47 protein-coding genes and 5 pseudogenes (1 of these 52 running past the window's edge) are annotated in these 57,347 nt (G+C 72.4%); 23 read left to right on the forward strand and 29 right to left on the reverse strand.

From position 1 onward, the window contains the following. Positions 1-266: 266 nt before the first annotated feature. The 3 genes from FEF34_RS05970 to FEF34_RS05980 all read right to left on the reverse strand — a co-directional run bounded on the left by FEF34_RS05970 (position 267) and on the right by FEF34_RS05980 (position 2,717). On the reverse strand, positions 267-1,193 hold the full coding sequence (locus FEF34_RS05970) for a class I SAM-dependent methyltransferase (RefSeq protein WP_138052182.1): 927 nt from the start codon (positions 1,191-1,193) through the stop codon (positions 267-269). 421 nt (positions 1,194-1,614) lie between these two features. Beyond that, positions 1,615-2,349: a class I SAM-dependent methyltransferase gene (locus FEF34_RS05975; protein WP_138057309.1), complete on the reverse strand. Its 735-nt coding sequence runs from the start codon at positions 2,347-2,349 to the stop codon at positions 1,615-1,617. A 62-nt stretch (positions 2,350-2,411) separates the two neighbouring features. After that, complete coding sequence (locus FEF34_RS05980) at positions 2,412-2,717, reverse strand: 4a-hydroxytetrahydrobiopterin dehydratase (RefSeq protein ID WP_138052183.1); 306 nt, start codon at positions 2,715-2,717, stop codon at positions 2,412-2,414. Between the two features lie 48 nt (positions 2,718-2,765). On the opposite strand from FEF34_RS05980, the pseudogene FEF34_RS05985 reads away from it, so the two are divergent. Beyond that, positions 2,766-3,020: pseudogene (locus FEF34_RS05985) on the forward strand (helix-turn-helix domain-containing protein); the annotation flags it as partial. A gap of 40 nt (positions 3,021-3,060) precedes the next feature. On the opposite strand, the gene FEF34_RS05990 reads toward FEF34_RS05985, so the two are convergent. From FEF34_RS05990 to FEF34_RS06010, 5 genes are all read right to left on the reverse strand, one after another. Beyond that, positions 3,061-3,519, reverse strand: a complete 459-nt coding sequence (locus FEF34_RS05990; RefSeq protein WP_138052184.1) for a DUF3093 family protein — start codon at positions 3,517-3,519, stop codon at positions 3,061-3,063. A 138-nt stretch (positions 3,520-3,657) separates the two neighbouring features. Beyond that, positions 3,658-3,822, reverse strand: coding sequence for a hypothetical protein (locus tag FEF34_RS41070; protein WP_171052840.1), 165 nt, complete (start codon positions 3,820-3,822; stop codon positions 3,658-3,660). A gap of 98 nt (positions 3,823-3,920) precedes the next feature. Continuing rightward, a complete protein-coding gene (locus tag FEF34_RS05995) occupies positions 3,921-4,265 on the reverse strand; it encodes a hypothetical protein (protein WP_138052185.1) in 345 nt (114 codons plus the stop codon). 467 nt (positions 4,266-4,732) lie between these two features. Continuing rightward, positions 4,733-6,958 carry an alkaline phosphatase family protein gene (locus tag FEF34_RS06005; protein WP_138057310.1) on the reverse strand — a complete coding sequence of 742 codons (2,226 nt, stop codon included), beginning with the start codon at positions 6,956-6,958 and terminating at the stop codon, positions 4,733-4,735. Between the two features lie 472 nt (positions 6,959-7,430). Next, positions 7,431-7,847 carry a recombinase family protein gene (locus tag FEF34_RS06010; protein WP_138052186.1) on the reverse strand — a complete coding sequence of 139 codons (417 nt, stop codon included), beginning with the start codon at positions 7,845-7,847 and terminating at the stop codon, positions 7,431-7,433. A gap of 181 nt (positions 7,848-8,028) precedes the next feature. On the opposite strand from FEF34_RS06010, the gene FEF34_RS06015 reads away from it, so the two are divergent. Then, entirely contained in the window at positions 8,029-8,802 is a 774-nt protein-coding gene (locus tag FEF34_RS06015) for an MBL fold metallo-hydrolase (protein ID WP_138052187.1), read from the forward strand. Next, positions 8,799-9,452 carry a DedA family protein gene (locus FEF34_RS06020; RefSeq protein ID WP_138052188.1) on the forward strand — a complete coding sequence of 218 codons (654 nt, stop codon included), beginning with the start codon at positions 8,799-8,801 and terminating at the stop codon, positions 9,450-9,452. Before FEF34_RS06015 ends, FEF34_RS06020 begins: the two co-directional genes overlap by 4 nt. Here the strand turns inward: FEF34_RS06020 and FEF34_RS06025 are convergent. The 3 genes from FEF34_RS06025 to FEF34_RS06035 form a co-directional block, all read right to left on the reverse strand. Next, entirely contained in the window at positions 9,432-10,490 is a 1,059-nt protein-coding gene (locus tag FEF34_RS06025) for an MBL fold metallo-hydrolase (protein ID WP_138057311.1), read from the reverse strand. The two genes, FEF34_RS06020 and FEF34_RS06025, sit on opposite strands and share 21 nt — an antisense overlap. Positions 10,491-10,897: 407 nt before the next feature. Next, positions 10,898-12,115: an aminotransferase class I/II-fold pyridoxal phosphate-dependent enzyme gene (locus FEF34_RS06030; RefSeq protein ID WP_138052189.1), complete on the reverse strand. Its 1,218-nt coding sequence runs from the start codon at positions 12,113-12,115 to the stop codon at positions 10,898-10,900. A 582-nt stretch (positions 12,116-12,697) separates the two neighbouring features. Then, a complete protein-coding gene (locus FEF34_RS06035) occupies positions 12,698-13,270 on the reverse strand; it encodes a TIGR03086 family metal-binding protein (RefSeq protein WP_138052190.1) in 573 nt (190 codons plus the stop codon). Between the two features lie 201 nt (positions 13,271-13,471). Between FEF34_RS06035 and FEF34_RS06040 the strand changes: the two genes are divergently transcribed. The 4 genes from FEF34_RS06040 to FEF34_RS06055 all read left to right on the forward strand — a co-directional run bounded on the left by FEF34_RS06040 (position 13,472) and on the right by FEF34_RS06055 (position 17,924). Next, positions 13,472-15,103 (forward strand): bifunctional phosphatase PAP2/diacylglycerol kinase family protein, encoded by a 1,632-nt coding sequence (locus tag FEF34_RS06040; RefSeq protein ID WP_138052191.1) that lies wholly within the window; start codon positions 13,472-13,474, stop codon positions 15,101-15,103. 201 nt (positions 15,104-15,304) lie between these two features. After that, positions 15,305-16,117, forward strand: coding sequence for a class I SAM-dependent methyltransferase (locus FEF34_RS06045; RefSeq protein ID WP_138052192.1), 813 nt, complete (start codon positions 15,305-15,307; stop codon positions 16,115-16,117). Between the two features lie 184 nt (positions 16,118-16,301). Continuing rightward, entirely contained in the window at positions 16,302-16,679 is a 378-nt protein-coding gene (locus tag FEF34_RS06050) for a VOC family protein (protein WP_138052193.1), read from the forward strand. A gap of 600 nt (positions 16,680-17,279) precedes the next feature. Then, positions 17,280-17,924 (forward strand): DUF4232 domain-containing protein, encoded by a 645-nt coding sequence (locus tag FEF34_RS06055; RefSeq protein ID WP_138052194.1) that lies wholly within the window; start codon positions 17,280-17,282, stop codon positions 17,922-17,924. Between the two features lie 119 nt (positions 17,925-18,043). Here the strand turns inward: FEF34_RS06055 and FEF34_RS42625 are convergent. The 4 genes and pseudogenes from FEF34_RS42625 to FEF34_RS06075 all read right to left on the reverse strand — a co-directional run. Then, positions 18,044-18,409: pseudogene (locus tag FEF34_RS42625) on the reverse strand (ABC transporter ATP-binding protein); the annotation flags it as partial. A gap of 325 nt (positions 18,410-18,734) precedes the next feature. Continuing rightward, positions 18,735-19,436 (reverse strand): GNAT family N-acetyltransferase, encoded by a 702-nt coding sequence (locus FEF34_RS06065; protein WP_138052195.1) that lies wholly within the window; start codon positions 19,434-19,436, stop codon positions 18,735-18,737. Positions 19,437-19,609: 173 nt separating this feature from the next. Beyond that, positions 19,610-19,891 (reverse strand): LapA family protein, encoded by a 282-nt coding sequence (locus FEF34_RS06070; protein WP_138052196.1) that lies wholly within the window; start codon positions 19,889-19,891, stop codon positions 19,610-19,612. Between the two features lie 84 nt (positions 19,892-19,975). After that, positions 19,976-21,451 (reverse strand): MFS transporter, encoded by a 1,476-nt coding sequence (locus FEF34_RS06075; protein ID WP_138052197.1) that lies wholly within the window; start codon positions 21,449-21,451, stop codon positions 19,976-19,978. Between the two features lie 320 nt (positions 21,452-21,771). Between FEF34_RS06075 and FEF34_RS06080 the strand changes: the two genes are divergently transcribed. Further along, positions 21,772-22,524 carry a GntR family transcriptional regulator gene (locus FEF34_RS06080; RefSeq protein WP_138052198.1) on the forward strand — a complete coding sequence of 251 codons (753 nt, stop codon included), beginning with the start codon at positions 21,772-21,774 and terminating at the stop codon, positions 22,522-22,524. 208 nt (positions 22,525-22,732) lie between these two features. Next, a complete protein-coding gene (locus tag FEF34_RS06085; protein ID WP_138052199.1) occupies positions 22,733-23,845 on the forward strand; it encodes an adenosine deaminase in 1,113 nt (370 codons plus the stop codon). Positions 23,846-23,978: 133 nt separating this feature from the next. On the opposite strand, the gene FEF34_RS06090 is transcribed toward FEF34_RS06085, so the two are convergent. The 5 genes from FEF34_RS06090 to FEF34_RS06110 form a co-directional block, all read right to left on the reverse strand. Beyond that, entirely contained in the window at positions 23,979-24,929 is a 951-nt protein-coding gene (locus FEF34_RS06090; RefSeq protein ID WP_171052841.1) for a S66 peptidase family protein, read from the reverse strand. A gap of 5 nt (positions 24,930-24,934) precedes the next feature. Next, on the reverse strand, positions 24,935-26,935 hold the full coding sequence (locus tag FEF34_RS06095; protein ID WP_138052201.1) for an LpqB family beta-propeller domain-containing protein: 2,001 nt from the start codon (positions 26,933-26,935) through the stop codon (positions 24,935-24,937). Between the two features lie 11 nt (positions 26,936-26,946). After that, positions 26,947-28,278 (reverse strand): M20/M25/M40 family metallo-hydrolase, encoded by a 1,332-nt coding sequence (locus tag FEF34_RS06100; protein WP_138057312.1) that lies wholly within the window; start codon positions 28,276-28,278, stop codon positions 26,947-26,949. Positions 28,279-28,354: 76 nt separating this feature from the next. Next, positions 28,355-29,188, reverse strand: coding sequence for a M55 family metallopeptidase (locus FEF34_RS06105; RefSeq protein ID WP_138052202.1), 834 nt, complete (start codon positions 29,186-29,188; stop codon positions 28,355-28,357). A 158-nt stretch (positions 29,189-29,346) separates the two neighbouring features. Further along, positions 29,347-30,069 carry a PAS domain-containing protein gene (locus FEF34_RS06110; protein ID WP_138052203.1) on the reverse strand — a complete coding sequence of 241 codons (723 nt, stop codon included), beginning with the start codon at positions 30,067-30,069 and terminating at the stop codon, positions 29,347-29,349. Positions 30,070-30,677: 608 nt separating this feature from the next. On the opposite strand from FEF34_RS06110, the gene map reads away from it, so the two are divergent. Continuing rightward, positions 30,678-31,445 (forward strand): type I methionyl aminopeptidase, encoded by a 768-nt coding sequence (map, locus tag FEF34_RS06115; protein WP_138052204.1) that lies wholly within the window; start codon positions 30,678-30,680, stop codon positions 31,443-31,445. Between the two features lie 118 nt (positions 31,446-31,563). Here map and FEF34_RS06120 read toward each other — a convergent pair whose 3' ends face one another. From FEF34_RS06120 to FEF34_RS06145, 5 genes are all read right to left on the reverse strand, one after another. Beyond that, positions 31,564-33,984: an MFS transporter gene (locus FEF34_RS06120; protein ID WP_138052205.1), complete on the reverse strand. Its 2,421-nt coding sequence runs from the start codon at positions 33,982-33,984 to the stop codon at positions 31,564-31,566. Positions 33,985-34,363: 379 nt separating this feature from the next. Next, complete coding sequence (locus FEF34_RS06125; RefSeq protein WP_138052206.1) at positions 34,364-34,807, reverse strand: SRPBCC family protein; 444 nt, start codon at positions 34,805-34,807, stop codon at positions 34,364-34,366. Positions 34,808-35,103: 296 nt separating this feature from the next. Then, positions 35,104-36,933, reverse strand: coding sequence for a reverse transcriptase/maturase family protein (locus tag FEF34_RS06130; RefSeq protein ID WP_138052207.1), 1,830 nt, complete (start codon positions 36,931-36,933; stop codon positions 35,104-35,106). Between the two features lie 654 nt (positions 36,934-37,587). After that, positions 37,588-38,712, reverse strand: coding sequence for an ISAs1 family transposase (locus tag FEF34_RS06135; RefSeq protein WP_267905181.1), 1,125 nt, complete (start codon positions 38,710-38,712; stop codon positions 37,588-37,590). A gap of 828 nt (positions 38,713-39,540) precedes the next feature. Further along, a complete protein-coding gene (locus tag FEF34_RS06145) occupies positions 39,541-39,915 on the reverse strand; it encodes a cupin domain-containing protein (protein ID WP_138052208.1) in 375 nt (124 codons plus the stop codon). Between the two features lie 70 nt (positions 39,916-39,985). Between FEF34_RS06145 and FEF34_RS06150 the strand changes: the two genes are divergently transcribed. Beyond that, the gene (locus FEF34_RS06150; protein ID WP_138052209.1) at positions 39,986-40,426 is read left to right on the forward strand and encodes a MarR family winged helix-turn-helix transcriptional regulator; all 441 of its coding nucleotides are present in this window, start codon (positions 39,986-39,988) and stop codon (positions 40,424-40,426) included. Positions 40,427-40,813: 387 nt separating this feature from the next. Here FEF34_RS06150 and FEF34_RS06155 read toward each other — a convergent pair whose 3' ends face one another. Further along, complete coding sequence (locus tag FEF34_RS06155) at positions 40,814-41,317, reverse strand: GNAT family N-acetyltransferase (protein ID WP_171052842.1); 504 nt, start codon at positions 41,315-41,317, stop codon at positions 40,814-40,816. Between the two features lie 125 nt (positions 41,318-41,442). After that, positions 41,443-42,222 (reverse strand): annotated as a pseudogene (locus FEF34_RS06160) (nucleotide-binding protein); the annotation flags it as partial. Positions 42,223-42,304: 82 nt separating this feature from the next. Between FEF34_RS06160 and FEF34_RS06165 the strand changes: the two are divergent. Together FEF34_RS06165 and FEF34_RS06170 are read left to right on the forward strand one after the other, a co-directional pair. Beyond that, positions 42,305-42,580: a type II toxin-antitoxin system prevent-host-death family antitoxin gene (locus tag FEF34_RS06165; RefSeq protein WP_171052843.1), complete on the forward strand. Its 276-nt coding sequence runs from the start codon at positions 42,305-42,307 to the stop codon at positions 42,578-42,580. After that, positions 42,577-42,828 (forward strand): type II toxin-antitoxin system RelE family toxin, encoded by a 252-nt coding sequence (locus FEF34_RS06170; protein ID WP_199800644.1) that lies wholly within the window; start codon positions 42,577-42,579, stop codon positions 42,826-42,828. The genes FEF34_RS06165 and FEF34_RS06170 overlap by 4 nt, the downstream gene beginning before the upstream one ends. Positions 42,829-42,994: 166 nt before the next feature. On the opposite strand, the pseudogene FEF34_RS06175 reads toward FEF34_RS06170, so the two are convergent. After that, positions 42,995-43,135 (reverse strand): annotated as a pseudogene (locus tag FEF34_RS06175) (LexA family protein); the annotation flags it as partial. Between the two features lie 85 nt (positions 43,136-43,220). On the opposite strand from FEF34_RS06175, the pseudogene FEF34_RS06180 reads away from it, so the two are divergent. From FEF34_RS06180 to FEF34_RS06190, 3 genes and pseudogenes are all read left to right on the forward strand, one after another. Then, positions 43,221-43,993 (forward strand): annotated as a pseudogene (locus FEF34_RS06180) (Rv2578c family radical SAM protein); the annotation flags it as partial. Positions 43,994-44,200: 207 nt separating this feature from the next. Continuing rightward, positions 44,201-45,790 (forward strand): alpha/beta hydrolase, encoded by a 1,590-nt coding sequence (locus tag FEF34_RS06185; RefSeq protein WP_138052211.1) that lies wholly within the window; start codon positions 44,201-44,203, stop codon positions 45,788-45,790. 365 nt (positions 45,791-46,155) lie between these two features. Beyond that, positions 46,156-46,527 (forward strand): GNAT family N-acetyltransferase, encoded by a 372-nt coding sequence (locus FEF34_RS06190; RefSeq protein WP_325063621.1) that lies wholly within the window; start codon positions 46,156-46,158, stop codon positions 46,525-46,527. Here FEF34_RS06190 and FEF34_RS06195 read toward each other — a convergent pair. Next, entirely contained in the window at positions 46,476-47,051 is a 576-nt protein-coding gene (locus FEF34_RS06195) for a HEAT repeat domain-containing protein (protein WP_138052212.1), read from the reverse strand. The two genes, FEF34_RS06190 and FEF34_RS06195, sit on opposite strands and share 52 nt — an antisense overlap. A gap of 682 nt (positions 47,052-47,733) precedes the next feature. Here FEF34_RS06195 and FEF34_RS06200 point away from each other — a divergent pair. From FEF34_RS06200 to FEF34_RS06230, 7 genes are all read left to right on the forward strand, one after another. After that, complete coding sequence (locus tag FEF34_RS06200) at positions 47,734-49,515, forward strand: 3-hydroxyacyl-CoA dehydrogenase family protein (RefSeq protein WP_138052213.1); 1,782 nt, start codon at positions 47,734-47,736, stop codon at positions 49,513-49,515. A 307-nt stretch (positions 49,516-49,822) separates the two neighbouring features. After that, the gene (locus FEF34_RS06205) at positions 49,823-50,659 is read left to right on the forward strand and encodes a TetR family transcriptional regulator (RefSeq protein ID WP_199800645.1); all 837 of its coding nucleotides are present in this window, start codon (positions 49,823-49,825) and stop codon (positions 50,657-50,659) included. A gap of 977 nt (positions 50,660-51,636) precedes the next feature. Further along, the gene (ccrA, locus tag FEF34_RS06210; protein WP_138052215.1) at positions 51,637-52,974 is read left to right on the forward strand and encodes a crotonyl-CoA carboxylase/reductase; all 1,338 of its coding nucleotides are present in this window, start codon (positions 51,637-51,639) and stop codon (positions 52,972-52,974) included. Positions 52,975-52,990: 16 nt separating this feature from the next. Beyond that, on the forward strand, positions 52,991-55,003 hold the full coding sequence (locus FEF34_RS06215; RefSeq protein ID WP_138052216.1) for a protein meaA: 2,013 nt from the start codon (positions 52,991-52,993) through the stop codon (positions 55,001-55,003). Next, positions 55,000-55,965: an HpcH/HpaI aldolase/citrate lyase family protein gene (locus tag FEF34_RS06220; protein ID WP_138052217.1), complete on the forward strand. Its 966-nt coding sequence runs from the start codon at positions 55,000-55,002 to the stop codon at positions 55,963-55,965. Before FEF34_RS06215 ends, FEF34_RS06220 begins: the two co-directional genes overlap by 4 nt. 5 nt (positions 55,966-55,970) lie before the next feature. After that, positions 55,971-56,495, forward strand: a complete 525-nt coding sequence (locus tag FEF34_RS06225) for a MaoC family dehydratase (RefSeq protein ID WP_138057316.1) — start codon at positions 55,971-55,973, stop codon at positions 56,493-56,495. 3 nt (positions 56,496-56,498) lie between these two features. Next, positions 56,499-57,347, forward strand: the 5' portion of a protein-coding gene (locus FEF34_RS06230; protein ID WP_138052218.1) for an acyl-CoA dehydrogenase family protein. The gene runs 357 nt beyond the window's last position; 849 of the gene's 1,206 nt are visible here — the first part of the coding sequence; the start codon lies at positions 56,499-56,501; the stop codon falls past the right edge of the window.

Consider the following 57,347-nt stretch of genomic DNA (forward strand, 5'->3'; position numbering starts at 1 on the left):
CCCCGGCACCGGAAGCGCCCCGGTGGGCTGTCCGCCCGGTACCGGAGCGAGCCCCGGCGGGTTGTCCGCCCCGTACCGGAAGCGCCCGGGTCCCTGCCCGCGCCGGTACCGAAAGGGCCACCCGATTCCTCGCCCGCGCCGGTACCGAAAGGGCCACCCGATTCCTCGCCCGCGCCGGTACCGAAAGGGCCACCCGATTCCTCGCCCGCGCCGGTACCGAAAGGGCCACCCGGTGCCTGGCCGCCCCCGTGCCCGTCCCCCGGCAGCTATCCGCGCCGGGCCGTGTGCACGGTGCGGGCCGCCAGCATGAAGCAGTCCGGGCGGCGCATCAGGCCCTCCTCGTCGTCCTCGTCCAGCAGCCGGTCCAGCACCGCGGCGTCGTCGGCGTCCAGCCGTCCCTCCAGGGCCTTGCGCTGCCACGAGAGACCGGAGACCAGCCCCTCGCGCACGGTGTCGGTCACCGGAGCCGGCAGATCGAGGAGGAAGGAACGGGTCACGGCGGGCGTGAGCCCGGCGGCGGCGAGCAGGGCACGCCAGTTCTCGACCTCCGGCTTCGCGCCGGGCAGTGCGGCGCGCATGTCGGCGAACCAGGTGGCCGCGGCGGCCTCGAGTCGGCTCTCCAGGCCGGGCCGCCCGATGCCGATGTCACGCGGCAGATGGCGTGCCGGCAGTCCGCCCTCGAGGAGCGCGAGCAGTCCGCCGGGCCGGAGCAGACCGGCGAGTCCGGTGAGGGCGGCACGCTGGTCGCCGACGTGGTGCAGGGAACCGCTCGCCCAGACGAGGTCCGCCGGCCCCAGCTCGGCGATGCCGTCGAGGAGTTCGGCGACATGGGTGCCGAATCGGTCGCCGAGGCCGGCGCGGTCGGCGCGGGCCCGGGCCAGCTCGAGAAGGCCGGGGGTGGCGTCGACGGCGACCACCTCCGCCTGCGGGAAGACCTCGGCCAGCAGAACGCTGACCGCTCCGGGGCCGCTTCCGACGTCGAGGACGCGGCGCACCGAACCCGCGGGGAGCATGTCCCGTACCCAGAGAGCGACCTGCTCGTACAGCGGGAGGCTGAGTGCGGCCTCGCGTTCGAGTAGCGTGGCGAGCTCCTCCCAGTCGATGTGCGTCGTGTCGTGGCCGTGGCCGTGGCCGTGGTGCGCGTGGCCGGCGGGTCCGTGGCCGGCGGGGGTTTCGTGGTCGTCAGGGCTCATGGCGTCAGAGTGCGCACGGAGGATCCGTCCTGGCGAGTCTTCTTGCCGCTCCGGCAAAACGGTGCGGGGCTCGCGGCGCCGGGCGCGGGGGCGAACGCACCCGGCCCGGACCGGTGGGGACGGAGCCACGCGGCACGGACCGCGGGTGGACCGACGAGGCTCCGGGCGGTGCGCCCCGGGCGTGTGCCGACCGAACGGATTACCGCCCGGCATCCGGCGCGGACCCACGCGGTGCGCCCGCTGCCGCGACGCCCACCGGGCCCGCGGCGAGGCGGTCGGGCGGCGGGCCCACCCCCGGCGAAGCACCCGTTCGGCAAGGGCGGCGCCCCGGCCGAAGCACCCGTTCGGCAGGGACGGCGACCCTGCCTGGGGCGGTCGGGGAGCTGCGCCCCGGGCTGGGCGGGCCGGGTGCGCGGCGCGCTCAGGGGACGGCGGCGCGGCGCAGGGCGATGACGCGATAGCGCGGCTCGGGGCGGTGTTCGTCCGGTGCGGGCAGCACGCGGAGTTCGGCGGCGAGCTTCTCGGCGACCGGACCGCGGGCCGTCAGCCGGGAGGCGTACTCGCCCCGGAGCAACGCCTGGGCGGTGCGACGGGGCGTTCTGCCCTGGCCGTGCCCGGTGAAGCGGGTCTCCCCGGCCGGGGCGAGGCCGTGCGCCGCGCCGAACGCCTCGATCCGCTCGGCCCGGTCGTACGGTGCGACCGCCCGGTGCGGAGCGAGCACGGCCTCGATGTCGTCGCCAGGGCCGTGTGCCGCGTCCATGTCCACGGTGGTGACGAACACCCCGCCGGGGCGCAGTACCCGTGCGGCCTCCGCCACCACCGCCCGGGCGTCACGCACGAGATGCAGCAGCCACACCGAGCTGACCGCGTCCACGGACGCGTCGGGCAGCGGCAGCCTGCGCGCGTCCGCGAGGACGACACCCGGGACCCGGCCGGCGGCGGCCCTGACCATGCCGGGCGCGGAGTCCGCGCCCAGCAGCCGCAGTCCGGGCCGGGCGAGCCGTTCGGTCACGAGGCCGGTGCCGCAGCCGACGTCGAGGAGCGACCGGGCCGGATGGGGGACGAGGGAGAGCACGGCCGCAGCGGCCGCGGCCGCCCGGTGCACCCCGCCACGCACGGCGTCGTACAGCGCCGCCTCCACGTCGTGGTCGAGCAGCGCGTCACGGTCGGCGCCGGGGGATCCGGCCGTGTCGCGCGGCTCGTACTCGTGCGGCACGGTCAGCTCGCGCCGTGGCCGGGGGCGGCGCCCTCGACCCGATGGGCGAGCTCGAAGTCGTGCTCGGTGATCGCGCCACCGGCGTCGTGGGTGTTCACCGTGAGGTTGACCGTGTTGTACCCGAGGAGCAGATCGGAGTGGTGGTTCAGCTCCTCCTGGATCTGGGCGATGTGGACGACCAGCGCGGTGGCGGCGAAGTGACTGCCGAGCCGGTAGGTGCGGGCGATCCGGTCGCCTTCCTGGGACCAGCCTGGCAGTTCGCGCAGCCGGTCCTCGATCTCCTTCTGGGACAGCGGCTCTGTGGGCATGGGCGAGCTCCCTCCGGAATTGTCTGTCGGCGACGTTACGGTTCCCTCATGACAACTGTCGCGCCCGACACGGGAGTAGGGCCACTGCTGCGCGGCTGGCGTGAGCGGCGCAGGCTGAGCCAGCTGGAGCTGGCGCTGCGTGCGGGCTCCTCCGCCCGTCACCTCAGCTTCGTCGAAACGGGCAGGTCGCGGCCCAGTGAGGAGATGGTCCTGCGGCTGGCGGAGCAGCTGGACGTGCCGGTGCGGGAGCAGAACGCACTGCTGCCGGCGGCCGGTTACGCGTCGCGGTTCGCGCAGACGCCGTCGGGAGCCGGTCTGAGCCACCGCCCTTGACATCGGGGGCTCAGACCGGCGTCTGTTCCGCTTTCGCGGCGTTGATGGCCCGCACCACCCGCAGGGGGTGCCGGGTGGACACGTACAGATAGCGGTACGGGAGGCCGGGGTCGGCGATCTCGACCCGGACCGCCGTGGGGATGTACGCGCGCAGGGCGAAGCGGGCGTGCGGACCGGCGCGGAACGTGCGCCATTCCAGCGCCTCGTCCTCGTCCAGGATCTCGGCCCAGCCGAGGCGTTCGACCCGTACGGCCAGGCCGTCGGTGATGAGCACGCCGTCCTGGACGCGCAGGCGGGCGGAGCCGTAAGCGAGGAGGCACGCGGCCAGGAGCACGGCACTGACCGAGGCGACGGCCAGCGCGGGGCCGGTGCCGAGGGGGGCCACGGCCAGTGCGACAGCGCCGCAGGCCGCGCCCGCCAGCAGCCACCAGCGCACCGGTACGGCGAGGCGCTCCTGATAGGCGGTCATGCGGCCGATGGTGCCATGCCCGCGTCGGCTCGGCGCGCCGGGGGACGGCCGCACCCGGGTGCCGGGACGGCCGGGGCACCGACGGCCCCGGAAGCCGGGCACGGGGCGGGTGCGCCCGCGTGCCCGGCCGCGGCGGGGTCAGTGGGCGTCGTGCGGCCCGGCGTCACGGCCCCGGGATTCGGACGGCTCTGGAGGTTCGGGTTCTCGTTCGGCCGCTCCGTGGGTGTGGTGGTCGTCCGGGCCGGCGCGGACGACCTCGGCGCGGATGAGGGCGTTCACGGCAGCGAGGGGGTCGATGGGCACGGCTGTCTCCTTGCGCTTCACGAGGTGCTCGGATGTCGGATGGCGGTGGACGTCCCTACGGGAGACGGCACGACGAGACGCCGTTCCCGTACCGGTCCTCAGCAGCGCAGGACCACGGACCTCGTGGCCGGGGGCGGGGGCGGAGCCGCGGAAACGGCGACTCCGCGGGGATACGGGCCGGGGGCCCCGCCGCCTGCTGTCCCGTCCCCGGTCGACGCGCAGCCCCGTACGGTCCGCCCCTGCGCCCGCGCGGGCGATGGCTGTTCCGTGACGGAGGTGTCCTGCGGTGCTTCTCCCGCCGGGTCGGCGGGTACGGAGGCCGGCGGGCGGTCGGCGCCGGGCGGGGTGACGGCCGTGGCGCCCGCCCTGGTCCCCAATACGGCGACGAGCGCCATCAGGACGGCGAGCACGACACGGTCGGCACAGCGCACGGGTCGGTTCACGGGCACAACCTCCTGGACATGCCAGCTGTGCCCCCGAACCGGCCCGGGCGCGCCGTCCGTGCCCGGAATCCGCCCTATCGGACCTGCCGGACTACGCCCGACCAGCCGAATCCTCGGCGTCCGGTGCCGTCCGGCGGTTCCCTGCCGACGTCCGCGCGAACACGACCACTCCGGCGAGCAAGAACAGCACGCCTGGTGGGCGGCGGCGTCACCGGAACCCGCGACGAGCCGTCGGGAGTGGCGGCGGCGACCGCGGCGAGGACCCCTTCGCGGACGGCTCCGCGAAGGGGCCGGGACGCCGAGCAGGTCCAGCCGTCGAGCGCGCCTCCTCTCCGTGCAGACCCGAACGTGTCCCGGGACGGTTCGGCACCCCGCCAGATCACGGGATGGTTCGGCACCCCGCCAGATCACGGGACGGTTCGGCACCCCGCCAGATCAATCGGATGCGTCCTGGGGCACCGGAGCGGTCACGGGAAACGCTTCGTCCGGCCGCCCCGCGACCGGCGATCCTCCCGGGGCCCCGGCGGCGACTGCCCGCGAGGGGCCTCCGCAGGGGCCGGCGACTCCTGCGGACGCGGATCCCCGGCGGGCCCCGGCGGTACCCGAGGGTCCGGATCCTCCGCGTGCCCCAGCGGCACCTGCGGTCCGAACGGCTCGCCCCGGCACTCGTCCAGCCACCGCCGCAGCACTGCGTGCACCTGTTCCGCCCCGGCCGGCTCGCCCCCGTCCGGAACGGGTTCCGACAGTGCGAGCGGGGAGAGGAGGAAGGGGTGGGACTGCTCTCCGCCGAGGCCGCCGTGCGAACCGATCTGCGCCTCGAAGGCGTGCACCCGGCCCGTCGCCGGGTCGTACATCGAGTTCACCATGATGTCGGCGGCGTGCGGGAACGAGTCGGTGCGGCGGACGGCGTCGGCGGCCCCCGGCCCGAACCCGGCGAGCGGGCCGGAACCGTCGAGTCCGGCGACGGGCAGTTCCACCGTGCCCGCGCCGTCCCGGGCGAGCACGACGGAGCCGTGCCGCTCACTGCGCACCAGGAGGAATCCGATGCCGGGGTGCCCGGCGAGGGTGTGCAGGAGCGCCGGGTGGCGGCGGTCGATCTCCTCCCGGCCGGCCCGGCCCGGAAGGTCCGGGAAGGAGATCAGCCCCAGGTTTCCCGAGGCGAGGACGATCGGATCCGGACCGGCCGCGGGCCGCTCCCCCGCCGCGTCCTCGGCCGTCGACCGGTGCAGCGCGCCGAACAGCGCGTGCCGGGCCGCGTCCCTCGCCTCCGCGCCGCTCCTGGTGCGTCCCGCGCGACGGGACACGGGCAGCCCGCAGCCGGCCCGGACGAGGTCCTTCAGGGTCAGCCCGTAGGCGCCCTCGAAGGACTCGCCGGGGCTCTGGCCGTGGTCGGACAGCAGCACGATCCGGTAGGTGCGGGGCGCGTGGTCGGCGACCTTGGCGATGAGGGCGACGGCACGGTCGATCCGCTCGAGGACCTTGGCGGCGTCGCGGCTGTGCGGTCCGGAGTGATGGGCCACCTCGTCGTAGGCGACGAGGTCGGCGTAGACGGCGGTGCGCCCGGCGAGCATGTCGCCCACCACGGCTGCGACCACCACGTCCCGTTCGACGACGGTCGCGAAGGCCCGGATGAAGGGGTACAGCCCGCCACGGCCGGTGCGCGGCCGGTCGCCCCGTATCCGTGAGCGAACGGACTGCCCGATCTCGCGGCCCACCTCCGCCACGAACGACACCGCGGTCCGCACGGCGTTGGCGGGATCCGAGAAGTAGGCGAAGTAGCCGGCCCGGGAGCGGTTGGCGCGGTCGCGGCGGGCCGTCACCGACAGGACCAGCGCGAGCTGGTCGGCGCCGCCGGTGAAGAGGTTCCCGCGGCTGGCGCCGTCGAGACTGAGCAGCCCGGCGTCCCCGGTCCGCAGGACGGCGCGGCGCTGGAGCTCGGCGGCGCTCGCGGGCCGGTTGCTGACCATGATCCGGCCGGTGTCCTTCTCGTACCAGCGGAAGCCGGGCACGTCGTGGTTCGAACCGTGCAGGATGCCGAGCTGACTGGCGCCCGTCTGGCTGGACCAGTCGGTGCGCCAGCGGGTGAGCCGGTGCGAGGTGTCGAGCCATCGCGCGACGGTGGGCATCAGCCCGTCCTTCACGGCCTGGACGAGCACGGCGTGGCCGACGCCGTCGAGTTGCAGGAACACCGTTCCGGGGGGCGCGTCGCCGTCCGCCGGGCCGCCGCGTCTGCGGCGCCGGCGGGTGGCGACACGGGACAGCCGCCGGCGGTAGGCATTGTCGTCGCGGACGGCCAGGGCGGTGGAGGTGGCCGAGGCGACGGCCGACATGACGGCGGCGACCACCACGGCGGTCTCGGGCGCGGCGGCGCCGCCCCCGTCGGGGATAAGCCTCAGGGCGAGCAGCAGCAGCGAACCGTTCAGGAAGAACACCAGCAGTCCCAGCACCAGCGCGGGCACCAGCAGGAAGGCACGTACGACCAGCGGCCAGACCAGCGCGCTGAGCAGGCCGAACGCGCCCGCGCCCCAGGCCGCGGTGACGGCCGTCCTCGTGATGCTCTCGCCGTCGTCGGAGCGCAGCTGGAAGTCGGGCAGGATCCCGGCGAGCGCGAGCAGCGTCAGGGTGGACACCGCCCACACCACGGTCACCCGAAGCAGCGCTCCGCCGGCTGTCCGCCACCGCCCCTCACCGATCCGCGGTCCGCCCACCCGCGCCACCGCCCTCTCGACTCGCCTGCGTCCAGCCTGTCATGCGGCCCGGCAGTCCGGATTCCTGATTCCCCGGTCCCCGCGAGGGCCCGGCGCCCCTGGCGGGGACCGGCGCGGGATCGCGGACCGGCCCGGGGGCACGGGGTCACGGGGCGGCGGGAACCGGCCGTGGCCCGGCACAGGGACGGCGCGTCGGCTCGGGATCGCGGACGGGCCGGCGCCGGGTCCGCGAACCGGGGCGGGACCGCGGACCGGGAGTCCGAAGGTCCGGGTCCGCGGGCCGGGCGGCGAGCCGGGACGGGGACGGGGACCGGGGCGGGAGCGGAACCGGAACGGACCGGGGCGGGAGCGGAACCGGAACGGACCGGGACGCGCGGACCGCACCGCCGAACCGGCGGCGGGCCGGGCCCTGGCCCGGGAGCGGGCCGTCCGGGCGCCGTTCCCGGTCGCGGCCCGGTCAGCAGCCGTTGTAGCCCGCGGTCGGCATCGAGAGCCGGCGGTGGACGCTCGCTTTCATGGCGGAGTCGTACGCGGGCTCGTCCAGACCGGCCGTGGCCAGCCGGACACCGCGGCGCCGGCATTCGGCGGAGAACTCGGGGACGGAGGTCAGGGCACGCGCCAGGACACGCTCGTTCGCGGCGACGAAGAGGTCGACGAGGCCGGCCTCGACATCGGCCCAGAGGCCGCAGTGGTCCGGCCGCAGACCGTAGAAGAGGAGCTCGCGGGCGACCACGTACCCCTTGGCCGCCGCCCAGCGGGCGCACATCGCGTGCTGGCTGCGGGTGTCGACGAGGAAGGGGTCGATGTCGAGCTCCTCCAGCGGGGTCAGGCTCGCGATGGCCGCGACCCGCACGCCGTCCCCTGCGCCTGTCATGGACCTTCCCCCCGCGTCGACTGCCGTGGCCCGACCCTACTCGGCCAGGCCCGCGCGGGGGAGGCGCACTTCGGGGCGCACGGGAGACCGCCGGGCCCCCGAGCGCCTACGCTCGTACCGGAGACGGCGGCCGGCCCGCCGAGGTCCGGACGGGGCCGGGTCGCCGGCGAGGAGGCGGTGCGTGGCGGTCGAGGTCACCTGGTGGGGTCACGCCAGCTGCACGGTCGAGGACTCGGGGGTCCGGGTGCTCACCGACCCGCTGTTCGTCGGCAGGCTCGCGCATCTCCGCCGGCGGCGGGGCCAACTGCCGCCGCCCGAGGCCGCCGTCGCCGACGCCGTGGTCGTCTCCCACCTGCACTCCGACCATCTGCACCTGCCCTCGCTGGCCCGGCTCGCCCCCGGCACCCGGCTGATCGTGCCCCGCGGCGCCTCGCGGGCCGTCCCGGGGCTGCGCAGACTGGACGGTCTGCGGATCGTGGAGGTCGCACCGGGCGACGAGGTGGCCGTGGCGGACGTGCGCGTACGGGCGGTGCCGGCCGCGCACGACGGGCGGCGGCTGCCGATGGGACCGCACCGCTCCCCCGCGCTGGGCTTCGTCGTCCACGGCACCGCGCGCACCTACTTCGCCGGGGACACCGGCCTGTTCGACGGCATGGCGGCCGCGGTCGGTCCGGTGGACGTGGCGCTGCTGCCGGTCGGCGGCTGGGGGCCGTTCCTGGGGCACGGCCACCTGGACCCGGACCGCGCGGCCCGCGCGCTCGCCGCGCTCGCGCCCCGCTCCGCGGTGCCGGTGCACTACGGCACGTACTGGCCGATCGGGATGGACGCGGTCAGGCCGCACGAGTTCCACTCCCCGGGCGACGAGTTCGTCCGCAAGGCGGCACGTCTGGCGCCGGAGGTGGCGGTGCACCGGCTGGGGCACTGCGAGAGCGTCCGGCCGGAGGTCTCCCCGTGACGCTCCAGGACGTGGTCGGGCAGCTGCCGCCGGAGTCGACCCAGCAGGCCGTCGGCTATCCGACGCTGTTCCTGCTGGTGGCGCTGGGCGCCCTGGTACCGGTGGTGCCGACGGGGGCGGTGGTGAGCACGGCCGCGGTGGTGGCGCTCCATCAGACCGCTCCGCTCTCGGTGTTCTTCGTGTTCGTGGTCGCCGCGTCGGCTGCGTTCCTCGGGGACATCACGCTGTACTGGCTCGGCCGGCGCGGTGTCGGGTCGAGGAACGGCTCGAAGTGGCTGGAGGCGCTGCGGGCGCGGGCGGCCCCGGACCGGCTGGAGCAGGCACAGCGCAGACTCGACGACCACAGCTCGACCGTGCTCGTCGTGTCCCGGCTGGTACCCGCCGGACGGATTCCGGTGATGCTCGCATGCCTGATGTCGCGGATGCCGCCGGCCCGCTTCGCCCGCGGCGACGCGCCCGCCTGCCTGGCGTGGGCCGCCACGTACGGGGTGATCGGGATCCTCGGCGGCTCGCTGTTCGACGAGCCCTGGGAGGGCGTGCTGGCCGCCGTGGGGCTGACGCTGCTGCTGAGCGGGGTGCCCGCGCTGTGGCGACGTCTGCGGCGGCGGAGACCGCGCCCGCGACCGCCGTCAGGCGGTCAGCACGCGTGAGCCGCCGACGGGCAGGTCCCACAGCTGCTCACGGGGCCGGCCCGTGTGCTCCCAGGCGGTCAGCAGCCGGCTGAGGGGCTCCATCACCGGTTCGGACGAGAGCACGAAGGTGGCCCAGTGCATCGGCGCCATGTTGCAGGCGCCGAGGTCCTCGAACGCCTGGACCGCCTCCTCCGGGTCGGTGTGCACCGAGCTGAGCCACCAGCGCGGCGCGTAGGCACCGATCGGCAGCATCGCCAGGTCGATGTCCGGGTGGCGGCGGCCGATCTCCTTGAACCAGTGGCCGTATCCGGTGTCGCCCGAGAAGTACACCTGGCGGCCGCGCTGGTCGGTGAGGATCCAGCCGCCCCAGAGCGAGCGGCAGGTGTCCGTGAGTGTGCGCTTCGACCAGTGGTGCGCGGGCACGAACTCGAACCGGACCGACCCGACCCCGCTGCCGGCGGGCAGTTCCGCCGTCTCCCACCAGTCGAGTTCGGTGACGCGGGTGAAGCGCCTGCGCCGGAACCAGCCGCCGAGCCCCGCCGGCACGAACATCGGGGTGCGCCTCGGCAGCCGGGCGATGGTGGGCGCGTCCAGGTGGTCGTAGTGGTTGTGGCTGATGACGACGGCGTCGACGGCCGGCAGGTCCTCCCAGCGGACGCCGACGGGAGTGAGCCTGGCCGGTGTGCCGAGGATCCTGCGGGACCAGACGGGGTCCGTGAGCACCGTGAGCTCACCGATCGCGACGACCCAGCTCGCGTGGCCCGCCCAGGTGACGGCGACGGTGCCCGGTTCGGCCTCCGGCAGGGCACCGGGGGCGAACGGCAGCTGGGGAATGTCCTTGAGTCCGGCAGCCGCGGGCCGCAGCGCGCCCTCCCTCGCCAGCCGCGCCATGGCCCGCACCCCGGGCAACGGCGCGGTGAGCCGGTCGGCGAAGGACCGCGGCCACCGCCGGACGAGCCCCAGCGGCCGCAGTCCGGTGACGGCCGCCGTTCCGGGCCCGGCCTCGTCGTTCCCGGGCCGGAGCCCCGGCCCGCCCGCCGGCCCGGGCCGCGACACCGCCGGGGCGGCCGCGCCGGTCCCGGCGTACGAACCGCCTCCCGAAGCGGCGCGATCCGCGTGCGCGGCCGGGTGGGCGGTGGACCCACCGTTCCCGCCGCCCGCACGCGTCGCCGCGGCGGCCGGGAACGGGCCGCCCTGGCCCCTCGCGCCGGACGCACCGTCCCCACGCGCCACCGCGGCGGCCGGGAACGGGTCCTCCGGGTCCGCTCCGGCCTGCGCGTCGTCCGTCGCGCGGGTGGGGGTCGTCCCGGGCCGGTGGGGCCGGGCCAGGGCCGGGGCGGTTCCCGTGGTGCGGTGGGTGGGGGCCGCCGGGGAGGTGGGAGGCGGCTGCTCCGTCTGTTCCGTCATCTGCGGCTCCGTTCATCGCGGGTGGGGGCTCGCGGGTCGCGGTCTCCGGGGCTGCGTCATCGCAGATCCCGGAAGGCCGATCCGAGGGACTTCAGCGCCTTGGCGACATGCGGCAGTGCGAGGGGGTCGTCGGACTCGAGGGCTTCGAGGCGTTCTTCCGGGCTCGTGCCCAGGAAGGGACTGGTGTCGACACGGGCGCGCAGTGCGCCGAGTTCGTCGCCGAAGCGGTGACCGCCGGGCACCGGTGTGTGCAGGCGTTCGCTGAGGTAGTCCTCCAGCTCCATCGAGTCGGTGACACCGAGACCGGCGAGCCGGGCGCGCAACGGGCCGAGGTCCGCGTAGAGGTGGCGGCCCGCCTGGGGCGGCCCGGCGAGGGCGCCGGAGGTGAGGACCAGACGGTGGGCCGCGTCGGCGACGGCGGCGTGCAGGGTGTTCGCCCGGGCGCGCCGGGCGGTGACCGGGCCCGGCTCCTCCAGCGCGTGTGCGGCGGCCGCCGCCACCGGACCTGCGACGAAACCCCCGAGGGCCGTGAGGATGTCGAGCACCCGGGCCCGCCGCCCGGCGGCGGGCCCCGTCGTCGGGAACCGGGCCACGGCGACGGGCCACGCGGCCGGCAGCAGGGCACCCGACAGATCGCTGATGACGGTCACGTCGTCCGGGCACATCTCGGCTGGGCTGAGCAGGGGGCGGTCGAGCGGCTCGTGCACCGTGTCGCGCCAGGTCTCGTCGCTGATGATGTGCAGCCCTTCGTCGACGGCGGCCTCACAGGCCTCGCGGACGAGTTCGGGCGGGGCGACGGTGGCGGTGGGGTCGTCCGCGACGGACAGCAGCATCACGTGCGGGCTGCCGCCCTCCGCCCGGATTCTCCGCACGGTCTCCAGCAGTGCGTACGGATCGGGCACGCCGCCGCTCTCCGCGGACGTGGGCACATGGAACGCGGGCCGGCCCAGGAGACGGGCCTGCGGTGTCCACCACGCGGGGCAGGGCCGCGGCATGAGGACGTCGCCGCCGTGCGCGGCGAGCAGCGCGAGCAGCAGCGGCTGGGCGCCGGGCGCGGCGGCGACGTCCTCGGGACGGCAGCGCAGTCCGCGCCGCCACCAGTAGCCGGCCGCGGACTCGCGCAGGATCGGCCCCCCGCCCGGCGGTTCCTGGGAGGTACGTCCGGCGGCGGACGCGAGCACGCCGGCGAGTTCGGGCAGCACGGGCAGGCCGGGGTCCGGGGCGGGCGGGCCGTAGCGGACCGGTCCGCGGCCTTCCGGATCCGTCCGCCGCATACGCCCACCTCCCGTCGCCAGGGCCCGGGATTCGGCTGCCCGGCCACGAGCCCTTTATACGGAGGTTCGGGCCCGCCCGCCGCTCCGGGCGGGCCGTTCGGCATTCCCCGGGCTCGGCGCCGTCCGGGACCGCGGCCGTGCGCGTCGCCGGCGCGCGGCGTGCTCGGACCGCGGTCACGGGATGGCGGACGATCGCGTCGAACACGGAGAACGCCGGGCGGGCCGACGGGCGCGCGGAGTCGTCACGGCACTCCTCGGAAGTGCGGCGGGGCGGTACGGGGGCCGGCGACGCGGACGGCGGCCGCTCCGGGTGAACAGCCGCGGGAAGGGCGGGGTCACGGGAGACCACCGGCGTCGCGAAGGGACGGGGGAGAGCCCCGAACGGGCCGTACGGCCGGGCCGGTCGGGACGGTCCGGGCGCCGACCGCGGTCGGTTCCGGCCGGAAGGGCGCACGCCACCATGCCGGTCCGCCGTGCACCGGTCCGGTCCGCCGTGCCCGTGTACCGGGCGTACCCGTGTACCAGGCGAACCCGTGTACCAGGCGAACCCGTGTACCAGGCCAACGGTTCGCGGAACAGGCGTCAGGGGCGGCGCCCCAGCAGGCAGAGCAGCTTCGTCTGCCGGTCCGCGCCCTCCGGCGGTTCCACGGCGGGTGCGAACAGGCCGCTACCGGACAGTTCGGCGGCGTACGGCGCGACTTCCTCCGCGGCGAAGCCGACCAGCGAGTCCGGGAGGGTGTCGTCAGCGCCGATGGCCCGCGAGAGGTCCCACGCGTGCACGATCACGTCGGCCGTCATCTGCGAGCAGTAGGCGGCGACCGTGGTGTCGCCGTACGACAGACCGACGCCCCGGTCCAGGGCTCCCGGCTCACGGAAGGCGGCCTTGGCCGCGGAGGCGGCCCGGTCCCAGGTGACGGCGGGATGCCCGCCGAGCACGTCGCCTTCGTAGGCGTCGCCGACGTCGGAGACCGAACGGCCCTCGCCGACCAGGGGCGGTACCCACAGCTGCTCGGCGGTCACATGGTTGACGAGGTCCCGCACGGACCAGCCGGTGCAGGGCGTCGGTGCGTCCCACTGCTCCGGGCGGACGGCGTGCACCCGGTCCGTGAAGAGCGCGAGGGCCTCGGCGTTCCGGTCCAGCAGGCGAGTGTCCATGGGGTTCACTGTGCTCCGGCCGTGCTGCGCTCGCGAACGCTCACCGCGCTGCCGGCCCGGGACGCCGGGCCGTCGTGAGACGGCCCACCCACCCTGCGCGGCGCGGGTGGCATGTGGAGAGGGCCCACCCACCCTCCGCGGCGCGGGTGGCATGTGGAGAGGGCCCGCTTGGATCGCGAGGACTCGGGGTACCCGCGTTCCATGCCGGCCTACCACCGAGACGGAGCACCGCGGTCCGCCGCGCACTCGCTCCCGCAGTCCTTCACGCGTGCCGTGTCCCGCGTCGTGTCCTTCCCCGAGGGGTTGCCGCGGCGCACGCCGCGTGCCCGGCGGGTCGCCTCGGCCCTCACCGGGTGGGACCGCGGGGTCCTCCACGCGGTCGCCAACCGCCACTGGCCGGGGGCCGACCCGGTGCTGCCGAGGCTCAGCAGGGCCGCCGACCACGGACTCCTGTGGTTCGGCACGGCCGCCGGGATGGCCGTCTTCGGACGCGGCGCACGGTCGCGGCGGGCCGCCGTACGCGGTGTGGCCTCGCTGGCGCTCGCCTCCGCGACGATCAACACCGTGGCCAAGCGGTCGGTGCGCAGGTCGCGCCCGCTGCTCGACGCCGTGCCGCTCGTCAGGCAGCTGAAGCGGCAGCCGTTCACCACGTCCTTCCCCTCCGGGCACTCGGCGTCGGCGGCGGCGTTCGCCACGGGAGTGGCGATGGAGTCGAAGGGCTGGGGTGCCGTGGTGGCGCCGGTCGCGGCCGCGGTCGCCCTGTCCCGTGTCTACACCGGGGTCCACTACCCGAGCGACGTCCTCGTGGGGGCGGCGCTCGGGGTCGGAGCGGCGTTCGCGGTGCGCGGGCTGGTCCCGACCCGGGACCAGCTGCCGCCGCCGGGGCGGCCGCACACCCGGGCGCCCCGGCTGCCGGCCGGCAAGGACCTCGTCGTGGTCGCCAACCGCTCCTCCGGCTCCGGGACCGGACCGCTGGGCGCGCTGGCCGCCGGGGACGACGCCACGGCCCTGGTCCGCGACGCGCTGCCGCTGGCGCGGATCGTCGAGTGCGCTCCGGAGGAGATCGAGAGTGCCCTGGAGGAGGCGGCCGGGAGCGGCTGCCGGGCCCTCGGCGTGCTGGGCGGCGACGGCACGGTGAACCGCGCCGCGAGCACCGCGGCCCGGCACGGGCTGCCGCTCGCCGTTTTCCCCGGGGGGACCCTGAACCACTTCGCGTACGACCTCGGTCTGGAGACCGTGCACGACACGTGCGAGGCGCTGACGTCGGGTGATGCCGTACGCGTCGACCTGGGCCGGTTCACCCCGGGTCCCGACGGCGCGCGCGAGGGACACTTCGTCAACACCTTCTCCCTCGGCGTGTACCCGGAGATGGTGCGCATCCGGGAGCGGTGGTCGCCGCGGATCGGCGGCTGGCCCGCCGGTGTGCTGGCCGCGCTGCGGACCCTGCGCGGCGAGCACCCGCTGGAAGCGGAGATCGCCGGGCGCAGGAGGCCGCTGTGGCTGCTGTTCGCCGGAAACGGGAGCTACCAGCGCGTCGGCCCGACACCCGGGCGCCGTTACGACCTCGCCGACGGACTGCTCGACGTTCGGGCGGTGCACGGCGGCCGGTTCCCGGGCGTGCGGCTGCTCGCCGCGGCGCTCGCGGGTCCGCTGAGCCGGTCCCCGTTCCACGCGGCCGGCCGGCTGCGGAAGCTGCGCATCTCCGGCCTGGCGCCGGGATCGCTGCTCGCGTACGACGGCGAGATCGCCGAAGCACCGACGGACCTGACGGTGGACAAGCTGACGGAGGCGCTGGTCGTCTACCGTCCCTCGCCGGCCTCACCGCTGCTCTGATCGGTTCCGGGCCCTGATCTGCACTTGTGCACTGAGGCTCCCGGGCCCCGGCCCGTCCGGGGGCCCGGCGCTCGTTCGGGTCGGGTCCGCCGCGACCGTCGGGCCGGCCGCGCATTTAGTTCAAATAGCAAGACGCAGGTCTCACCATTCGGATGACCGGCGTACGGTGGTCGTACCACGTCTCGAGAGGGGTACGGCCGCATGCCGAAGGAGACCGCCGTCTACACCCACGGCCACCACGAGTCGGTGCTGCGCTCGCACCGCTGGCGCACGGCGGCCAACTCGGCCGCGTACCTCGCACCCGAACTGCGGCCCGGTGCCGACGTGCTGGACGTCGGCTGCGGCCCCGGCACGATCACGGCCGATCTGGCGGCCCTGGTCTCCCCCGGCACGGTCACGGCGGTCGACGCCGCGCCGGACGTCCTGGAGCGGGCTCGGGGGGAGGCACGGGCACGCGGGCTGGGCAACGTCCGCTTCGCAGCCGCCGACGTCCACGCACTGGACTTCCCCGACGACTCCTTCGACGTCGTCCACGCCCACCAGGTGCTGCAGCACGTGGGCGACCGGGTGGCGGCGCTCCGCGAGATGCGGCGGGTGTGCAGGCCGGGCGGCGTCGTCGCCGTCCGCGACAGCGACTACGGCGCTTTCACCTGGTTCCCCGAAGTCCCGGCGCTGGACACCTGGCTGGGGCTGTACCGCCGCGTGGCCCGGGCCAACGGCGGGGAACCGGACGCCGGCCGCAGGCTCTACTCGTGGGCACGCACCGCCGGCTTCACCGACGTCACGGCGACAGCCTCCGCCTGGTGCTTCGCCACCCCGGACGAACGCGCGTGGTGGAGCGGCCTGTGGGCGGACCGTACGACGGCCTCGGCCTATGCGGCGCTCGCCGTCGAGGGCGGCCACGCCCGCCCGGACGAACTCGACGGCATCGCCGCGGCCTGGCGCGCGTGGGGCCGGGCGGACGACGGCTGGTTCATGGTCCCGCACGGCGAGCTGATCTGCCGGGCGCCCTGACGCGTTCTCAGCAGAGGCCCGCTGACGGGGTCGAACGGAGGCAGCGCGGCCCTCGACCGCCGTCCGCGCCTCGACCGCCTTCCGCGCCTCGACCGGCGGCCGTGCCCCCCGGCGGTACACACGGCCACTGCCGCTCAGCGGGAATCGATCTCGTGGTCCATGGGCGCCAACTACCCTCGCCGGTATGGAGATCCTCGGAACCACGCTGCGTATCTGCGTCGACGACCTGGAGGCCGCGGCCGGCTTCTACGAACGCCTCACCGGCACGCCTGCGCTCCGCTTCGAGCGCGGCGGGGTGTCGGTGGCGGCGGTGGGCTGCTTCCTGCTGATGAGCGGTCCCGAGTCGGAGCTGGAGATTCTCCGCAAGGTGTCCGCGACCATCGCGGTCGAGGACGTGGACACGGCGTACGCAACGCTCAGCGAGGTCGGCGCCAAGGTGGTGGCGGGACCGGTGCCGACGCCGGTGGGCCGCAACCTCATCGCGGTCCACCCGGACGGGTCGGTGTTCGAGTACGCCGACCGGAAGCCCGCCGTCGAGGACGCCGGCGCGCCGGGCCGCTGAGGTCCTACCGGGCACGGCGGCAGGACACGGCGCGGGACGCCGAGGCCTCGGCTCCCCCGCCGGCCGTGCCACGGTCGGCACCGCCGGCGGCGGGGCGGCCGTCCGGCGCTGCCACGGCCACCCCGTCGCCGCCGGCCCGGGCCCCACGAGTTGGCGGCGGCCGGGCACGGCGCCGGGCGCCGGCGGGCGCAGGACGGGACGGGACGGGGGAGGGAGGGTCGTTCACGAGGGTGGCCCGCGTGGGGCCGGCGTTCCGGCTCCGGCGCCGTTCCAGCGCTGAGCGCGCGCAGTCCGCCGCGTCCGTGCACGGGCCCGTTCCAGCCCGCGCACGACGCGTCCGGCGCATTGTCAGGATGCATCACCCGAATGGCTGGTTTAGGGTGAAAACGCCTGTGCTCGTGAGCAAGTGATTCGCGTCCCGCCGCAGGCGCCGCGGCGCGAACCGTGTGCCCGGGCCGTACGCCCGGGGCAGTCAGACGCCGGGGCTCGGCGCTTCGCCGGGTCGGTCCGGGCGACCTGCCCGAAGGACGTGGCCCCCGAGCGGGCGGGCCCCTGGGCGCCGCGAGCGCAGTCTCCTGCAACCGATCACGGAGGTACCGCATGTCATGGCCGATACGCACCCGCACGGGCGGCAACCGCGCAGGTCGGGGCCGTCCCGTCCCTGATCCTGCGGTGCGCGCCCGTGCGGCACGTGTCCGTACGGCCGCCCGTGCCCGTACCGCGGCTCGTGCCCGGGCACGAGCCCTGGGTGCCCTGGCCGTGGTGGCTCTCGCCGCGCCGGTGGTGTCGGCAGCCCCCGCCGCGGCGGCGCCGCCCCCACCGTGCCTGACCTCGGACCTGTCGCTGTCCTGGGCGCCCGGCGGCACGGCCGTCTCCGGCGGCGCGGAGCCCGGCAGCAGCCGGACCGCCGTCGTCGCCCTGCGGAACGCGGGGGACGCCACCTGTCTGCTGGACGGGTTTCCGAAGGTGACGCTCGCCCAGGGAGCCACGACGGAGAACCTCGTGGACCAGCGGTCGGTGTCGCACTCGGCCGTCACCCTCGATCCCGGGGCGAGCGCCCGGTTCACCCTCACGTTCCGGCAGGGACAGTCCGGCGAGGACGGGGTGATCGAACCGGTCACCGCGATCGTGACCCCGCCGAACAACACGGCGTCCACGAACATGCGCTGGCGCTGGGGTCCGGTCGCCGAGCAGGAGTCGGCCAGCCCGCCGCGCAACTTCGTGGGTCCCGTGGTGGCCGCCTGAGTCCCCCTCAACCCCTGAGCCCCCGTCACCACGGGGGTACGGGGGCTCAGGTCCACCCTGCGCCCGCCCACCGTTCTCCGGCCGCTCGCCGAGTCACACCGGCGGGCGGGCGCCTGCGGCTCCGTGTCGTCGGGCCAGATGCCGATGTGGTCCGTCTCCAGCTCCGGCACGACCCGGTCCCGCATCCCCAGCGCCTCCGAGTGGTCGGCGGGGAGCACCAGCCGGCCGGCGCGGTCGAGCATCGCGTACTCCCGGGCCACCAGTGACTCCCGGCCCGTCGCCACGTCGGCCTCCGGCCTGCGCAGGATCTCCGTGGAGGTGCGGCCGTCGCGGATGGCGACGGTGCGGCGGACCCCGGCGGCGACGGCCTGGTCGTGGGTGACGACGACGGTCGTGCCGAAGCGCTCGTTGGCCGTGCGGAACTCGGCGAAGATCTGCTCCGCGGTCCTGGAGTCGAGTTCGCCGGTCGGCTCGTCGGCGAGGAGCCGCGCGAGCATCGCGGAGCGTTCGGGCGCGGCCCGCAGCAACGACAGCAGCAGCGCGAGCATCGCGTATCCGGCGCCTGCCGCCACCGCGTGGACCCGCTCCGTGTCGTGCTGGACCGGGGTCTCCACGAATGCGGCGGGCTCCGCCGAGCGCGGTGTCACCCGGGTAGCGGGGGCGGCGCCCTCGGCGCGGACGGCCTTCCCGAGCCGCGCCGCCGTGACGGAGGTGCGCGTGGGCCGGGGCCGATCGGGACCGGCGGGCCTGGTGTGCGCGGGCCCGGCCTGTTCGGGACCGGCAGACCGTCGCGCGGGCCCCTTCCGGCAGTCAGTGCGTCTTCACGGCGCCGGTGGCCACTCGTGGAACACGGAGTTCCGCCTCGGCGGTGATGGCCCAGCGCTCGTGGTCGCGCCAGGCACCGTCGATGAACAGGAAGTCCGGGGAGAAGCCCTCCAGCCGGAAGCCCAGCCGCCGCACCAGGGCGGTGGATGCCCGGTTGCGAGGCTGGATGTTGGCTTCGAGCCGGTGCAGTCCGAGCGGCCCGAAGGCATGGCGGACGACGAGCCCGAGGCCCTCCGTCATCAGTCCGCGGCCCGCGGCGTGGGAGAACGCCCCGTAACCGAGAGCGCCGCTGAGGAAGGCGCCCTCGACGATGTTGTTGATGTTGACGAATCCGGCGATCCGGCCGTCCGCTCGATCGCAGACGAGGTAGCCGGCCCTGGTCGGGTCCTCGAGGAGCCTGCGGGCGTAGGCGAGGTAGTCGGCCTCCGTCCGGGGCGGGAAGAGCCAGGGCCGGTGGAGCAGGATGCTCTCCCCGGCGAGCGCCGTGTACTGCGCCGCGTCGTCGAGGCGGTAGTGGCGTATGAACGTCCTCGGGCCGACGGCGAGCGCCTCGGCGGGGGCGTCGGAGGCAGCGGAACCGCCGGGGACTTCGGAGCCCGAGAGTGCCAGATGGCCTTCCGTGGCCCCGGGGCCGGAGGCGTTGGTGGTGTCGCGTGGGCCAGGAGGGGGACTTGGTGCCGGGGACATGGCGCCAGGCTAAGGGCTGTCCCGTCATCACCGGTGGATCAGCGCGCGGCGTCGGATGCGGTGCATCGCAAGCCGGAGGGTCGACCTCATACTGGGCGTATTCGGGCGATCCGGCAACGCAGCGAGGTGCCGCAGCCGTCGTCGTGCGCCCGCTGGGGCTTACGGGACAGCCCTCAGCGCCGGTCACTCCTGCGGCGGCAGGAGAGGTAGGCACCGCAGAGACCGCCGACGACCCATGTCCCCAGCAGGGCCAGGTACAGGGGGATCGTGACGATGGGGATCAGCAGCCTGATCTCGACTTTCTGGGTGTTCTCGAAGATGAAGACCAGGGTGAGGACCGCGACCACCAGGGCGGCGATCCTTCCGGGGGTGAGTCTGCCGCGGAGGCCCTCACCGCCGTGCCCGCCGCTGCCCCTGCTGCCCCTGGCTCCGGTCGTCGTGTCCTTGCGGCTCATGGGACCAGGATGGACGGATACCGGCCCCATGAGGCGCGCGGAGTGGGCCGTACGGGTGAACCGTCCGGCGCCCGGGCAGCGTCCTCAGTGGTGACTGAGCACCGGCCGGGGCCGCTCTTCGGACCGCTCGCCCCGCTCCCCCACCGCGTCCGCCGGTTCCGGGCGCCGGATCAGCAGGGCGGTGACCACGCCGACGGCGAGGAGGGCGAGTGCGGCGAGCATGGCGTTGCGGTAGCCCGCCTCCGTGACCCCGTTCGCGTCGCTCCCCGCGGTGATCATGGCGGAGGCGAGGGCGATGCCGAGCGAGGCCCCGACCCCGAAGCAGGCACCGTTGAGGCCGGAGAGGGAGCCGGGCTTGTCCTTGGGAGCGGTGGTGACGGCGAGTCCGTTGAGGCCGGTGAGCATGAAACCGCCGTACGTCACCCCGAGCGCGGCCAGCGCGGCGACCAGGAACCACTCGTTGTGCAGGAAGAGGGTGGCGAAGACGAAGATCGTGAAGTTGGCGATCGCGCCGGTGACGACGACCCTCCGCCAGCCGAGCCTCGGACCGATGCGGCCGGTCAGCGGGGCGGAGACGACACCGATCAGCTGGATCGGAGTGAGGAAGAGCACGGCGGCGGTGACCGCCGACAGCCCGAGGCCGACCCCGGGGTCCTGGGCGAAGAGCGGGATGGTCAGGGCGATCGCGCCGAAGGCACCTCCCAGCGTGCAGATCGTGGTGATCAGCAGCGGCCAGGCGCGGCGGGAGGCCAGGACCTCGATGTCGATCACCGGGTCGGCGGCGGACTTCTGCGAGACGACGAAGAAGACGAGAGAGGCGACACCGCCGAGCAGGAAGCCGAGGGTGAGCGGCGAGTTCCAGCCCCAGGCGCTGCCCTGGGCGAGGCCGACGAGCACGCCGGTGAGGCCGAGGGAGAGGGCCGCGATGCCGCGCGAGTCGAAGCTGCCGCCGGTGCTCGCGGGCGGAGCCTCGGGGACGTAGCGGCGGACGCCGAGCAGGCCCGCGACGGCGATCAGCGCGGAGCAGACGAAGATGCCGCGGAACCCGATGGTGTCGGCGATCTGGCCGCCGGCAATGGCGTCGACGCCCGCGAGGCCGCCGTTGACGGCGGTGATGATGCCGGCCGCCTTGCCGAAGCCGGCAGGGCTGAGCACCTGGTTCAGGGTGAGGAACGCGAGGGTGAACATGGCGGCCGAGACGCCCTGCAGGATCCTTCCCGCGATGAAGACCTCGATGTTCGGAGCGAGGACGCAGAGCACATCGCCGACGATCAGCACGATCGCGCAGAGGATCATCATCGGCTTGCGGCCCCGGCGGTCGCTGAGACGCGCCAGGGTGACCTGCCCGATCGCGGCCATCAGGAAGAACAGCGTCTGGGAGAGGCCCGCGGCAGCCGTCGTGGTGCCGAGGCGCTCGATGACGTCCGGGAGGGCGGGACTCAGCATCGTGGCGTTGATCTGGTAGCCGAGCACGGCCAGCACCATGGCCGCCAGCATGGCGCGGCGACCCGCCAGGTCGGAGTCGGACCCGGATCGCGTCCGGCCGGGCGTGGATGACATGTCGGCCCCTTCGCCTTGGATGTCGGTGTCGAGATCCACCGATGCGTTCGTCGATACGACGGCAGCCCAGACAGGGCCTTGCCAGAGCTTGTCTGACAAGTGCCGCCTAAACAGACTGGAATCTACGGGCGTAGAACGTCAAGACCCTCTGGCTGTGAATTACGGTGGTCGGCAGCATGCGGGATGTGCCGGGACCCTGGCACACCAGGCGAAACACGGGCCGGTCCGGCGACATCCGCCAGCGGCCCCGTCATGGCCCCGGGCCGCGACGGGACGAGCGGCCCGGATTTGCAGCCTGACAAGTGAGCCGAGGAGGGGCCGTGGCAGTCAGCGGAGAGCGCCGGAGGCCGGTCGTCGTCCTGTACGAGCGGATCGCGGACGCCATCCACGAGGGAACCTATCCGCCGGGATGCACCCTGCCCTCCGAGCCGCGGCTGGCCGCCGAGCTCGGCGTGAGCCGGCCCGCCCTGCGCGAGGCCCTCCTGCTCCTTCAGGAGGACGGACTGCTGACGGTACGGCGCGGAGTGGGCAGGACGGTCAACGACAGCCCGCCGCGCCGGGGCTTCGAGCACGTCCGGCCGCTGGAGGAACAGCTCTCGGCGGGTACGTCGCCCCTGCGGGTGAGAGCGCTGCTGCGCACGGTCGAGGAACCGACCGACTTCACCACCCAGCACCTGCTCGCCCCCGCCCGGGCCGAGCTGCGGTTCTGGGAGTCGCTGCTGTCGGGCGAGGGCAGCGCGGCGGCGCTCAGCCAGGAGTGGGCGGCGGCCGACGACGTGCTGGAGCGGGCGCATCCGGCATTCGCCCGGGCCTTGGGGGAGGCGGGGGACGACGTCGGAACGTCGATGCTCGCGGTGCTGACCGGGGCCTCCCGGGGAGTGACGCTGACCGCGCACTCGGGCATCACGGCGACGCTCCTCGGCCGGCGCCGGGGGGCCCAGCTGAACCGCCCGGCCGACACCCCCGCCGTGCTGGTGACCCAGGTCGTACGGTCCGCCGACGTCCCGGTCCTGGCCGCCAAGCACATGCTGCCGACGGGCGCCCCGGCGCTCCCCGTCCTCCAGTCGAACTGACGGCGGCCGGCCGGCGACCGCCGCTCCCTGCTTCCCGCGCCGGCCACGACCCGCGAGCCCGCACCGCAGCCGGACGCCCCCGCCCCGGGCGGCGAACGCGGGACCCGGACGACCCGCGAACCCGCACCGCACTCGGGCGCCCCCGACCCGGACGGCGAACGCGGGGGCCGGACGCATCCGGTCGCGGCGTGGCGTACACTCCCGCTGCATGCACTTGTCTGACAACTCCGCCGCAGAGTCGCCCGCCGCCCCCGCCCCCGTCGCCGGCTGGATCCGCCGCGCGCCGAAGGCCGTTCTCCACGACCATCTGGACGGCGGTCTGCGCCCCGCCACGATCATCGAGCTGGCCGGGGAGTGCGGCTACGGCGATCTTCCTACCGACGACCCCGACGCGCTCGCCGTCTGGTTCCGCGACGCCGCGGACTCGGGTTCGCTGGAGCGCTACCTCGAGACCTTCGCCCACACCTGCGCGGTGATGCAGACCCGCGACGCCCTCTTCCGGGTCGCTGCGGAGTGCGCCGAGGACCTGGCCGCGGACGGCGTCGTGTACGCCGAGGTGCGCTACGCGCCCGAGCAGCACCAGGTACGCGGGCTGAGCCTCGACGAGGTCGTGGACGCCGTCAACGAGGGTCTCCGTGAGGGCGAGCGGCGGGCGGGCGGCCGTATCACCGTCCGGGCCCTCCTCACCGGCATGCGGCACACTCGGCGCTCGCTGGAGATAGCCGAGCTGACGGTCGCCCACCGGGACCGCGGTGTCGCCGGTTTCGACATAGCGGGCGGCGAGATCGGCAATCCGCCCGCGAACCACCTGGCCGCGTTCCAGCACCTGAAGCGGCACAACTGCCACTTCACCATCCACGCCGGCGAGGCCGTCGGCGCGGAGTCCATCCACGAGGCGGTCCAGGTCTGCGGTGCCGAGCGCATCGGCCACGGTGTGCGGATCACCGACGACATCCAGCTCCACGACGACGGCACGGCGACACTCGGCCATCTCGCCGCCTACATCCGCGACAACCGCATCGCGCTGGAGGTCTGCCCGACGTCGAATCTGCAGACCGGTGCCGCGAAGGACTACGCGACGCATCCGATCGACCTGCTGCGCCGTCTGGGCTTCCGGGTGACGCTCAACACCGACAACCGTCTCGTCTCCGGCACCACCATGAGCCGCGAGTTCCAGCACATGGCCGACGCGTTCGGCTACGGTCCCGAGGTCTTCGAGCGGTTCACCGTCGCGGCCGTCGAGTCCGCCTTCCTGCCCCTCCCGGAGCGCCGCCGCATCATCGACGAGGTGATCCGGCCGGGTTACTCGGCGCTCGGCTGACCGTGACGCACCGTCGGTGCGCATCGGTCCTGGGGGTGTCCGCGAGGTGTCTGCGCGTCCGTCACGGGGCCGCGCAGGCATCGGCCCGACCGCTCCCCCCGGGTCCGGCGCGGCCCGGCGACGTCCTCCCGCGTCAACTCAGCGCCGGCACCTCCAGCGTCAGTGTCCCCGCGTCGGCGTCGAGTAGCGCCGGCAGCCCGAGGGGCACGGTGAGGTTGCCCGGGCCGTGCCCGAAGCCCAGTTCCTCGACGACCGGTACACCGAGTCCGGACAGCCGGTCCAGCAGGAGCGCCCGGACCTCCTCGTAGGGTCCGCAGTCCTCCCAGGAGCCGAGAACGACACCCGCCACTCCGTCCAGCCAGCCGGAGCGCAGCAGCTGTGTGAGGATCCGGTCCAGGCGGTACGTCTCCTCCCCCACGTCCTCGATCAGCAGCAGGCCGCCGCGTGCCGAGGGCCGTGCGTGCGGGGTACCGAGGTCGGCGGCGAGCATGCTGACGCAGCCGCCGAGGGTGATGCCGCCCGCGCGTCCCGGGACGAGCGCAGCCCCGCCCGGGCCGAGGGACATCACCGACTCGGGTTCGAACAGCGTGGCGCGCAGCGACTCCTGGCCGGCGGTGTCCTTGAGGAAGTTCGCCGTGGCCGGCATGGGACCGTGCAGGGTGGACAGCCCGGCGCGGACAGCGAAGGCCTCGTGGAGCGCGGTCACGTCGCTGTATCCGACGAAGGCCTTCGGCCCGGCCGCGCGTATCGCGGCCCAGTCGACGAGGTCCACCATGCGCTGTGCGCCGTAGCCGCCGCGGGCGCAGATCACGGCGGAGACTGCCGGATCGCACCATGCCTGCTCCAGGTCCCGGGCACGGTCCTCGTCACGGCCCGCGAGATACCCGAGATCCCGGCTCTCGTCGAGGACATGGGGCATGACGACCGGGTCCAGGCCCCAGCCGCGCAGGATGTCCAGGCCCGTTTCGAGGGTGTCGGCAGGGACGGGACCGCTCGTGGCGACGACGGCGACCCTGGCCCCGGGGGTGAGCCGAGGTGGCCGGGTGAGGGCGGTCGGACCCGCCGCGCCGGAGTGCCGGTGCATGACGTTCACTTCCTCAGCTCGAGCGGGGGGACGTCGGTGCGCCGGATGCCGAAGGTCTGGGCGTACAGCGAGAGTTCGGCCTCCAGAGCACGGATCATGGTCTCCGCCCGGCGGAAGCCGTGGCCCTCTCCCTCGAAGGCGATGTACGCGTGCGGTATGCCGCGTCCCGCCATCTGGGCGAGGAAACGCTCGCTCTGGACGGGCGGGCAGATCGGGTCGTCCAGCCCCTGCAGCAGCAGGAAGGGCACGGAGATCCGGTCGACGTGCTCGATCGGCGACCGCTCCCGATAGCGGCCGGGCACCTCGGTGAGCGGACCGACCAGTGACTCCAGGTACTGCGACTCGAAGTCGTGGGTCTCGTCGGTGGCCCAGCCCATCAGGTCAAGGATGGGATAGATGATCGTGCCGCAGGCGTACACGTCCGTGCCGGTGAGCGATGCCGCGGTGGTCCAGCCTCCGGCGCTGCCGCCGCGGATGGCGAGCCGGTCCGGGTCGGCGGTGCCCTCCGAGGCGAGGGCCTCGGCGACCGCCGCGCAGTCCTCCACGTCGACGACGCCCCACTGCTCGCGCAGCCGGTTGCGGTACTCGCGGCCGTATCCGGTGGAGCCGCCGTAGTTGACCTCGGCGACGCCGATGCCGCGCGAGGTGAAGTAGGCGATCTCCAGGTCGAGGACGAGCGGCGCGTGTCCGGTCGGTCCGCCGTGCGCCCAGATCACGAACGGGGGCAGTTCGTCGTCGGGGGCGACCCGGTCCGGGTTGTGGGGCGGGTAGATGTGTGCGTGGATCTCGCGGTTGTCCGGACCGGTGAAGGTACGGATCTGGGGTTCGGGGTAGTACGCGGGGTCCACGGCGTCGGCGTGCGCCGCGCCGATGACACGGGTCCGCCCGGTACGGGTGTCGAGCTCTACGACCTCGTAGCCGGTGCGGGGGCTGGCCGCCACGCCGACGACCCTGGTGCCGTGCGCCGCGAGAGTCGGGGCCCACTCCGTCCAGGGCCCCGCCGCGTCGACCAGTTCGCCGGTCTCCGGGTCGAGAATCCCGAGAGCCGTGGACCCCTTGCCGTGGATGACCGCGATCAGTCCGCTGTCGAGCGGCTGGAACCACTGCAGGCCGATCTTCCACAGCGGACCGCCGAACTCCTCGTTCCGGCCCTCGCACAGTCCGGTCGCGGTGGGCTCGGCACCGGCGAGGGCGTCCGGCCGGATACGGCGCAGCTCCCACCAGTTACCCGGGTCGGACACGAGCAGCAGCGAACCGTCCGGGGCCCAGTCGACCTGGGCGACCGACTCGTCGGGGCCGCCGGCGACGCAGCGCACCGCGGTGAACGGTCCCGTACGGGAGACCTCGCCGACCATGGCCTCGGTGCCGTCCCACGGCATGCGCGGATGGTCCCAGGCGATCCACGCCACCCGGCTCCCGTCCGGGGAGAGCCGGGGGCCGGTCACGAACCGGTGCCGGTCGTCGGTCAGTTCCCGCACGACCGCACGGTCCTCCGCCGCGGAACCGTCCAGCGGCACGGCCGCGACGACGCGCCGCACGTCGGTGGGGGCGTCGCCGGTGAACTCCTCCAGCACACACCAGACCTCGCCCCGGTCCAGCAGCACCACCGGGTCGACCCAGCGCAGTCCGCCTCCGGCCCCGGACACCGGGGTGAGCGGCCGCGGGTCACCTACGCCGTCCGGTTCGAACACATACAGCCGCTGATCGGGGTGGTGGACGAAGACGACGAGCGGGCCGTCCCCGGGCCGGGCGGCGGCAGCCCATGGCCGGCCGCCGTACTCGATGACCCGGCTGCGCACGTTCCAGGGGGCGGGCAGGACGGACTCCTCGGCGCCGCCCGCTCTCCGGCGCATCAGTGCCCGGCGCCCGCCCTCGGCGGGGCGCGGCGCGGTCCACCACACCTCCTCCCCGACGACGCCGGCGAAATCAGGACGGCCGTCGTGCGAGGCCGCGAGCGCGGCGTCGATCGGCGACGGCCAGGTGCCGTAGGCCCCCGTGGGTACCATGCCAACCCCCCTTATGCGGACTTCAGATAGTGGTCGAGGACGCGGACGCCGAAGTGCAGGGCTTCGACGGGGACCCGCTCGTCGACTCCGTGGAACATCGCCGCGTAGTCGTAGCCCTCGGGCAGCTTCAGCGGTGAGAAGCCGTAGCCGGTGATGCCGAGGCGCGAGAACTGCTTGGCGTCGGTGCCGCCGGACATGCAGAACGGGACGACGTGCCCCTCGGGATCGAAGCGCTCGATCGCCGCGCGCAGCTTGGCGAAGGTCGGGGATTCGACGGGCGCCTGCAGTGCGACCTCCCGGTGGTGGAACTCCCAGTCGACGTCAGGTCCGGTGAGCCGGTCGAGTGTCTCCCGGAATTCCTCCTCGCCGCCGGGCACCATCCGCCCGTCGACGAAGGCACGTGCGTGGCCGGGGATCACGTTGACCTTGTAACCGGCGTCCAGCATCGTCGGGTTGCTGCTGTTGCGCACGACCGGTTCGACCAGCGCGGCGGCGCGGCCGAGCTTGGCCATCAGGGCGTCCACGTCGAAGTCCGGCGCGTCGAGGTCGGCGGTGATGCCCTGCAGGGCCGCCAGCTCCGACAGGGCCGCGCGCACGGTCGGGGTGAGCCTGACCGGCCACTCGTACACACCGATCCTGCCGATCGCCGCGGCCAGCCGCGTGACGGCGTTGGAGCGGTTGACCTTGGAGCCGTGACCCGCCCTGCCGTGGGCGGTGAGCTGCAGCCAGGCGGTGCCGCGCTCACCGGCGCCGACGGGGTACAGCACCGTTCCTGGGCCGGCGTGGAAGGTGAACGCGCCGGATTCGCTGATGCCTTCCGTGCAGCCCTCGAAGAGTTCGGCGTGCTGGTCGGCGAGGAAGCCCGCCCCGTCCTCCGCGCTGGCCTCCTCGTCGGCCGTGTAGGCGATGACGATGTCCCGGCGCGGCCGGATGCCCGCGCGGTGCCAGGCCCGCACGACGGACAGGACCATCGCGTCCATGTTCTTCATGTCGACCGCGCCGCGCCCCCAGACGACGCCGTCGCGGACCTCGCCGGAGAACGGGTGGACGGCCCAGTCGGCCGGCTCGGCCGGGACCACGTCGAGATGCCCGTGGACGAGGAGGGCGTCGGCGGAGGGGTCGGTGCCCTCGATCCTGGCGACCACGTTCGTACGGCCGGGAGTGCGCTCCAGCATGACGGGCTCGAGGCCGGCGGCTGCGAGCCGCTCCGCCACGTACTCTGCGGCGGGGCGCTCACGGCAGTCGCCGCCGCCGAGGTTGGTGGTGTCGATGTGGATGAGCTCGGACGTGAAGCTCACCACCTCGTCGAGGGCGGTGTCGTCGACGGGTGAGGCCTTTGTCATGTCGTGGGACCTGTCCCTGTACGGCGTGTCGGATGGTGCGGTGGGCTCGGTGGTCCGGGTGGGGCTGCGGGTCACGTCAGCCATACTGCTCCTCCACCGCGGCGGAGACGATCGTCGTGACGGCCTTGAACGTGCGAATGGCCTCATACATGGTCTCGCTGGTGTAGACGGTGCGGCGCTCACCGCTGCGGGCCGTCCCCGGCACGACGGTGGCGGCCGCGGCGAGGTGCTCCGCGTCGAACTCCAGCTCCACGGTGAACGGTCCGCCCCGGACCGGCTCGTGGCGGACGGCGAGGGCCGTGGCCTCCTTGGCGGCGGCGCGGATGTCCGCGGCCGTGCGCGCGGGCGTGCGGCACACCGCCGCGTACCGCGAGACATGGTCCTTGACCGCGACCTTCCGGGCCTCCGGCGCAAATCCCAGGGCGTCCTCACAGGTGAGGTCGTCGCCGGTGACGAGGATCACCGGGACCCCGTACTCCGCGACCACGTGCGCGTTGAGCAGGCCCTCGCTCGCCCGGGTGCCGTTCAGCCACACGCCTGTGATCGAATTCGCCAGATAGGTGTGCGCGAGCACGCCCTCGGCACCGGCGCCCGTGTGATAGCCGACGAAGGCGACACCGTCCACGTCGCCGTGCTGCACGCCTTCCACCATGGACAGCGGCTTGTGGCGTCCTGTCAGCATTTCGGCACGGTCGTCCAGGCGCTCCAGCAGAAGGTTCCGCATGCTCCAGTGCGCTTCGTTGATGAGCACCTCATCGGCACCGCCGTCGAGGAAGCCGAGCACCGCCGCGTTCACGTCCGAGGTGAAGAGGGACCGGCAGCGCTCCCACTGGGGCGTGCCCGGCAGCACGTCGGCCGGCCACGTAACACCGGTGGCGCCCTCCATGTCGGCACTGATCAGGATCTTCATGCCAGGAACCGTACGCGCCGCCTGCCGCGTCGACCACCCCTGTGGATAACTCCCGATGGTTCAGGCCGATGAAGTCACTCGTTCCGGCCTCCGACCAGCCCCTTCACCGTCTGCACGGGCGCCTCGGGCCGCCTCGCAGCGCCTTCCCGGGAGGGCGTTCACCCGGCGCCGCCGGGTACGAAGGACCGGCACCTGGGCACGCCCCGTTCAGGCGTCGCCGGCATCCGGTCGGCGCGGTCGAACTCGATGACGGGACAGCCCAGTTCCCGTACCCGGCCGACGATCCCGCCGGGATCCCGGACTCCCGTGCCGGGCAGGACCGCGGCGAGCCGGCGGAGCAGTTCGCCGGAGTCGGGGAGTTCGGCGTGCAGGGCGAACCCGGGCGCGACGCGTCCCCCGCCGGGCGCGTCGCCGGAACCGAACCGCCCGGCATCCGCTGCCAGGACGAGGAGCCGCTCCGGTCCCGGGTCCGGGAGCGGGTACGCCCACCACAGCACGTCGATCCGCTCCTCCCGAGGCCGGCCTCCGCCCGCACCGAGCCGGGCGCGCCCCGCCACCGGATAGAAGACGGGCGTCCCGGACGGGGCCCCCGGTCCGGCGCGGCGGCCGCCGCGGCCCCACGACCGGGACGGCAGGGATACCGAAGCCCCCGGGGACGACGAGGACAGCGCGGCGTCGGCCGCCGTCAGGGCGCCGCTGACGGGCAGCAGGTCCGCGGCGGGCCGGCCGACGGCCGTCTCCTCGTCGTGGCCGAACAGCGCCCGCGCGCCCGCGGACCAGTGCGAGACACGGCCGGCGCCGTCGACGAGGACCACGGCCAGGCCGGCCGGGCCGACCGCCGCCGACCGCCGCCGCAGGACCGGCGGAACGCCACCGTCCATGACTGACAGGCTCCTTCCCGGACGCGGGATCCACGACAAGTGACTCAACAGTAGGCCCCCGCGAGCACGGCCCGCCGGTCATCGCGCGAATCGGCCGGGGACCCGCGCACCACGAGCCGGGACAGCGCGATCCGCGCCTCTGCCCGACCCGGTCCCACCGCGTCCGCACCGGGCCCGAACCTCCGGCGTTTCCGAACCTCCGAACGATCCCGGGGCTTCGAACGATCCCGGAACTCCGCCGTTTCCGGATGTCCGGGCGGTTCTGGTTGTCCGGGCGGTTCCGGAAGTCCGGGCGTTTCCGGGCCTCCTGGGCCGTGCGCCGCCTCCGGCCCCGGACCCGAGTGGTCGGCACGCGAAGCCCTTCGAGGGGCGACGCAGGAGTCCGCGTCGGGCCGCGTCGGGAACATCCGGTTCCCGACGTTCCGGAGGACGCCCCGGCGCCGGCTGCCACGTCGGCCGCGTTCCGGCCACCCGTGGCCCACCGGAGCAGGATCCCGAAGCGCTCTCCGTGCCCACCGCTCCCGCGAACCGGGAGGAACCCCCGGCACATCCGTGATACTAATACCGGTATAAGAATTGGGTAGCTCGGACGGCAGGGAGTCGCACACATGGTGGAGATCAAGACGGACACGGCGCTGGAGGCGATGAGAGAAGCCGGACGCGTCGTGGCCAACGCGCTTGCGGCCGCCCGCGGCGCGGCCGCCGTGGGGGTTCGTCTGCGCGAGCTCGACGAAGCCGCCCGCACCGTCCTCGGCGAAGCCGGTGCACGTTCGCCGTTCCTGGGCTACCAGCCCGCCTTCGCCCCGGCCCCCTTCCCCGCCGTGATCTGCGCGTCCGTCAACGACGCCGTCGTACACGGCATCCCCGACGACTACCGCCTGCGCGACGGCGACCTGGTCGGTATCGACTGCGGAGCCGAACTCGACGGCTGGACCGGCGACGCTGCGATCAGCTTCACCGTCGGCACCCCCCGCCCCGCCGACCTCGAGCTCATCGCCGCCACCCGGCAGGCCCTGGACGCCGGCATCGCCACCGCCACCGTCGGCCACCGGATCGGAGACGTCTCCCATGCCATCAGCACGGTCGCCCGCAAGGCCGGCTGCGGTATGCCGGCCGACTTCGGCGGCCACGGCATCGGCCGCCGGATGCACGAAGACCCCCACGTCCCCAACCACGGACGACCCGGCCGCGGCTTCCCCCTGCGCCACGGCCTGGCCCTCGCCATCGAACCCATGCTCATGGCCGGAGGACGCAACGGCTACCGCACCGACCCCGACGGCTGGACCCTGCGCACGGTCGACGGCAGCCGAGCCGCCCACATCGAACACACCATCGCCGTCACCGAAGACGGCCCCCGCATCCTCACCCTGCCCTGACCCCCGATCCGCCGGCACCCCTCGGGAACGGCTCCCGGCACCCGAAGAACGCCACAACGCCACGGCACGGCCGTTCCAGTCCGCCGGCTCCGGTCAGGAGTGGACCGGCGGCTTCCGGTCAGGAGTGCGGGTCCTCGTGCCCCAGTTGGAGTTCTCGCTCCGTGCGTCCCCCGGCCGCGACCTGCAGCACCGTCGCCACGGGCGGATAGCCCGCGGCGATGACGGTGTACTCGCCGGACGACAGATCGACGAAGCGGAAGCTCCCCTCGGGACCCGTGGTGAGCGTGTCGACCACGTTTCCCGCCGCGTCGAGCAGGGTCACCCGCGCGTCCTCCACGGGCCGCCCGCCGCCCGCGCGCACCGTGCCGCGCAGGACCGCGCCGCCGGCGAGTTCGATGTCCTGGCGGGTCTCCCGGGACGCCTGGACGCTCACGGGCAGTGCGGCCGGGCGGAAGGCCGGTGCACTCGCCGCGAGGGTGTACTCCCCCGCCACCAGGTCGCCGATCACATAGCCGCCCTCCCGGCCGCTGCGGGTGGACGCGACGACCTCGCCGCGCACATCGGTCAGCGTCACCGCCGCGTCGCGCACGGGGCTTCCGTCCGCGGTGACCACACTTCCGGCGAGCCGTCCGGCGCCGCCGAGGACGACATCCAGGTCGACCGGCCGCTCGCCGACGGTGACGGACACGGCCTGCGGCTGGTGCCCGCCGGCCGCGGCGATGAGGACGTACGAGCCGGGTCCGGGGACGCTGAGGGCGTACCGTCCGCCCTCGCCGCTCGCCCCGCGTCCGATCTGCTGCCCCCGGACGTCGATGAGGGTGAGCGCGGCGCGGGGCACCGTGCTGCCGTCGAGGTGCCGAACCGTGCCGCAGACGGGCACTCCCGCGCCGGGGGCCGCCGGCGCGGGTGCCGGGGCGGCGGGCGCCGTGCGGGCGTGCGGCACGGACATGGGTTCGGCGGCCGTGGGGGCGTTGTGGGTCACCAACGGTTTCTCCTTGAGGAAGAAGGCGAGGATCAGACCGAGGACGAGCACCGGCACGAGGTAGAGGAAGATCCGCGGCATCGCGTCCGCGTACGCCTGGACGTAGCCGTCCCTCAGGGCGGGCGGCATCGCGTGCACGAGCTGCGGTGTGATGGCCTGCACCTCGGGCATGCCCTCGGGGGGCGTGGGGATGCGGCCGGCAAGGGCGTCGGCGAGCCGGTCGGCTAAGAGGGTGCCGAAGACGGCCGCGCCGACGCTGCCGCCGATCTGGCGGAAGTAGTTGCTGGCGCTGGTGGCGGTACCGAGGTCGGCGGGCGGTACGGAGTTCTGCACCGCCAGGACCAGCACCGGCAGCACCAGGCCCACACCGACGCCGAGGACCGCCTGCCAGACCGAGTACGTGAACCGGGAGGTGTCGGTCCCCAGCCCGGACAGCAGCCACATGCCGACGGCCGCGAGGGCGGTACCGGCCACGGGATGGGACTTGTAGTGACCGGTGCGGCTGATGAGGTGGCCCGACACGATGGAGGCGACGACGATGCCGCCCATCATGGGCAGCATCAGCAGGCCGGACTCGGTGGCGCTGGCACCGTCGACCATCTGCAGGAACGTGGGCAGATATCCGGCCGCGCCGAAGAGGGCGACGCCGACCACGGCCCCCACGAGACCGGTGACGTTGAAGACCGGGTCGCGGAACAGCCGCAGGGGGATGACGGGTTCGGGCGCATGGTGCTCGACGGCGAGGAAGAGCAGGGTCGTTCCGGCGGCGCCCGCGGCCAGGGCGAGGATGACGCGCGAGTCCCAGGCGTACTCGGTCCCTCCCCAACTGGTCAGCAGGACGAGGCAGGTGGACGCCGCGGCCAGGCACACGGCGCCGAGGACATCGAAACGGCCCCTCGCCTGCGGCTTGGGAAGCTTCAGCACGACGGCCACCACGACGAGGGTGACGAGGCCGAACGGAACGTTGAAGTAGAAGCACCAGCGCCAGGACACGTGATCGGTGAAGAAGCCGCCGAGCAACGGCCCGGCGACCGAGGCGAGCCCGAAGGCGGCGCCGATGAGCCCCATGAACCGGCCGCGTTCCCTGGCCGGGACGATGTCGGCGATGATCGCCTGGACGCCGATGATCAGCCCGCCGGCGCCGACGCCCTGAACGGCCCGGAAGGCGATGAGCTCGTCCATCGTCCGGGACCAGCCCGCGAGGGCGGAGCCGGCGACGAACACGACGATGGCGAACTGGAAGACGCCCTTGCGGCCGTAGAGGTCACCGAGTTTTCCGTAGACCGGCAGTCCGATGGTGGCCGTGAGCAGGTAGGCGGTGATCGCCCAGGACATGCGGTCCAGCCCCTGGAGTTCGCCCACGATCTTCGGCAGCGCCGTGGCGACGATCATCTGCTCCAGAGCGGCGAGCAGCAGCGCGAGCATCAGACCGAAGAACACGAGCCGGACCCGCCGGGAACTGAGCGCGGCAGCGTCCCCGGCTCCGGCGGCGGGGGGTGCGGGACGACCGGTCGTCCCGGCGGTCTGCCCGTCCTTCACCAGAGTGGTCCCGCCCACGTACTGCTCCCCTCGTCGCGGCTGCGCGGCGTCATTCTTCGCATTACACGCCAAGACGGATCAAGCGGGAAGCTTGCGGCGAGGAGGGGGCGCAGGGTGGGCGGGCGGGGACCCCGGGGGCGCACAACAGTCGCCCATCAGGCGCTTTTCTGCGCACCTGGTGCGCCGCGGGTTCCACGGAAGCACGGGGAAAACCACTCGAAACGGTGACCCTTACGGGGGTGCGGCGGAGAGGAGTTCACCTCCGGACCAGGTGAAGGACCGTCCGGATGCGCTCCCATGGAGGGAGAGGCTCCGCCTCGAGCGCGAGGCCACCCTTCACCCGGGAGGATCACCGCCCGAGAGGATCAGCGCTCAAGCCGATCGGTGATCGAGATGCTCACTTCCCGACTTCGGCGGCGAGGTTCGCGAGCACCTCGTCGTAGATCCGGGCCAGGCCCTTGGGTGCGAAGGTGCGCTCGAAGAATCCGCCGATGCCACCCGCGCCGTTCCAGACGGTGGTGACCACGACCCGCGAGCGGCCCTCTCCGGCCGGCGTCACGGTCCAGGTGGTGACCATCGAGGAGTTGCGGTCCTTCTCGACGAGCTGACCGTCGGTCGGTTCGGTCACCTCGAGGAGGCAGTCACGGACGCGCTTGCTGGTGGCCTGGAGCTTCCAGTGGACGAGGGTGCCCTCGCCGTCGCCTCCCTCGCGCACCTGGTACTCGCTGAAGTGCCCGGGCAGGAGCTTCGCACGGGTGTCCTTGTAGTCGGCCAGCGCGTCGAACACGGCCTCCGCGCCCCCCGCGACGATCCGTTCCGACGTGGCCTCGACCTGCGCCATCGCTTCTCCTTCAGTGCTCGTTCCCGGCAGTGCCACCAAGCCAACCACCTCCGCCCCGGCCGCCCAAATTCGGGGTTGCGACGATCAAGGTTCTATTCCATGGTCAGCGCTACCCGGAGGCGCCCCTGCGCTGGGTCAATCTCGCCGAGAGCGGCCTGAACGCCGCGGACCCCGACGGTCCTGGCATTCCAGCATCCTTACTGCCGACTTGCCGGCCCCGCAGGGTAGGCCGCCGGCGAGGTGTCCGCTGATGCAGACCCTTTTCCGACGGCCCCCCACCGAACCGGGCATGCGACTTATCGCCGCACCCGGCTCTCCAGCGTCGATTCCATCGAGTCCTGCCGAACGGAGAATCCGCTGTGGATTCCGTTGTGACAGTCACGGCAGACGATCAGGGTTTTGCGGCGGCGCGATGCCATCTGCTTTGCCCAGTCAGGCTGTTCAGCCTGACTCCCGGAGCGGAGGTCACTCAGGCGCCGAATGTGGTGCACTTCGACTTCCGTTCGCGCCGTGCAGAGTTCGCAACGGCCGGACATGAGCCGGTCGATGAGTTCTGCAGGACGCTTCCTCCAAACCGCAGGAAGGTCGTCTTTGAGAGTCACCCTCGTGGTCCTTCGGGCCAGCGAGACCCCGCCCCAACGGGCGACCAGCGGCTTCTTTCCTTTGCCGCGTTCGACCTTGATCTGTAGACCCCTTCGGGGTCCAGCAGGTGTCTGCCAGGTGGCACGGTAGCGATTCCAGACCTTGTTGACGCTGATCTTGTTCTTATGTCCCAGCGTCTTGGTCAGGGATCGTTCCGTGATCCACCTCAGCAGGCCGAGGCGATGCCGGTTGTATGCCAGCTGGTAATACTCCGCGAGGCCCCGGAACTCTGACTGAAACCGCGTGACGATCCGGAAATCCGAGTCGTGCACGCGCTCCAGCAGAGCGGCCGGTTTTCCGCGGCGCATATAGGGCTTGCATTTTCCGCGCACGACGTCCATTGGCACTTTCAGGCCGATCTGCCCATTGATAGAGCGATGACCGTTCCGATCGCGCTTGGCATCGTCGTGCAGGACCACGATTTCGTAGCCGAGGAAGCGAGCGGCCTGTGTCCGCCCGTGGGTAATCAAAGTCTTCGGCTCGGAGAGTTCCAGCTTCAACCGGTTCCGCAGGAACCTCCCGATCTTCTCCTTGATGTACTCGGCCTCCCGTCGCGTCCCGGAGAACCCCAGCAGCCAATCGTCCGCGTAGCGGACGTAGTGCAGCCGTCGGAAGCCAGGATCGTTTGGATCGTGCGAAGGGAGCTGTTGCAGTTGGCGGCGCAACTGTCGTGCTTCCTCGCGCTCTCCGCGCTTTTCCAGCTTCCAAGCCGCCTTGTGTATCCGCATGTACGGCAGATACGGCTTGCGGCGGGCTCCCCGGTTGAAGAGGGGTAAGAGTGTTGTCTCAACGTACTTGTCCAACCGGTTCAGGTAGATATTGGAAAGCAAGGGGCTCAGAACACCCCCTTGTGGCGCACCACTCAGTGTTTCGTGGTAGCGCCATTCCTCCAGGTATCCGGCCTGAAGAAGTCCGTCGATCAGCTGCAGGAAGCGACTGTCGTGAATGTCCTCGGCCAGGATGGAGTGCAAGACTCCGTGATCCAGCCGGTCAAAACACTGGGAGATGTCTCCCTCGACGAACCAGGTGACACTACGCCACGTCTCGGAAACTTCCGTGAGCGCAGTGTGGCACCCCTTTCCCGGCCTGAAGCCGTGAGAGCGGTCAGAGAACTGCGGCTCGTAATACGCTTCCAACAGGGAGCGGATAACTTCTTGCAGCAGCTTGTCCGACCACGAAGGCAAACCTAGGGGCCGACGCTTCGCGGGAGATCCCTTCTTCTCGATGTATACGCGTCGTACCGGGGTCCATCGATATCGCTCGTAACGCAGCGCATCGATGATCGTCTGAATTTTCTTCAGACTCATGCCGTCCACGGTCTCCTGAGTGGAGCCGGGCGTGATGGAGCCGTCATTGCGGTAGATCTTCCCGTAGGCCCGCAAGTACAGCTCCGGGTTGAACAAATGCCGATACAGCCTCTCCAGTGGCAATCCTCTCTTGCCGCGTTCATGGATGATCTCCATCAGGGCTTCGGCTCTCTGCATTACGCGTACCTTGCCTCTCCGGATATCGTGGACACCTGTGCCACTTGGCCCTGTAAGCGGCTCTCCCGCTCTCCCTGGTGGGGCGTTACTCCCACGACTACTACTGGCACTCCGTCACCGTAGGGCTCGCGCCCCTTAGGCGATCCCGAATTCCTCTTGCATTGGACGTATCGAGCGTGACGTAGGCGGCCTGTCCGTTCCCTTGAGTGAGCTCGCTGCCCACCGTCCACCAGCCGGAAGGGTTGGGGCGAAGCAAAGGGGATTCGCCTGATGCTGGTGGCTCCGCTCCGGGCGTTGTATGTCGGAGGATGCACATTTCCATCCCTGGGAACTTGGCTTCAAACAGTCTGGTCTTCGCCATATCACACGGACTTTGCGCGGCAGCACTATAAACGCCTTCACAAGGCTCCACGCTTTCCCGCCATGCTGTTGTCCCCTCGCGCTTTCGCGTCCAGGTGAGGCGGGTAGTCCAGAGGCTTCTCCTTCCGAACCTCTACTCTCTGCGAGAGTGATCCAACGCCGAGTTAGACGGCGCAACTTCCCCATGTGACCGGCTCTCCCGGCCTCGGAGTACTACGGAGCCTCCGTCCTGCCCGACAGCCATCAGCCGGCGATGGGCCTGCCCTCCACCCAGGGCTCCGGCAAAGTTGTTGATCAGGCTGTCAGGAGCAGGTTGATGGGGCGGTCGGTGGCGCGTGCGTGATGCCGTAGGGCGGCGGCGATGTTCTGGTGTCCGTCCAAGCGCAGCAGCGTGATCGCCGTGTTGCGCAGGGCGGCCATGACGCGGGGTGCGTTGCCGGTGCGGATCTGGGAGCGGTCTTCGTCGAAGGTGACGTCGCGGACCCAGTGCAGGCGGTTCTCGATCTCCCAGTGCGACTGCGTCCATGCGGCCAGGACGGCGGGCGGTGCGGTGCGGGCGTCCGCGCTGGTGATCAGGTAGACGATCTCGACGGTCCGTCGGCCCTTGCGGGTGACGGTGCGCCGCAGTTGGGCGACTTGCTCGGCCCCGGCGAACTCGACCCATGCCGGCACGTCGACGACCTTGATCGTGCGAGTGGCGCGGCGTCCGTGTCCTCGGTCCGTCCTGGTGACGGCGGGTATCGAAGTCCAGGGGAGCGCCTTGAGCTGTGCGTACAACGACTTCTGATTCGCCTTCACGGTCAGGACGTAGTCTCCTCCGCCCCTGGTCACCAGAGTCGCGGTGTCGTGCTGGGTGTGCAGTGCGTCCATCGTGACGACGACGCCGTCCAGGTCCAGGAGTTGAAGCAGTTCCCGGGCGGCGGGGATCTCGTTGCTCTTCTCGCCCACCGCGACCTGACCGAGCACCGCGCCGGACCCGTGCGCGAGGGCGGCGACCAGATGCGGGGCCGTGGAGCTGCCGCCGCGTGCGCCCCGGACCGTCTTGCCGTCGATGGCGATCACCCTGCGGCCCGCGACACGTGCGGTCCTGGTCAGGGCCCAGACTCCCAGCACCGCATCGAGACGGTCCGCGTCGAGGCGGGCGAACAGGCGCCGCAGCGTTGATTCGTCCACCCCGCCCCGCTCCAGGCCCAGCCGTTCCAGCGCGACACGTCCCGCGTCCCGGGCCCACTCCCCGATCGCGGTGAACCCCCGGGCTCCGGCCACCACCGCGCACACCGCCACCGCGATCAGAGCACCCACCGGGTGCCGGACACCGCGTCGACGGCGCGGATCAGGTATCCCGGCAAGCAGTTGGACGAGGAGCTCATGAGCCGGGGCAGGGGTGCGAACAGGCGCAGGGATGAGAGACGATGGCATGGCGCGGGCGTGATCCCCTGGTCGGACGGTAAGGCGTAGGAACCTCCATCCAACCGGACCGGACCACGCCCGCGCATCTCTTCCGCCCCGCAAAACCCCATGTCACAGGGCTGCAGAACGACTTTGCCGGGACCCTGGCCCTCCACCGGACTGGAGATCCGGCATCGGGCGACCGCAGGCAGTTCCCACGTTCACCACGAAATCGATCGACAGGTGAGGTGCCCAGCTCTACCCCGGCAGCATCGCCGCGCTTACGCCGCAGACTTTCGGCGTGGCCTCCCCACCGATGAGTAGAGTCGGCTTCGAAGTCGACCACCGACGAGCACTGGTCGTCGTGCACTGCGTCCGGCCCAGATCCGCCAGGTTCGAGCCGGTGTCGTAATTACGGGGCGTCAGGCACTGATTTCTCGCGTGCACCTTCCTGTCTCGCTAGCCGGACCCGGGCCGTCTGGCAGTACCAACCCGTCCCGGCGTTGTCGGGGCTGCTTACCGCTCGGCTCGGCATCCCCCGAACCGAACTGCCCCCAGCTTCAACCGGATTGCCGCGACAACCCCGGCGGTGAAGGTCTCTCACCTCACTCGATTCCATGGCGCCTCGTGGCGCACCTACGCGGTACGACAAGACACCCGCGAGCTACCTCGCCGGCCTTCACCTCCGCACCTCGATGATCTGGCTCAGAGAGCTCACCCGGACCACCTGATGATCACAACCGCATACGCTCCCTAGTGTCTCGTGTTCCCGTTGATGTCACGCCAGTTGACGCCACGCAAGGCGCTGACCAGCACCTTCGGGTCGAGCGTGAGTGACACGAAGAGAATCACGAGACACTAGTGAGCCCAGGGCGGTGTGATGGTGTCGCCGTCAGCCATTTTGGCGATGAGCCCAACACGTGTGGTGACCCACATGTGGGCGGGCTGGTCGGTGGTGTTGGCGACCGCCAGTTCGGAGCCTGCAGGTGCCACTGCCGCGTCACCTGCGCGGAGTTCGGCGCTCTCACCGTCGATGGCGAGTCGGAGGCGACCGGAGAGGACGTAGAAGATCTCCTCGTCGCTGATCGTGTGGGTCGGCCCCACCATTGCGGCCGGGATCTCGACGCGCCAGGCGGCGAGGTCCCGGCCGCCGGTGTCCGGACGGACGTAGGAAACGAAACGGCCACCGTGAATCTCGTGCACGACGGCCTCGTCACTGCGGATGAACGGCATACTCCAGCCCTCCTCTAGACAAGTTACTTGTCTAGATAGACAAGCTGCTTGACGAGTTATAGTCAAGCCCATGGACGACGCCCTGGCCTTCTCCGCACTCGTGCTGGCACTCTCCGGACATCTGGTGCAGGAGATCCACACCAGCGTGTCCCAGCAGGGATTCGAGGACCTACGACCCGCACACGGCTTCGCCTTCGCCCGCATCTCTGCAGGCGGCGCCACCACGGCCGACCTGGCCGAGCACCTGGGGGTGACCAAGCAGGCCGCCGCCCAGCTGGTCGAGGAGCTGGTCCGAAAGGGGTACGTGGAGCGGCATCCACACCCTCACGATGCCCGCGCCCGCCTCCTGGGGCTGACCGAGACCGGCTGGGCCGCCACGTGCGCCGCCGACCAGGCAGCCCGGGCTGCCGTCGCACCGTGGCGAGAAGTACTGGGCCAGGCGCGCTTCAGCGAACTCGTCGCCGACCTGACACTCCTTGCACCGCCGGGACCGATCCGCCCTGCCTGGTGAGCCGATGGCCCACCGCTCTGGAGACCGCCGGCCGTGAACAAACCGTCCGCCAGGGCAACCGGCCAAGTGGAAGACGACACGCGAGGTGCAGTGTCGAGCCCTCCGCGGACCGGTGAACTGTCAAGCCCTGGTCGGGGTACTTACCGGGAGCAGCCGTGATCGGCATCCTTCCGGGTCTTCGACGTCTCCATCAAACCCGGGGCGATTCAGTCGCTGTCGCCCAGCCAACCGAAGAGTTCTGCGGTATACGCCACGTTCCTGACAAGGCCATAGAGTCCAGACCATACAGGGCCCGGATCTGTGGCACCGGACATGGCGTCCTGGCCGCAGTTCCCCTCCTTGGCCGAGCAAGCGCCGTGGGTGCCCTGCGTGCTCCCCTTACCTCCATTACGTGTCGGGGTGCTCCGGCAGGGCGAGCCAGTCCGACCAGGAGATCTCGCCGCCGAGGAATCGCGGCTGCTCGAACGGCCAGTCGGCGGCGATCCACTGCGGCACCAGCGCGTTGAGGGCCTGCTCGACCTTGCTGCCCACCAGCTCGTCCACCACCCACCAGGAGATCTCGCCGTCCGCGCCGGCCCTCTCCGGTGGGTCGATGTAGACACAGCCGAGCAGAGCTGTCTCCGCCGCGTCGAACAGCGCGTAGTTGAAGGACTGGTGTGCGGCGATCTCCTTCTCGTGCCGCAACAGGTCGGCCTGGTCGGCCTCGTAGGTCATGGTGGCCGCGGGCCAGCCCCAGGCCGGGCCGAAGATGGTCCACAGCCGCTCGCGCGAACCCATCACAGCCGGATAGTCGAGCGGGGTGTCCGCCTCCCGGATCGGCCGCAGGTGATGGCCACCGCCCGGCAGCGGTACCAGGACGGGGTGGACGAAGTCATCAGGAAGCCAGCTCATGGCGCCCGACCGTAGCAACGCGCGGCCGTCCGCTCCCCTGGACTTTCCCCGCATACCGCCAGGCCCACTGTCGGCGTCCTGAACCAACGTCATGGAACGGTAGCCGGTGAGCATCACCAGCTCGGGAACGGGCTGAGGTACGGGATCGTCTGGACCAGGTCGCGGATGGTCGCGCCCGTCTCGCGCCGCACCCGTCGCCCGAGCGTGCCCGCGTCCGGGTTGGCGTCGATCGCCAGGATCTTGTCCTGCCGCTCGGTGGCCAGGGTGGCGCCCAGCGCGGTGGTGGTCGTCGTCTTGCCGACGCCGCCCTTGAGGCTGATGACGGCGATCCGGTAGCAGGACAGCACCGGTGTGCGGATCAGGTCGAGCTTGCGCTGCCGCTCGGCCTCCTCCTTCTTGCCGCCGATCCTGAACCGGGCCGAGGAAGGGTTGCGGCTCGACTTGGCCTTGGGCTTGGTGTTCCGCAGCAGGCGGTCGGACGAGAGCTCCACCGCCGCGGTGTATCCCAGCGGAGCACCCGGAACGGAACGCTCGCGCTGGTCGTGCGCGACGGGCTGCGGCCAGGCCGCACCGGCCCGCGGGTCGACCGGGCCCGGCGGGGGCTGCTGTATCTGCCCCTGAGGATGCGGTTGTCCGGGTCCCCGGCCCTGCTGCTCCGGTGGCTGCTGCGCCGGCGACTGGGGAGCGGCCGACACCGGGAGGTGCGGCGGCTGCCCGCCCTGGGGCGCCTGGTGCGGCAGCTGGGCGGGGACACCGGGCTGCCGGGCCCCCTGCGGGAAACCGTAACCGCCCTGCGGGGGCCGGGCGTCGGGGCCCGGAGCGGCGGGCGGCAGCGGAGCACCGGGCTGCTGCACCTGGGACAGTCCCGGACCTGCAGGCTGAGGGAAGCCGTAACCAGCATGCGGCACTGAGCAGCGGGACGGGCACTCGCGGTGCGCTTCACACAGCCCCACCCGTACACACTCTGCAATGTGTACAGTTTCGGTTATGGATGAGACGTATCCGCTAGTGCAGGCCCGCAACGAGCTCGGCCAGCTCGTCAACCGGGTCCGGCACGGCCACGAGACCATCGTGATCAGCGACTACGGCAGCCCCGCCGCCGCCCTGATCCCCATCGACGAGCTCGCCGAGCTCCGGCGACTGCGCGACGAGCACGACATCGCCGAGGCCCAGCGCCGCAAGGACGGCGGCGGCCCCGTGATCGGCCACGACGAGCTCATGGCCGAACTCGAGGCCGACGACACCCACGCCGCCGCCTCGTGACCTACACAATCGTCTGGCAGCAGCAGGCTGCTGCCGAATACCGGCGGCTGCGCGAGCTCGACCCCGCGGGCGCCAAGGAATGCGCCGCAGTCGTGCGCGCGCTGGCCACCGACCCCCGCCCCGCCGACGCCCGCCAGCTCGGCGGCTCCGGCTTCTGGCGCCTGCCCGTGGGCGACTGGCGGATCCTCTACGAGCCCGACGACGAGACCGTCACCGTGCTCGTCCTCAAAGTCGGCCGCATCCCCTGATTCTCGGCCCCGTCGTGCATCCGGGCACCCGGCCGCGTGCCTGGGACACTGGACAGTGCCAGGCCCCGTGGGGCATGGAAGGAGCGCCGGGAACCCCCGATGGAATCGGAAGCACGGCGCCACGCACATCCGGCAACCCTCACTCGGGCAGGTAGCCCGGGAACGGTCACAAGGTGCGCAGCACGGCGACGACCTTGCCGAGGATGTGCGCCTCCTCGCCCGGGATCGGGTCGCAGGCGGGGTTGTGAGGCATCAGCCAGACCCGGCCGTCCTGGCGGCGGAGCCGCTTGACGGTGGCCTCGCCGTCGGGCAGGTTGCAGGAGCCCAGGGGGTGGGAATCTTGCTGCCGCGGTAGCGATACCGGGTCACCGGAATCGCTACTGATCTTCCGCATGGACCTCGACCCCGGGCACGAATTCGACAGCCAGATCGTCGTCAAGGTCAACGCCCCCGAGGTACTGCGCCGGCAGCTGGCCTCCCGGCGCCGGCAGGGTGCGCACGTCGCCATGGGCACCAATGTCGACCACTACCAGCGCGCGGAGGGGCGCCACGGGCTGATGCCCGGCATCATCGGCGCCCTGCGCGACCACGCCAACCCCTTCTCGACCCTCACCAAGGGCACGCTGATCCTGCGCGACCTGGACCTGCTGCGCCAGGCGGCTGACGTGACCGACGTCGGCATCTCCGTGTCGGTCGGCTTCACCGACCGCGGGCTGTGGCGGTCCGTGGAGCCGGACACACCGGCACCGGAGCGGCGGCTCGATGTGGTCCGGACGCTCGCGGACCACGGCATCGGCTGCGCGGTGCTGATGGCACCGGTGATCCCCTTCCTCGGCGACCACCCGGACCAGCTGCGCGCGACCGTACGGGCGGTCGCCGCGGCCGGGGCGACGTCCGTTACCCCGCTGGTGCTGCATCTGCGGCCCGGCGCGCGCGAGTGGTTCACGGCTTGGCCGGCGCGGGACCATGACCACCCGCACCTCTGGTGCGCCGCTGTGAACGGCTCTACGCGGAGGGCGCCTACGCCTCCAAGTGGTACCAGCGGCGCATCACCCGTCATGTGCACGAGCCGGCGGCGGAGTTCGGCATCGGCCCGGCACGGCGGGGCGCGCCGAGGCGCGTTCCGACCCCGGCGGAGCCCTCCCTCGCCGAGCCCGCGGCCCCACCCAGCTCACCCTGCTCTGACCGCCGCCCGGGACACGCCCGCCGCCCGCAGCGTGCCCGACCCGACGCCCGTCCGGTTCGCCCGGAGACGAGCAGACACTCACCAAAAGGGTCGTTTCCCAGGGAAAAACGCCTCACCGGTTGATATCGGGGAAATCTGTCCCGGGGCTCTGCCGCCCGGGCGCGCCCCGCCATCCCGGGAGGACATGTGAAGAGACGGGCAGGAGTGCTGGTCGCCATGGGGGCGACGGTGGCCGGACTGGTGACCGGTGCGCCGTCCGCCGCGACCGCGGGCCCCGTGGCTCCGCAGGCCTCGGCGCTGAAATGGGCCGGCTGCGCGACCGAGGAACACCCGAGGCTCGAATGCGCCTCGCTCCAGGTGCCGCTGGACCACGACGAACCGCAGGGTACGAAGATCACGCTCGCGCTGTCGCGGATCCGGCACACGGCGAAGACGTTCCAGGGGCCGCTGCTGGTCAACCCGGGCGGCCCGGGCGCGTCCGGGCTCAAGACCGCCGGGTTCGTCGCCGCCTCGCTGCCCGCCGGTCTGGCGGCGCAGTACGACGTGATCGGCTTCGACCCCCGCGGGGTGGGCAGGTCACGTCCGGCGCTCGACTGCCGGCCCGGGCACTTCGCGCCGGTACGCCCCGACTCGCTGCCGCTGGACCGGAAGACCGAGCTGGCGAACCTCTCCAGGGCCCGCTCCTTCGCCCTGGGCTGTGCGACCCGGCACGCCGAACTGCTGCCCCACATGAGCACGGTCAGCATGGCGAAGGACCTCGACCTCGTCCGGAAGGCCCTGGGGGCCGCCAGGATCAACTATCTCGGGTACTCCTACGGCACCTATCTCGGGGCCGTGTACGCCAAGCACTTCCCCGGGCGCGTGCGACGCGCGGTGCTCGACTCCGTGGTCGCCCCGGACAGGGTCTGGTACCGCGCCAACCTGGCCCAGAACCTGGGATTCGACGCGCGCCACAAGGCGTTCACCGCCTGGGTGGCGAAGCACCACACGACGTACCGGCTCGGCAGCGACCCGGCGCGGGTGGAGGCCGCGTGGTACGCGATGCGCGCCTCCCTCGCCAAGGCGCCCGTGGGGGGCGAGATCGGTCCGGCCGAGCTCGAGGACACCTTCCTGCCGGGCGGCTACTACAACGGCTTCTGGCCGTACCTCGCGGACGCGTTCGCGGCGTTCGCCCGCGCCCGGGACACCGGACCGCTGCTGGAGGTGTACCGGGCCTTCGCCGCGGTCGACAAGGAGGGCGAGAACGCCTACTCCGTCTACGCGGCGGTGCAGTGCAGGGACGCCGCCTGGCCCCGGAACTGGGGCACCTGGCGCCTGGACAACCGGGCGGCCCACGCCAAGGCCCCGTTCTCCACCTGGAACAACGCCTGGTACAACGCCCCGTGTCTGTTCTGGCCCGTGGCGCCACTCGACCGGACGGACGTCACCAACGACAAGGTGCCGCCGGTGCTGATCCTCCAGGCCACGGACGACGCGGCGACCCCGTACGAGGGGGCCGTCTCCGTCCACCGCGCACTGCGGGGCTCCCGGCTCGTCGTCGAGCAGGGCGGCGGCAACCACGCGACCTCGCTGAGCGGGAACGCCTGCATGGACCGCCATGTGACGGACTACCTGGCCACCGGGAAGCTCCCTCCGGCCGCGGCCACGGGCGAGGCGGACGCGTTCTGCGCGACGGGGAAGGAGCCGAAGCCGCTGAAGCCGGGGGCGCGCACGGGCCTGCCGGATGCGGACAGGGCAGGTGCCGCGCTGCACCGAATCCTCGGTCATCGCAACTGACGTACCGGTCCGACAGCGCGTCGCCCGGTTCGCGCCCGGCGATACCGGGTGGTCGGGGCCCGGCATCGCCGGGCGGGAAAACCCGGCGGCGCGCTGTCGGTGGCGTGCGCCAGGATGAGGCCCGTGAACACGCGCCGCACGCCTCCCGGCGCCACCGGCCGCGAGAGGGCCCCGGGGCCGGTGGGCCACACGGGGATCCTCGTCAGGGAGATGTCGGAAGCCGACTGGGAGGCGGTCGCCGCCCTCCGGGTCGCCGGCTGGCGGCACGCCTGCGCGCTGATGTTTCAGTCGTACCTCGATGCCATGGACGAGGCGGAGGACGCCGAACGGCACCGGGCCCAGCCGGCCGCCGCCGGGGCGCCGGCGTGGGGCACCTGGTCGCGGAGCCAGCCGGGGAGGTGGCCGGCTGGGGGTGCTGCGGGCCGTACCGCGACGAGGGCACGACGACCGCCGACGGCGAGGCGGACGCGCTCTACGTCCGGCCGGACCGGATCGGCACGGGCATGGGCCGCGCGCTGCTGGATGCGCTGACGGCCCGGGCCGAGTCGGACGGCAGGCCGGCGCTGCTGCTGTGGGTGCTCTGGGAGAACCGGCGGGCGTGCCGCTTCCCCGAGAGGGCGGGATTCCTGGCCGACGGGGCGGAGGAACCGTTCGAAGTGGACGGTGTCGCCGTGCCCGAGACGCGTTACCGCAGGCGGCTGAGCGCCGCGGAGGCGGCGGCGGACAGTCGGGGGTGAGCCAGCGCGGACTCCAGGACCGGACGGGCGCGCTCGTCGGCGAGTGCGCCGAGCCCCTCCACACAGGCGAGGGCGACGCGCCAGTGCGGGTCGCCGGGGGCGAGTCTCCGGCCCAGGGCGGTGATGAGCGCCGGCGCGGACTCGGGTGCGCGCAGGGTGGTGAGGAGCCGGACGGGGACAAGGGCGTAGGCGACGCGCAGTTCGTTGGTCGCGAGGGCGGCGGCGGCCGCCGCGGTACGGGGATCGCCGAGCCTGCTCAGAGCGTGGGAGGCGGAGACGCAGCGCTCCGGATCCCGGTGGTTGAGCAGCAGCACGAGCGGTTCGAAGGAACGGCGGTCGCCGGCGCAGCCGAGTCGGAAAGCGGCTATCTCCCGTGCCCACAGCGGCAGCTGGGTCTGGGTCAGCACGGTGGCCAGGGCGTCGGGATCCGCGATCGCGGTCAGCCGCCTGTGCAGTTCGTCGTCCGCCGGCCCGGTCAGCTCGCGGCGTGTGCGGCGGGCAAGATCCTCGAGATCCGCGTCCATGCGAGCAGCCTAGGGCCCGCGCCCGCGGCCGGTGGGGCTCTTCGCGGATCGCCGCCCCCGCGCGGACGCGGCCGCGCGGTCGTCCCGGGTCCGCCGGGGATTGCCGACCCGGCCGCAGGCCCGCTCACCCGTGCGACGCGGTCCCCCCGTCACCCGGCGCGGACCCGGCCGCGGGTCCGTCCCCTGCCCGGGCAGCGGCCCCGCGCGCCGGTGCCCACGGCCGCCCGCCCCGCGCACCCCCGCCCAGGGGAGATCGGGGCAGCGCACGCCCCGAAGGCACCGGCAGCCGCGGACCGGCCCGGTACCCGGCCGTCCTTCGAAGGCGACCCGTCGTTCCGCCTGGCGCGGTTCGCCCGGTGGCGGCGCAGATCACATCCGCGCAGGGCTGGCGCGCTCGTTACCCGCGAGTTAATCTCATGTGAGCGGGCAACACCCGCTCTGCTCTCGGCGGCCTGGTGACGCAGCCGTTCGGGGGTGACTCCCCGGCCCCACGGCCCGGGAGAGTCGGTCGGTTCGGCAGTTCAGTACGGCGTGACTCCGGGACAGGGTCCGTCGCCACCTTCATCGCGACACGCACCCTGCGCGTGCCGCGCGCCCCTCCGGTCCGCGGACGCGGACCGCCTTCGGCGCCCTGCGGCACGTACGCCCTCCCTCAGTCGTCACTCACTCCTGGAGTCCCGTGATGGACACCCCTCTCTCCACCATCGCCGTCGTCGGTCTCGGCACCATGGGCACCGGTATCGCCGAGGTGCTCGCCCGGGCCGGACGTGAGGTCATCGGCATCGACGTCAGCGAGACCGCCGCGCGCCACGCCGCCACCGCCCTCGAAGCGTCCACCGCACGCGCCGTGCAGCGCGAGCGCCTCACCGAGGAGGAGCGGCGGAACGTCCTGGCCCGTTTCCGTACCTTCTCCGACATCCAGGCGGCGGCCGAGGCCGACCTCGTGATCGAGGTCGTGCCCGAGTCGTACGAGCTGAAGCAGCAGGTCTTCCGGGAGCTCGACGCCGTCGTCCGCCCCGGAACGATCCTCGCCACCGGCACCAACGCGCTGTCCGTGACCCGGCTCGCCGCCGACTCGGCGCACCCCGAGCGGGTTCTCGGCATGCACTTCTTCAACCCGGCCCCCGCGATGCGCCTGGTCGAGGTGGTCTCCTCGGTGCTGACCGCCCCGCAGGCGGTGGAGGCCGTCACCGCGCTCGCCCGCGACCTCGGCAAGGAGCCGGTCGCCGTCGGCGACCGTCCCGGATTCGTCGCGGACGGGCTGCTCTTCGGCTACCTCAACCAGGCCGCCGCAATGTACGAGGCGAAGTACGCCTCCCGCGAGGACATCGACGCCGCGATGAAGCTGGGCTGCGGGCTGCCGATGGGCCCGCTGGCGCTGCTCGACCTGATCGGCATCGACACGGCCCGCACCGTCCTGGACGCCATGTACGCCGAGTCCCACGACCGGCTGCACGCTCCCGCGCCGATCCTGAAGCAACTCAGCGAGGCGGGGCTGACCGGCCGCAAGTCGGGCCGCGGCTTCTACACCTACGAGGCCCCGGACAGCGGCACGGTCGTCCGCGACGCGCTGACCCCGCTGGAGACCACACAGTCCGCCGGCGGCCGCCCGGTGAGCTCGGTCGGCGTGGCCGGTTCCGGCACGATGGCCAGCGGGATCGCGGAGGTCTTCGCGAAGGCCGGTTACGACGTGGTCCTCGCCGCCCGCAGCCAGGAGAAGGCGGAGACCGCCAAGTCCCGTATCGCCAAGTCGCTTTCGCGCTCCGTCGACAAGGGGCGGCTGACCGCCGAGGCGCGGGACGAGACGCTGGCGCGGATCACTCCGGCCGGGTCGCTGGACGCCTTCGCCGAGGTCGATCTGGCGCTGGAGGCCGTCGCGGAGGACCTCGAGGTCAAGCAGCAGCTGTTCGCGACGCTCGACAAGGTCTGCAAGCCGGGCGCGGTCCTCGCCACCACGACGTCCTCACTGCCCGTCGTCGCCTGCGCCCGGGCCACCTCGCGGCCCCAGGACGTCATCGGGATGCACTTCTTCAACCCGGCGCCGGCGATGAAGCTCGTCGAGGTGGTCCGTACGGTCCTGACCTCGGACGACGTCCACGCCACGGTTCGCGGGGTGACGGCGAGGATCAGGAAGCACGCCGTCGACTGCGGTGACCGCGCCGGCTTCATCGTGAACGCCCTGCTGTTCCCGTACCTGAACAACGCGATCAAGATGGTGGAAGAGCACTACGCGACCCTCGACGACATCGACGCGGCGATGAAGCTCGGCGGCGGATACCCGATGGGGCCCTTCGAACTGCTCGACGTGGTCGGTCTCGACGTCTCCCTCGCCATCGAGAAGGTGCTGCACCGGGAGTTCCGTGACCCGGGTCTGGCCCCGGCGCCGCTGCTCGAGCACCTCGTGGCCGCGGGCTGCCTGGGCCGCAAGACGGGCCGCGGCTTCCGCGAATATGCCCGGCGCTGATTCCGGCCGCGCGAACGGAGCGGGCGGCCGACGGGGAGGAGCGTGGGTCGGCGAGCGGGTCGAGGGCCGAGCCCGGCAAGGCGGAGGAGGAGAGCCCCGTGGCCCTTCGGGCCCGGAGCCCCTCCCGGGCCCGAAGGGCCACGGGGGACTCGCCGCGCGCGACGACGTCGCAGCCGGGCGGCAACCGTCGGCCCGCGACGCCGCGGACCCCGGTGCCGGCCGCCCGGCCTGGGGCGGGCTGCTGGACGGAACGGGCAGCCCGCCCCTGGAGGCGCAGCCCCCTGCGCGGATGCAGTACGTTCAGGGCATGTCCCAGCCCGCTGACGCCCACCGACGCACCGCCCGGAACTCCGCCGCGCCCGCGACGTCCGACGCCCCCGAGAGCGCCGCGGGCAGCCGCGCCGCCGCCCAGCGGCTCAAGATGCGCCGAGAGCTGGCGGCGGCCGCGATGGAACTGTTCGCGACCAAGGGGTACGAGGCGACGACCGTCGACGAGATCGCGGCGGCGGCCGGGGTCGCCCGGCGCACCTTCTTCCGGCACTTCCGCTCCAAGGAAGAGGCGATCTTCCCCGACCACGACGACACGCTCGTGCGGGCCGAGGCCGTGCTGAACGCCGCTCCGGCCCATGAGCACCCGCTCGACACGGTGTGCCGGGGCATCAAGGAAGTCATGAAGATGTACGCGGCGTCTCCCGCGGTGTCCGTCGAGCGGTATCGCCTGACCCGCGAGGTACCGACGCTGCGGGAACGGGAGATCGCCTCGGTGGCCCGCTACGAACGGCTCTTCACCCGCTATCTGCTGGGCCACTTCGACGAGCGCGACCACCACTACGGCAATGACGACCCGCTGCTCGCCGAAGTCGCGGCGTCCGCTGTGGTCACCGCGCACAACCATGTGCTGAGGCGCTGGCTGCGGGCGGGCGGCCAGGGCGATGTGGAGGCCCAGCTCGACCACGCCTTCGCCATCGTCCGCGAGACGTTCGGCTCCGGTATCGGCGCGGGCCGCGCCGGGGCGGAACGCGCCCCCGCCTCCGCCGCCGCGCAGGTGCGGACGGGCGACGAGGTCCTGGTCGCGGTGGCCCGCACGGACGCCCCGCTCCCCGAGGTGATGCGCACGATCGAGGAAGCGCTGCGCCGCCGCTGACGGCGTCGCGACGGCCCGGCCCGGCCGTGCCGGGCCGGGCCGTCGCGTTCCGGGGCGTGAGGTTCCCCCGGCTCCGGGACGTCGGGATCCGGAACACCGGGCTCCTTGCACCGACCCGATCCCCGCCCACCGGCCGCGGGCGGCGGACCCGGCTCCGACACCTGACCGCAGGCCGGGCACGGCACGCTCACACCGCGCGGGAACAGGAACACGGCGCACGGCCGCGCGGGGGCTCGCCGGCGCGAGACGGCCGGAGGCCCGCCTGGCGGCCGCGGCACGCGGGTGGGACTGCCGGCCCGCCCCCACGAACACGGCTGCGAGCGGAACGAGTTCCGCAGTCCGGCGGCGCCCGAGGCCGTCCCCGTGACCCCGCATCACCACCTGCGCGCTCCCCGGCCGCCCGGCCGCGGAGCGCTCCGGCGCGCCCGCGACGTCGGGCGGGGCCGGCCGTCGCCGCACAGGTCCCGGCGACGACCGCCGCCGGTCCGGCCGGGAGCCCGGAGGCGGCGCCGGAGCCAGGGGCGCGTCCATGACATAGACCACACCGCAGTCACCGAGCGGACGCGGACGGGAACTCCGCGCAACCGCAGCACCTGCCGGGAGGGCCGTTCACGCAGGTCAGCCCCGAATTCGATCGATCATCGCTCATGTGTGACGCGGAGATTGCATGTGAGTGAAATTGTTGGCACGCAGTGTCTTGCGGGCTGGCACGGCGTGCCATACGTTGAAGTTGTCCGGGCGGCCGGCGTGCAGAGGACTCTCGTACGCCGGCTGTCCCCGCAAGCCCCACGGCTCGCGCGCCCGGACGCCTGCGTCACAGGCAACCTCCCGCGCACACCAGCGCTGCCAGCACCACCCGCCGAACCGACGGCACACCTCCACAGAAGCAGCACTCCCCGACGTTCCCCTCAGCGCTCTCGCCCGCGAGACGCCTCCCCGGCCCCGGGCCGGGGGACACCATTCGCCGGAGGCACACCGTGAAGGAAATCCTGGACGCGATCCAGTCGCCGGACTCCACGTCCGCCGACTTCGCCGCACTGCCGCTCCCCGAGTCGTACCGGGCGGTCACCGTGCACAAGGACGAGACCGAGATGTTCGCGGGACTCACCACGCGCGAGAAGGACCCGCGCAAGTCCCTGCACCTCGACGAGGTCCCGGTCCCCGAGCTCGGGCCCGGTGAGGCCCTGGTGGCCGTGATGGCCAGCTCGGTGAACTACAACTCCGTGTGGACCTCGATCTTCGAGCCTCTGTCGACCTTCGGCTTCCTCGAGCGCTACGGCCGGCTCTCCGAGCTCACCAAGCGCCACGACCTGCCGTACCACATCATCGGCTCCGACCTCGCGGGCGTCGTGCTGCGCACGGGCCCGGGCGTCAACGCCTGGAACCCCGGCGACGAGGTCGTCGCGCACTGCCTCTCCGTCGAGCTGGAGTCCTCGGACGGCCACAACGACACGATGCTCGACCCCGAGCAGCGCATCTGGGGCTTCGAGACCAACTTCGGCGGCCTCGCCGAGATCGCGCTGGTGAAGTCCAACCAGCTGATGCCGAAGCCCAAGCACCTCAGCTGGGAGGAGGCCGCCGCGCCGGGCCTGGTCAACTCCACCGCGTACCGCCAGCTCGTCTCGCGGAACGGCGCGGCGATGAAGCAGGGCGACAACGTCCTGATCTGGGGTGCCAGCGGCGGCCTCGGCTCATACGCCACCCAGTTCGCGCTGGCCGGCGGCGCCAACCCGATCTGCGTCGTCTCCAGCGAGCAGAAGGCCGACATCTGCCGGTCCATGGGCGCCGACGCCATCATCGACCGCAGCGCCGAGGGCTACAAGTTCTGGAAGGACGAGCGGACCCAGGACCCGAAGGAGTGGAAGCGCTTCGGCAAGCGCATCCGCGAGTTCACCGGTGGCGAGGACATCGACATCGTCTTCGAGCACCCCGGCCGCGAGACCTTCGGCGCGAGCGTCTACGTCACCCGCAAGGGCGGCACCATCACCACCTGCGCCTCGACCTCGGGCTACATGCACGAGTACGACAACCGCTACCTGTGGATGTCGCTGAAGCGGATCATCGGCTCCCACTTCGCCAACTACCGCGAGGCCTGGGAGGCCAACCGCCTCATCGCCAAGGGCAAGATCCACCCGACCCTGTCGAAGACGTACGCGCTGGAGGACACGGGCCAGGCCGCCCACGACGTCCACCGCAACGTGCACCAGGGCAAGGTCGGCGTGCTCTGCCTGGCGCCCGAGGAGGGCCTGGGCGTGCGCGACGAGGAGATGCGCGCCCAGCACCTCGACGCCATCAACCGCTTCCGGAACATCTGAGTCAGAGGTCCATCAGATGACAGAGCGTCAGAAGGACCGGCCGTGGCTCATGCGCACGTACGCCGGTCACTCCACGGCCGAGGCGTCCAACGAGCTGTACCGGCGCAACCTCGCCAAGGGCCAGACCGGTCTGTCGGTCGCGTTCGACCTGCCGACGCAGACCGGCTACGACCCCGACCACGTCCTCGCCCGCGGCGAGGTCGGCCGGGTCGGGGTGCCGGTCTCGCACCTCGGTGACATGCGGCGGCTGTTCCAGGACATCCCCCTGGAGCAGATGAACACCTCGATGACCATCAACGCCACCGCCATGTGGCTGCTGGCGCTCTACCAGGTGGTCGCGGAGGAGCAGGGCGCCGACGTCACCCGGCTCCAGGGGACGACGCAGAACGACATCGTCAAGGAGTACCTGTCGCGCGGAACGCACGTCTTCCCGCCCGGTCCGTCGCTGCGCCTGACCACCGACATGATCACCTACACGGTGGCGAACATCCCCAAGTGGAACCCGATCAACATCTGCAGCTACCACCTGCAGGAGGCCGGGGCCACACCCGTCCAGGAGATCGCCTACGCGATGTCCACGGCGATAGCCGTCCTGGACGCGGTGCGCGACTCCGGCCAGGTGCCGCAGGAGAAGTTCGGCGACGTCGTCGCCCGGATCTCCTTCTTCGTGAACGCGGGCGTCCGCTTCATCGAGGAGATGTGCAAGATGCGCGCCTTCGGCCGCATCTGGGAGAAGATCACGAGCGAGCGCTACGGCATCGGGAACGCCAAGCAGCGGCGCTTCCGCTACGGCGTCCAGGTCAACTCGCTCGGCCTGACCGAGGCCCAGCCGGAGAACAACGTCCAGCGCATCGTCCTCGAGATGCTGGCCGTGACGCTCTCCAAGGACGCCCGCGCCCGTGCCGTCCAGCTCCCGGCGTGGAACGAGGCCCTCGGCCTGCCCCGCCCCTGGGACCAGCAGTGGTCCCTGCGCATCCAGCAGGTCCTCGCCCACGAGAGCGACCTGCTGGAGTACGAGGACATCTTCGCCGGCTCGCACGTCATCGAGGCCAAGGTGGACGCCCTCGTCGAGGAGTCGCTCGCCGAGATCGACCGGATCCAGGAGATGGGCGGCGCCATGGCGGCCGTCGAGTCCGGCTACCTGAAGTCGCAGCTGGTGTCCTCGCACGCCGAGCGGCGGGCCCGGATCGAGGCCGGCGACGAGAAGATCGTCGGCGTCAACGTCTTCGAGACGACCGAGCCCAACCCGCTCACCGCGGACCTCGACACCGCGATCATGACGGTCGACCCCGCGAACGAGGCCCGGGTCGTGGCCAAGCTGCACGAGTGGCGCGACAACCGGGACGAGAGCCGCGCCCAGGACGCCCTGGCCGCGCTCAAGGCCGCGGCCGCGGGCGACGCCAACCTGATGGCCGCCACGGTCGAGTGCGCCCGCGCCGGCGTCACCACCGGCGAGTGGGCCTGGGCGCTGCGGGACGTCTTCGGCGAGTTCCGTGCCCCGACCGGGGTGTCGTCGGCCCCGGTGGCCGTCGCCGCCGAGGCGGGCACGCCGCTCGCCCTGGTCCGCGAGAAGGTGTCCCGCACCGCCGACGAGCTCGGCTCGGGCCGGCTGCGGCTGCTGGTCGGCAAGCCGGGTCTGGACGGGCACTCCAACGGCGCGGAGCAGATCGCCGTACGGGCGCGCGACGCGGGCTTCGAGGTGGTCTACCAGGGCATCCGGCTCACGCCCGAGCAGATCGTCGCCGCCGCCCTCGCCGAGGACGTGCACTGCGTGGGTCTGTCGATCCTGTCCGGCTCGCACGCCGAGCTGGTGCCGGACGTGCTGGAGCGCCTGCGTGAGGCCGGCGCCGCCGACATCCCGGTGGTCGTCGGCGGGATCATCCCGAACGGCGACGCCGAGGAACTGAGGCGTGCGGGTGTGGCCGCCGTCTTCACCCCGAAGGACTTCGGCATCACGGAGATCATCGGCCGTATCGTCGACGAGATCCGCCAAGCGAACAAGCTCGACCCCCTGGAGGTCCCCGCATGACAAGCCCCGTCAACCGGCTGCGCCCGCGCCGCTCCTGCCTCGCGGTGCCCGGTTCGAACCCGCGCTTCCTGGAGAAGGCCCAGGGGCTGCCCGCCGACCAGGTCTTCCTGGACCTCGAGGACGCCTGTGCCCCGCTGGCCAAGCCGGAGGCCCGGCACACCATCGTCAAGTTCCTCAACGAGGGCGACTGGACGGGCAAGACCCGCGTCGTGCGGGTCAACGACTGGACGACCCAGTGGACCTACCGGGACGTCGTCACGGTCGTCGAGGGCGCGGGCCAGAACCTCGACTGCATCATGCTGCCGAAGGTCCAGGACGCCCAGCAGGTCGTCGCCCTCGACCTGCTGCTCACGCAGATCGAGAAGACCATGGGCTTCGAGGTCGGCAAGATCGGCATCGAGGCGCAGATCGAGAACGCCCAGGGCCTCAACAACGTCAACGCGATCGCCCAGGCGTCGCCGCGCGTCGAGACGATCATCTTCGGCCCGGCCGACTTCATGGCCTCCATCAACATGAAGTCCCTGGTCGTCGGCGAGCAGCCGCCCGGCTACCCGGCGGACGCCTACCACTACATCCTGATGAAGATCCTCATGGCCGCCCGCGCGAACAACCTGCAGGCGATCGACGGCCCCTACCTCCAGATCCGCAACATCGACGGGTACCGCGAGGTCGCGCAGCGCGCCGCCGCCCTGGGCTTCGACGGCAAGTGGGTGCTGCACCCGGGCCAGGTGGAGGCGTCCAACGAGATCTTCTCCCCCTCCCAGGAGGACTACGACCACGCCGAGCTGATCCTGGACGCGTACGAGTACTACACGTCCGAGGCCGGCGGGAAGAAGGGCTCAGCGATGCTCGGCGACGAGATGATCGACGAGGCCAGCCGCAAGATGGCATTGGTCATCTCCGGCAAGGGCCGCGCCGCCGGTATGGCCCGTACCTCGAAGTTCGAAGCCCCGGAGGCGTGAACACCATGCAGTTCGGACGCACGTACGAGGAGTTCGAGGTCGGGGCGGTCTACAAGCACTGGCCCGGGAAGACGGTCACGGAGTACGACGACCACCTCTTCTGCCTCCTGACCATGAACCACCACCCGCTCCACATGGACACGAACTATGCGGAGAAGACGACGGACTTCGGGAAGAACGTTGTCGTGGGCAACTACATCTACTCACTGCTGCTCGGCATGTCCGTGCCGGACGTATCGGGCAAGGCCATCGCCAATCTCGAGATCGAGTCGCTGCGGCACGTGGCGCCGACCTTCCACGGCGACACGATCTACGGCGAGACGACCGTCCTCGACAAGACCCCGTCGCGGTCGAAGAACGATCGCGGGATCGTCTACGTCGAGACCAAGGGCTACAAGCAGGACGGCACGCTCGTGTGCGTGTTCCGCCGCAAGGTGATGGTCCCGACCGAGACGTACATCAAGGAGCGCGGCGGCGAGCAGCCGGGCCGACCGGAGCTCAACGAGCCCGAGAAGAAGGCGGAGAAGTAAGCCATGGCCCGACTCGCCCAGACCGCCGGTCTGACCGACGTCCAGCAGGAGATCCTCTCGACGGTCCGCGACTTCGTCGACAAAGAGATCATTCCGGTAGCGACGGAGCTGGAGCACCGCGACGAGTACCCGCAGCAGATCGTCGACGGGCTCAAGGAACTGGGGCTCTTCGGCCTGATGATTCCCGAGGAGTACGGGGGCCTGGGCGAGTCCCTTCTCACGTACGCGTTGTGCGTGGAGGAGATCGCCCGCGGCTGGATGTCCGTCTCGGGCATCATCAACACGCACTTCATTGTGGCGTACATGCTCAAGCAGCACGGCACCCAGGAGCAGAAGGACCACTTCCTGCCCCGAATGGCGGCCGGCGAGGTCCGCGGCGCGTTCTCCATGTCCGAGCCGGGACTCGGCTCGGACGTCTCGGCCATCACGTCGAAGGCGGTGAGGGACGGCGACGAGTACGTCCTGAACGGCCAGAAGATGTGGCTGACGAACGGCGGAACGTCGACGCTCGTGGCCGTTCTGGTCCGGAGTGACGAAGGACACCCGGAGGGCACGGCCCCGCACAAGTCGATGACGACCTTCCTCGTCGAGAAGGAGCCCGGCTTCGGGGAGGTGCGGCCCGGCCTCACCATTCCCGGGAAGATCGACAAGATGGGCTACAAGGGCGTCGACACGACCGAGCTCATCATGGACGGACTGCGCATTCCGGCCGATCGCGTACTCGGCGGCACCACCGGCCGAGGGTTTTACCAAATGATGGACGGAGTCGAGGTCGGCCGCGTCAATGTGGCGGCACGTGGCTGCGGCGTCGCTCAGCGTGCCTTCGAGCTGGGCGTCGGCTACGCCCAGCAA

Origin of the sequence: Streptomyces marianii (assembly GCF_005795905.1) — a bacterium.
GTDB classification, from domain to species: domain Bacteria; phylum Actinomycetota; class Actinomycetes; order Streptomycetales; family Streptomycetaceae; genus Streptomyces; species Streptomyces marianii.

What these genes read in the sequence shown, in the direction of transcription:
- FEF34_RS05970 (WP_138052182.1), bottom strand. Translation starts at nt 1,193, where the DNA reads ATGAGCCCTGACGACCACGAAACCCCCGCCGGCCACGGACCCGCCGGC.
- FEF34_RS05980 (WP_138052183.1), bottom strand. Translation starts at nt 2,717, where the DNA reads ATGCCCACAGAGCCGCTGTCCCAGAAGGAGATCGAGGACCGGCTGCGC.
- FEF34_RS05990 (WP_138052184.1), bottom strand. Translation starts at nt 3,519, where the DNA reads ATGACCGCCTATCAGGAGCGCCTCGCCGTACCGGTGCGCTGGTGGCTG.
- FEF34_RS06010 (WP_138052186.1), bottom strand. Translation starts at nt 7,847, where the DNA reads ATGACAGGCGCAGGGGACGGCGTGCGGGTCGCGGCCATCGCGAGCCTG.
- FEF34_RS06030 (WP_138052189.1), bottom strand. Translation starts at nt 12,115, where the DNA reads ATGCGGCGGACGGATCCGGAAGGCCGCGGACCGGTCCGCTACGGCCCG.
- FEF34_RS06035 (WP_138052190.1), bottom strand. Translation starts at nt 13,270, where the DNA reads ATGGACACTCGCCTGCTGGACCGGAACGCCGAGGCCCTCGCGCTCTTC.
- FEF34_RS06040 (WP_138052191.1), top strand. Translation starts at nt 13,472, where the DNA reads ATGCCGGCCTACCACCGAGACGGAGCACCGCGGTCCGCCGCGCACTCG.
- FEF34_RS06045 (WP_138052192.1), top strand. Translation starts at nt 15,305, where the DNA reads ATGCCGAAGGAGACCGCCGTCTACACCCACGGCCACCACGAGTCGGTG.
- FEF34_RS06050 (WP_138052193.1), top strand. Translation starts at nt 16,302, where the DNA reads ATGGAGATCCTCGGAACCACGCTGCGTATCTGCGTCGACGACCTGGAG.
- FEF34_RS06055 (WP_138052194.1), top strand. Translation starts at nt 17,280, where the DNA reads ATGTCATGGCCGATACGCACCCGCACGGGCGGCAACCGCGCAGGTCGG.
- FEF34_RS06065 (WP_138052195.1), bottom strand. Translation starts at nt 19,436, where the DNA reads ATGTCCCCGGCACCAAGTCCCCCTCCTGGCCCACGCGACACCACCAAC.
- FEF34_RS06070 (WP_138052196.1), bottom strand. Translation starts at nt 19,891, where the DNA reads ATGAGCCGCAAGGACACGACGACCGGAGCCAGGGGCAGCAGGGGCAGC.
- FEF34_RS06075 (WP_138052197.1), bottom strand. Translation starts at nt 21,451, where the DNA reads ATGTCATCCACGCCCGGCCGGACGCGATCCGGGTCCGACTCCGACCTG.
- FEF34_RS06085 (WP_138052199.1), top strand. Translation starts at nt 22,733, where the DNA reads ATGCACTTGTCTGACAACTCCGCCGCAGAGTCGCCCGCCGCCCCCGCC.
- FEF34_RS06090 (WP_171052841.1), bottom strand. Translation starts at nt 24,929, where the DNA reads ATGCACCGGCACTCCGGCGCGGCGGGTCCGACCGCCCTCACCCGGCCA.
- FEF34_RS06095 (WP_138052201.1), bottom strand. Translation starts at nt 26,935, where the DNA reads ATGGTACCCACGGGGGCCTACGGCACCTGGCCGTCGCCGATCGACGCC.
- FEF34_RS06100 (WP_138057312.1), bottom strand. Translation starts at nt 28,278, where the DNA reads ATGACAAAGGCCTCACCCGTCGACGACACCGCCCTCGACGAGGTGGTG.
- FEF34_RS06105 (WP_138052202.1), bottom strand. Translation starts at nt 29,188, where the DNA reads ATGAAGATCCTGATCAGTGCCGACATGGAGGGCGCCACCGGTGTTACG.
- FEF34_RS06110 (WP_138052203.1), bottom strand. Translation starts at nt 30,069, where the DNA reads ATGGACGGTGGCGTTCCGCCGGTCCTGCGGCGGCGGTCGGCGGCGGTC.
- map (WP_138052204.1), top strand. Translation starts at nt 30,678, where the DNA reads ATGGTGGAGATCAAGACGGACACGGCGCTGGAGGCGATGAGAGAAGCC.
- FEF34_RS06125 (WP_138052206.1), bottom strand. Translation starts at nt 34,807, where the DNA reads ATGGCGCAGGTCGAGGCCACGTCGGAACGGATCGTCGCGGGGGGCGCG.
- FEF34_RS06130 (WP_138052207.1), bottom strand. Translation starts at nt 36,933, where the DNA reads ATGCAGAGAGCCGAAGCCCTGATGGAGATCATCCATGAACGCGGCAAG.
- FEF34_RS06135 (WP_267905181.1), bottom strand. Translation starts at nt 38,712, where the DNA reads ATGCCATCGTCTCTCATCCCTGCGCCTGTTCGCACCCCTGCCCCGGCT.
- FEF34_RS06145 (WP_138052208.1), bottom strand. Translation starts at nt 39,915, where the DNA reads ATGCCGTTCATCCGCAGTGACGAGGCCGTCGTGCACGAGATTCACGGT.
- FEF34_RS06150 (WP_138052209.1), top strand. Translation starts at nt 39,986, where the DNA reads ATGGACGACGCCCTGGCCTTCTCCGCACTCGTGCTGGCACTCTCCGGA.
- FEF34_RS06155 (WP_171052842.1), bottom strand. Translation starts at nt 41,317, where the DNA reads ATGAGCTGGCTTCCTGATGACTTCGTCCACCCCGTCCTGGTACCGCTG.
- FEF34_RS06165 (WP_171052843.1), top strand. Translation starts at nt 42,305, where the DNA reads ATGGATGAGACGTATCCGCTAGTGCAGGCCCGCAACGAGCTCGGCCAG.
- FEF34_RS06195 (WP_138052212.1), bottom strand. Translation starts at nt 47,051, where the DNA reads ATGGACGCGGATCTCGAGGATCTTGCCCGCCGCACACGCCGCGAGCTG.
- FEF34_RS06200 (WP_138052213.1), top strand. Translation starts at nt 47,734, where the DNA reads ATGGACACCCCTCTCTCCACCATCGCCGTCGTCGGTCTCGGCACCATG.
- FEF34_RS06205 (WP_199800645.1), top strand. Translation starts at nt 49,823, where the DNA reads ATGTCCCAGCCCGCTGACGCCCACCGACGCACCGCCCGGAACTCCGCC.
- FEF34_RS06215 (WP_138052216.1), top strand. Translation starts at nt 52,991, where the DNA reads ATGACAGAGCGTCAGAAGGACCGGCCGTGGCTCATGCGCACGTACGCC.
- FEF34_RS06220 (WP_138052217.1), top strand. Translation starts at nt 55,000, where the DNA reads ATGACAAGCCCCGTCAACCGGCTGCGCCCGCGCCGCTCCTGCCTCGCG.
- FEF34_RS06225 (WP_138057316.1), top strand. Translation starts at nt 55,971, where the DNA reads ATGCAGTTCGGACGCACGTACGAGGAGTTCGAGGTCGGGGCGGTCTAC.